Below are 57671 nucleotides of genomic sequence, written 5' to 3'. Positions count from 1 at the left end.
CCGCCGCCGACGAGCTTCTTGAACTTGACCAGGGCGAGGTCGGGCTCGAGACCGGTCGTGTCGCAGGACATCGCAAGACCGATGGTGCCGGTGGGGGCGATGACCGACGCCTGGGCGTTGCGGAAACCGTTCTTCTCCCCGAGGCGGATCACGTCCTGCCAGGCTTCCGTGGCGGCGGCCCAGATCGGGCTGTCCAGGTCGTCCATCCGGACGGCCACGGTGTTGGCGTCGGCGTGCTGCTTCATGACGCGCTTGTGGGGCTCGGCGTTGCGGGCGTAGCCGTCGTACGGGCCGACGACAGCGGCGAGCTCGGCCGAGCGCCTGTACGAGGTGCCGGTCATCAGCGAGGTGATGGCGCCGGCGAGGGCACGGCCGCCGTCGGAGTCGTACGCGTGCCCGGTCGCCATGAGGAGCGCTCCGAGGTTGGCGTAGCCGATGCCGAGCTGGCGGTAGGCGCGGGTGTTCTCGCCGATCTTCTGCGTCGGGAAGTCCGCGAAGCAGATGGAGATGTCCATCGCCGTGATGACCAGCTCGACGACCTTGCTGAAGCGCTCGACGTCGAACGACTGGTTGCCCTTGCCGTCGTCCTTCAGGAACTTCATCAGGTTCAGCGAGGCGAGGTTGCACGAGGTGTTGTCCAGGTGCATGTACTCGCTGCACGGGTTCGAGCCGTTGATGCGGCCGGACTCGGGGCAGGTGTGCCAGTGGTTGATCGTGTCGTCGTACTGGATGCCCGGGTCGGCGCAGGCCCAGGCAGCCTCTGCCATCTTGCGGAAGAGCGACTTGGCGTCGACCTCCTCGATGACATCGCCGGTCATTCGGGCGCGCAGGCCGAACTTGCCGCCCGTTTCCACGGCCTTCATGAACTCGTCGTTCACACGGACCGAGTTGTTGGCGTTCTGGTACTGGACCGACGTGATGTCGTCGCCGCCCAGGTCCATGTCGAAGCCCGCGTCACGCAGGGCGCGGATCTTCTCCTCTTCCTTCACCTTGGTCTCGATGAAGTTCTCGATGTCGGGGTGGTCGACATCGAGGATGACCATCTTCGCCGCACGGCGGGTGGCACCGCCCGACTTGATCGTTCCTGCGGACGCGTCCGCGCCGCGCATGAAGGAGACCGGTCCGGAGGCGTTGCCGCCGGAGGAAAGCAGTTCCTTCGAGGAACGGATGCGGGAGAGGTTCAGGCCGGCGCCGGAGCCGCCCTTGAAGATCATGCCCTCTTCCTTGTACCAGTCGAGGATCGACTCCATGGAGTCGTCGACGGACAGGATGAAGCAGGCGGAGACCTGCTGCGGCTGGGGCGTACCGACGTTGAACCACACCGGCGAGTTGAAGCTGAAGATCTGGTGCAGGAGGGCGTACGCCAGCTCGTGCTCGAAGATCTCGGCATCGGCGGGAGAGGCGAAGTAGCTGTAGTCCTCACCGGCCTTGCGGTAGGTCTTCACGATCCGGTCGATGAGCTGCTTGAGGCCGGTCTCGCGCTGCGGGGTGCCGACGGCCCCGCGGAAGTACTTGCTGGTGACGATGTTGACCGCATTCACCGACCAGAAGTCGGGGAACTCGACGCCACGCTGCTCGAAGTTCACCGAGCCGTCACGCCAGTTGGTCATGACGACGTCACGGCGCTCCCAGACCACCTCGTCGTACGGGTGCACGCCGGGGGTGGTGTGGACGCGCTCGATACGCAGGCCCTTGCTCGCCTTGGATCCCTTGGCTCGGGACCCTCGTGCCGGGCCGCTCGTCGTCTCGGTCATGCCGCCTCCCATATACGGGCAAAAACGCCCTGAAGTGCCCAGATCTTCCCGGGGCACGGTTTGTGTCTGTTGCTCTGGCGCCACGCACAGCACCTATGAGCAGGTCATTTGCCGCCTGAGCCGGCCGGCGGGCCCTTCGCGGGGCCCTTTCCGCCCAGCCTCTGCCGATCAGTCGGCGGCGGTGGCGGGAACAGGAACCTCTGCGGCCCCGCGGTTCCCGCCTTCATCAGCCGGAGGCCGCCCGGCGCGGAGCTCCGCGATGGCGGCCTCGAAGTCTTCGAGTGAGTCGAACGCCCGGTAGACGGACGCGAAGCGCAGGTAGGCGACGAGGTCGAGCTCCTGCAGCGGGCCCAGTATGGCCAGCCCTACGTCATGGGTGGTCAGCTCGGCGCTGCCGGTGGCGCGCACGGCTTCCTCGACCCGCTGCCCGAGCTGGGCGAGAGCGTCCTCAGTGACCGGCCGACCCTGGCACGCCTTGCGCACGCCGGAGATGACTTTGGTACGGCTGAAGGGTTCGGTCACACCACTGCGCTTGATCACCATGAGCGATGCGGTCTCGACGGTCGTGAAGCGGCGGGCGCAGTCAGGACACTGCCGGCGCCGCCGGATCGCCGTTCCGTCGTCGGTGGTGCGACTGTCGACGACGCGACTGTCGGGATGCCTGCAGAAAGGACAGTGCATGGCCCCCAACCCCTCCTTCACAGCACGACCGAATAGCCTCTGGAGGCCGGATCCCAGCCCCTCGAAGCAGCCCCAAGCATAGGCGATGCCCTCGGCCTCGGAGCACCGGGGACACAACTTCTGGGTGGCTGACCCAATCCAACCACTAGATCTGGTGGTGCGACGCACGCACAGGTGGCAACGCGTGTCGCGCCGGACGTCGTCGCGCGAAGACGCCGGAGCTCTGCGAAACGGACCGTATCGGCCGCCGCACGCTGCGCGCGGGGCAGCATCCACGGGCGTGGGGGAGGGCGACACAGGCGCGCCGGAGCCGGGCTTCGGAACGGCAGGAATGCGAGGATGCAGGGGTCTCACGGACCCCGCCCCGGCCGCCGCCGACGGCGAAGGTTACCGTGACGGCCTACCGCAACGGCTACCGCTCACGGTTCGATCGTTCGCACATACACCCAGCAGAATGCCCAGGTAAGGCAATCTGCAATTTTTCACTCGAACGTGTGTTTGGCGCAACCTTTCGAAAGCAACTACCGTTGTCAAACTAGGGAGACCATTCGAGAGGGGCCGACGTGACCACCACCGCCGACAGTGCCACCATCACTGCCCAGGACCGCTCACAGAGCCGATTCGAGCCGGTGCAAGCCATGAATGACGCAGCCACGACCCCGGAGGGGCCCAAGCCCGGCCGCTCCCTGCCCGGCCGACCTCCCGGCATCAGGGCGGACAGCTCCGGCCTCACGGACCGGCAGCGGCGCGTCATCGAGGTGATCCGCGACTCCGTCCAGCGTCGGGGCTACCCGCCGTCGATGCGTGAGATCGGCCAGGCGGTCGGACTGTCGAGCACATCGTCGGTGGCGCACCAACTCATGGCCTTGGAGCGCAAGGGCTTCCTGCGCAGGGACCCGCACCGCCCCCGGGCGTACGAGGTCCGCGGCTCCGACCAGCCCAGCACCCAGCCCACGGACACCACCGGCAAGCCCGCCGCCTCTTATGTCCCCCTTGTCGGCCGCATCGCGGCAGGTGGCCCCATCCTCGCCGAGGAGTCCGTCGAGGACGTCTTCCCCCTGCCCCGCCAGCTCGTCGGCGACGGTGAGCTCTTCGTCCTTAAGGTCGTCGGAGACTCCATGATCGAAGCCGCGATCTGCGACGGGGACTGGGTGACCGTGCGACGCCAGCCCGTGGCGGAGAACGGTGACATCGTGGCAGCCATGCTCGACGGCGAGGCCACGGTCAAGCGCTTCAAGCGGGAGAACGGCCATGTCTGGCTCCTCCCCCACAACGCCGCTTACCAGCCCATCCCCGGCGACGAGGCGACCATCCTCGGCAAGGTGGTGGCCGTGCTGCGGCGGGTGTGACCACACCCGCCGCCCCAGACCGGACCCCGGGATCCACTGCGCCGGTCCCGGGGTCCTGCTCATGTGTACGAGCAGGACCACTTCGGCCCTACTTCCCCTCCTGCTTCGCCGCCGCGTCGATCGCGGCCAGTGAGCGGCGTACCTGATTGCGATCCGTCGTGTACCAGAAGTCGGGCAACGAGGCGCGCAGGTAACTGCCGTAGCGGGCGTTCGCCAGCCGCGGATCGAGCACCGCGACAACGCCACGGTCCCCCGTGGCCCGCACCAGCCGGCCCGCGCCCTGAGCCATCAACAGCGCGGCGTGGGTCGCCGCCACAGCCATGAACCCGTTGCCGCCGGCCTCTTCGACCGCCTTCTGGCGGGCGCTCATCAGCGGGTCGTCCGGACGCGGGAACGGAATCCGGTCCATGACGACGAGCTGACAGCCGGGTCCGGGCACATCGACGCCCTGCCAGAGCGACAGCGTGCCGAACAGACACGTCTCCGCATCCCCGGCGAATGTCTTGATCAACTCACCGAGCGTCTCCTCGCCCTGCAGGAGGATCGGCTTGTCGAGTCGGCCGCGGAGCTCCTCGGCGGCGGCCTGGGCGGCCCGCATCGACGAGAAGAGGCCGAGCGTGCGCCCTCCGGCGGCCTCCACCAGCTCGGCGAGTTCGTCCATCATGTCGCCCCGGGAGCCTTCGCGTCCCGGAGTGGTGAGATGGCGTGCGACGTAGAGGATGCCCTGTTTCGGATAGTCGAACGGCGACCCGACGTCGAGCCCCTTCCACTGCGGCACGTCCTCTCCCCCGATGCCTTCAGGAGCAAGGCCCAGGGAGGCCCCGACTCCGTTGAAGTCACCACCGAGCTTGAGCGTCGCGGAAGTCAACACCACAGAGCGCTCGGAGAAGAGCTTCTCCCGCAGCAGCCCGGACACGGAGAGCGGCGCCACGCGCAGGGACGCCCCGAAACGGTCGTGCCGCTCGTACCAGACCACGTCGTATTCCGAGCCATGGCTGATCCGCTCGGCGACGGCGTGGACATTCTCGACGGCGGCCAGGGCCTGCTTGCGCACGGCGTTCTCGTCCTGGACCGACTTGTCCCTGGTGGCCCCGATCGCCGTGATCACTGTGCGGGCCGCGTCCCTCAGCGCCATCAGGGCATAACCGAGATCCTCCGGGATCTCCTCGAGACGCCCCGGGAGGGCCAGCTCCATGAGCTTCTCGAACGACTCCGCGGCGGTCTGGAGAGCGTCCGCCGCCTTCTCGTTGACAAGCTTGGCCGCGCGGCGCACTGCGCGGTTGACCTGGCCCGGAGTGAGCTCGCCGGTGGCGACCCCGGTGACGCGGGAGACGAGCTCATGGGCCTCGTCGACGATGAGCACCTCGTGCTGGGGCAGCACCGGCGCGCCTTCGATGGCGTCGATAGCGAGAAGTGCGTGGTTGGTGACGACGACGTCCGCGAGCTTGGCCCGCTCACGCGCCATCTCCGCGAAGCACTCCGCTCCGTAGGCGCACTTGGAGGCCCCCAGGCACTCGCGTGAGGAGACGGAGAGCTGGTTCCAGGCGCGGTCGGAGACGCCCGGAGTCAGGTCGTCCCTGTCCCCCGTCTCCGTCTCGTCGGCCCAGTCCCGCATACGGAGCAGGTCCTTGCCCAGCTTGCTCGTGGGTGCCGCTGCCTCGAACTGGTCGAAGAGACCCTCATCGTCGTCCTGCGGCATGCCCTCGTGCAGGCGGTGGAGGCAGAGGTAGTTCGACCGCCCCTTGAGCATGGCGAACTCGGGGCGGCGGCGCAGCAGCGGGTGCAGTGCCTCGACCGTCCGCGGAAGGTCGCGCTCCACGAGCTGCCGCTGCAGCGCCAGCGTCGCCGTGGCCACGACCACACGCTCGCCGTGGGCCAGGGCTGGAACCAGATAACCGAGCGACTTGCCCGTACCGGTGCCGGCCTGGACCAGCAGATGGGAATCGTCGTCGATGGCCTCGGCAACGGCCTCGGCCATGGTGACCTGGCCTGGTCGTTCCACCCCGCCGACGGCGGTCACGGCGGCGTGCAGGAGCTCGGGGAGGGATGGCTTCGTCATAGCCCGACCACCCTACGGGGCGCCACCGACAACAGGATCACGCAGCGGAGCATCAGGCCGACGCCAAGGGGTTGGGCACCGTGCCGTGGACTGCGGCGTGCGGGCGCTCGGGGCGGTCCCGGTAGCCGTCGAGATGCAGCCGGTTCCGGTTGAGACACAGACGCTCGATACGGGGAGTGAGCAGGTCGAACGTCTCGTAGCGCTCCTTGAGCTCCGGGAAGCGGGCCTGGTACCGGAGGATCTCCGCCCTTACGAGTGAGAAGAACTCCTGCTCCGAAACGTTCAGTTGCTCTTCACAGAGCGGGGCGAGGTAGCGGAAGACGCCGACGAAGAGACCCGAGTGGATGAACTGGGTGAGGAAGCCCGGCTCCTCGGTGAGGAGGATCCGCCGGACGTCGTCCGGCATGGACGCGTGCTCCGGCACAGGCCGGGCGCTCACGTTCACGTCGTCGACGAAGTCCTTGATCGCGAGGCGCACGGGAATGTCATGGTCGTCGTAGACGACGATGGCGTTCTCGCCGTGCGGAGAGAAGACCGTGCCGTAGCGGTACAGGAAGTGCAGCAGCGGCGGCAGCAGCGCCGCGAAGAGCCGCCGGAGCCAGACGGTCGGTGCGAGCCCCGACCGGGCGACCAGTTCGGCCGTGAACGCCCGGCCCTGCGGATCCGTGTGGAGGAGCGATGCCAGGGTGCGGGCCCGCTCGCCGGCTCCCAGTCGCGGCTGGAGCGGTTCCCGCCAGATGGCTCCCAGCAGTTCCTTGTACTGGTACGGGACCTCTGCCAGGCGGTCGTACAGCGGATGCTCGACCGTGACGGAGGCGACCTCCCCAAGGAGAACGACCCGGCATTCGTCGCGCAGGAACGGGTCGGCGTCGCGCAGCCCGTGCACCCACGCGGTGACGGCGGGTGCGGCGAGCGTGCGCTCTGTGGGCAGGCCACGCCAGACCAGGGTGTTCAGGATGGACAACGGCAGTTTGACGGTGTGGCGATCGGGCCGGTCGACGTTCACGAAGGTCCTGATGGACTGCTGGGGCAGTCGCAGGTCACCATCGCTGGGGAGGGGGACGATATCGCCGTCGGCGACGGCGGGCGCGTACAGGGGCAGGATCACCTCGTCCCACTGCCAGGGGTGCACCGGCAGGAGCAGGTAGGCGGCGGGATCCAGTCCCTTGGTGCGCAGAGCGTCGGCGAAGAAGTCGCGGGTGGTCCGGTCGAGCTCGCGACGGTACAGGTCCTCGGCCCGGTCGAGGCCGGCGACGCCGCGGTAGGCGGCCAGGCCGGTCCGCACCGCTATCCACGGGAGGCGTGCGGGGCGGCGGGCTTCCGGTGCCCATCGGGCGGCGTCGCCTGCGGAGAAGCCGATCCGGCCCTTGTTGAGAACCAGCCACGGATGCCCCGTCTGGTGGCCCTCGAGCTCCGCGTAGCCGAGGGCCGCCAGCTCGGCGGCGCTCAGCGCGGTGCCGTCGAGCCGGGTGTCGCTGATCAGCGTGACGGCCATTTCACGCAGCAGGTGACCGAGGGTCGCCCCGTCGAGGCCCAGCAGGTTCCTGGCCCGCGCGAGGAAGGCGAGCGGGTCGGTGAACGGACGGCCATCGCATTCGACGGAGCCGGGATCGACACGCCAGCTGCCGTAGGCGCCGCGGCGTGCGCGGAAGGTGAGCACGCCTGTCGCGTCGATGGAGAGGGTGTAGCGACGGGCCTCGCCGGTGGATCCGGACGGTCCGGACGACGGGTCGTCCGGATCGGGGGCCGGAGCCGGCGCCGCGTGCGGGACGGGGACCGGCTCGATGATCTCTTCGTAGGCGAACTCGCCGATCATCTTCGCGAGGAGGCGGGCAGCGGCCCGGTCCCAGTTCTGACGGGTCAGGCCCGGCGGCGTGAACGGCACCGCGGGCGGCCGGGCCGCGGCGCCTTCGGCGGCCGCATCGGTTCCGGTGCCGGTCCCGATGCCGGCGGAGGCGGTGGTGGCATCGACGGGCCGGAGACCGGTGGAGCCGTAGCCGGTCGGGACGGAGTCGATGGAGTCGTCGCTGGCAGGGAACTTCGGCACGGGGACTCCTCAGGTGGAACCGATGCGGATCGAGCGGTGTATGTAAGTCAGCGGGTCGTTCACAGCAGGGTCCGCAGGGCACGATCACGGACCATCAGGGCGGCTCGTTTGTCGGGAAGGTCGAGTTCGGCGGAGTAGCGGAAGCCGGAATTGAGAAATGCGGAGACGGAGGGGGTGTTGCGCATGTCGGGCTCGGCGAGGACGCGGGTGCATCGAGGCCGATTGTCGAGAACGAGATCGGATACGGCTCGAAGGAGGACGGACCCGATGCCACGGCCGCGGTCCAGCACGCCGCCGATGAGCAGATGGATACCGGTGTCGTGCGGGCGCGCGGGATAGTGGCGGGCCAGCGGATCGAGGTCGGCCCGGTAGATCTCGAAGTAGCTCATGGGCTTGTCGTCGAGGACGCCGAGGCAGGGGATGCTGCGGCCGTCACCGCCGAGTTGTACCCGCAGGTGAGTGGCGGTGACGGAGTCGGGTCCCGCCAGTTCCCAGAAGGCGGCGACCGCGGGGTCGTTCATCCATCTGCTGATCAGCGCGAGATCACGTTCGAGGACCACAGGGACGAGTCGGAAGACGCCGACGGGCGTGACCGCCGGCTCCCAGCCGCCCAGGTTGTCGAGCAGGTCGCGGCCGGCCCTCGCCGGTGCCAGGGGCGCTGCCGCTGCCTGGCCCGGGCCTGACCCGGGAGCCCTTGCCGCGGCCGGGCCGGCAGGCCCCGTCGGCTCCCATGCCGGTGCCTGCCTCACGGTCGACGCCGACGTCGCGTTCGACGCCGGTGTCTCTGAGGCGCTCCAAGTAGGTGTCTCTGACACTGCCGATGCCGGTGTCGGCAGCGCCGGCCCCGACTGCCCGGCTTCGCCGTTCCCTCGGAACAGCGTGAGGAAGTCCTCCGGCAGCCGCAGGTCGAGCGTGTCCTCCGGGTCCCCTCCCGGCCGGGGCGCGGGTCCAGGCCCGCTGTCGGTGTGCACATCGGTGGGAGCCATCGGGCGCTCTCCTCTCGCGGTTCGGTCGATTCGCGGTGCCTCAAGTTCGGAGGGGGTTGGCGATGGAGACGTAGACGGACTGGGTGGAGACGGGGCCGACGAGTTCGTCGAGCCCGTGGAGCCGGGTGAGCAGGTTGGCCTTGCAGCGGAGCGTGGGCGTCTCCAGCAGATGGCCGGGCAGTGGTGATCCCATACCGACGGCGGAGGTGAGGAATTGCCGGAAGGCTGCGAGGAGGACGCGTTCGTCGGCGAGGCCCTGGGCTCCGAACGCTCCGATCAGCCCCAGCACGTTGTTGATGCCGAGGTAGTAGGCGAAGCGTTCGTCGGTGACCTCGTCAGACACGAAGGTGTCGCTGTGGGTTCCGATCCCAGGGAGGCGGGAGGCGAGACGCTCGCGGTGCGACTCGCGGAAGTAGTAGCCCTGGTTGTCGCGGTAGCGGCCGCCGGTCGGCCAGCCGTGGGGGTCGAGCAGTACGAGCGTGTTCTGCTGATGCGCCTCGAGCGCGATGCCCGCAGTGGCGTCCAGCCACAGCACCGGGCGCACGACGTGGTCGAGGTAGCGAAGGAACCACTCGGCGGCCACTGCCGTGACGGGCCGCCCGGTGTGGGTGGCGAGCCGCTCGACAACTGCGGCGAGGCGTGACTGCATGGCCACTCGCCCGGGCCACGGCCGGGGAGTCGTCAGCGCCGCTACACAGACCGCGTCGTCCCCGGGGCCGAAGGGGTTGTGGCGGATCATCACGTCGAGCCCTTGAAGGGGTTCGGCTCCGGGTGCGTCGACGGCGAGCCAGGCCGGGTCGCGCACGATGTCGAATCCGGGGTGTGCGGCCCGCCACTGCTGCGCGAGGCCGGCGCGGAGCAGTCGGTGCACCTCGACGCCGCGGTGGAGTTCTTTGCGGAGGTTTTCCCGCCGCGAGTTGGTGATGCGCAGACCGAGGGAGAGCTTGAACATGGCGGAAGCACCCGGGCGGTGCACGGTGCGGACGGAAGAGGTGGGATACCAGACGTCGCCACGGGGACCGAGGTCGTGCAGCAGGCCCATGTCGAGGAGGGCGGCCACCTCGGGGCGCTGCCTGAGGTCCTGTGCCTGCCATGGGTGGAGGGGCAGGGCGGCGGTGTTGCCGGGGAACGTCAGATCTCCCGCCAGCCGGGCGGTCAGCTGGTCGGCAGTGACGGTGCGGCCCTGCTCGGTCCAGGCGGATTCGGTGGCAAGGAGGGACCGGTCGACGGCCATCCAGTGCAACGGGAAGGAACCGTACAGCTCGGGCGAGTAGCGCTGTGCTTCGGCCTCGGAGAGTCCTTCACGGCTCTTGGGAGTCGGATGGAGCGGGTGGCCGAGCAGCAGCGACTGCTCGGCGGTGAGGAACAAGTCGGCCTCGGGCGGGGCAGCGGGGTGGGCACGCCGGTCGGCGATGAAGTCGGCGGTGCGGCGGACGGAGTCGGCGACGCGGCCCACGAGGTCCGTGCCTTCGCCGTGGCCGGCTTCACGGCCGAGCAGCGCGGCGACGGTCACAGCGTCGGTCCGGGGGGCCTCGTGCGGACTTCCCTGCAGAGTGGGCGCGCCGAAGCGGTGCCATCCGGTGGCCGACCAGTAGCGGACGGGGACCAGCAGCGCGGTGCCGCTGGCGTCGAGGGGGACGCGCAGGATGTCTTTCTCGGGCCGTGGAAGGCCGTTCTCCCGTACCCAGCAGCGGAGCAGGTTCTCCACGGTCGCCGTGTCCGCGGCGCGGCGCGGATCGGGGTCGTCGAGGTGGTCGTGCTCCGCGTCCGGGTGGGGGGAGGACTCCGCCACACAGGCGTGCGGCGTGCAGGTTGTCGCCCCGCCGCGCTGCTCGTCGTGCCGCCCACTCTGGCGTGGCACCGTCGCTGCTTCGACGGTGAGCGGGCCGCTCAAGCCGATTTGGCTGCGGTGGTGGCCGGCGGGGCCGTCGATGGACTCGGGCGCATCGGGTGCGGGTGTGGAATTCACGGAGAGCTTCCTTGTGACGTTGTCCGGGTTCAGTGCGACTGCCTGTTGTCGGTACGGCGTTGTGTGGAGCGCTCTGCGGCGGCCAGGGCGTCGGCGAAACGGTCCAGGACGGCCACTGCCTGCTCGTCGGTCAGGGTGAGAGGAGGGAGCAGGCGCACGACACCGGCATGGCGCCCGCCCAGTTCGACGATCAGTCCGCGGTGCAGACACTCCTGCTGCACGGCGGCCGCGAGCCGGGGCGAGGGAGGTGGTACGAGCGCGTCCGGTGCCTCGGAATCGGCGTCGACGAGTTCGACGCCGATCATGAGGCCCCTGCCCCGTACGTCTCCGATGCAGGGGTGGGCCGCGGCGAGTCCTTGGAGACTCGCCAGCATGCGCGCGCCGAGCGTGGCGGCTCGCTCGGCGAGGCGGTTCTCTCTCACATGGGCGAGGGTCGCCGCTCCGGCGGCCATGGCGAGCTGGTTGCCGCGGAACGTCCCGGCATGGGCACCGGGCTGCCAGACGTCGAGCCCGGAGCGGTACACGACGACGGCCAGCGGAAGGGAACCCCCGATGGCCTTGGACAGCACCATCACGTCCGGCACGATCCCGCTGTGCTCGACACCCCAGAAGGTGCCGGTGCGCCCCACGCCGGTCTGCACTTCGTCGGCGATCAGCGGAATGGACCGGTCGGCCGTGATGGCGCGCATCCGCCGCAGCCACTCGTCGGGCGCCGGGATCACTCCGCCCTCGCCCTGCACTGGCTCGAGGATCATGCCCGCCGGTTCGGGGACACCGCTCTTGGGGTCGTCGAGCAGGCTTTCCGTCCAGCGGGCGGCGATTTCCGCGCCACGCTCGCCGCCGATCCCGAAGGGGCACCGGTAGTCGTGCGGGAACGGCAGCCGGGTGACCCTCACGTCCGTCGCGCCCCCCGATGCTTCGAGCGCGCCTGCCGTCATGCCGTGGTAGGCGCCCGTGAAGGCGAGGAGACCGCTGCGGCCGGTCGCGGTTCTGACGAGTTTGAGAGCGGCTTCGACCGCGTCCGTGCCGGCGGGTCCGCAGAACTGGACGCGCGCGTTCTCTGCCAGCGCCCTCGGGAGTGTGGCGAACAGTTCCGTGATGAAGGCGTCCTTGACGGGCGTGGCGAGGTCGAGCACATGCAGAGGGGCGCCCGAGTCGATGACCTTCTTGATCGCCTCGAGGACGACAGGGTGGTTGTGCCCGAGCGCCAGGGTGCCCGCACCGGATAGGCAGTCGAGGTACCGCCGTCCGTCGGCGCCCTCGATCGTCAGTCCCCTGGCCCGTACCGGCACGATGGGCAGCGAGCGCGCATAGGTGCGGGCCGCCGACTCACGGAGTGACTGCCTGCGCAGAATCCCCTCATGGGTCGAGGTCGGCGCCACCGGAGCAGGTTCGGTCACGGCCACGGCTGTTGATCCTCCGGCTGTCACAGTTGCGTTGCACATCGGTACGGCACTCCTGCGCGGCGCACCGGCGCTGAAGCTGTCCTTGTGTCCCCCGCACGTACCAACGACGCGGAGAGCCGGGGATCACGGCCGATCGGAAGATCCTTGCGGTGCCGGAACCGTGGACCTGCCGCACGCCGTCCCCATCGGCACCGGCATAGTGGGGGGCGCCTTCCGCAGCGGACTCCACCGCGGCGGGCGGGAGCTTGCTCGTTCCAGAAATAAGTTCCTTGAAATATCCGACAGTTCAGATCAGCAGCACCGAAGTCCCAGGGGGATCAAGAGATGCGACCCATTCGCCCGACGCTGGCAGTGGCCTCCATGGCCGCGGTGCTCGCGCTGGCCGCCACCGCGTGCGGCCCGACCGAGGACAACGCCGGCGACAAGCCGAGCGCGTCGGCCGAGCAGCCCACCGGCGACAAGATCACCATTCCGGACGATCTCAAGGACCGCCTCAAGGAGCGCGGGATCGACCTGGACAAGTGGAAGAACGGCGAGTGGAAGAACTGGGACAAGGACAAGTGGCTGCGTGAGGCCCAGGACTTCGTCAACCCGATCATCGAGGACCTCTGGGACCCCGACCGGATGCGCGACGCCGAACAGCCGCCCGAGAAGCCGGTCGAGAACGACATCTCCGGCGACGAGGGTGTCACCGATCCCACCCCTGCCCCGGTCGACGCCCAGGCCGTGAAGGCCCCGTACCACGCGAACGCCGCAGAGGCCGGCAAGGTCTTCTTCGACGGCCCGCAGGGCTCGATGGTGTGTTCCGCGACCGTGGTGAAGGACCCCGCCAACCCCGGCAGGTCCAACATGGTTTGGACAGCCGGACACTGCGTGCACGCCGGCAAGAGCGGCGGCTGGTACCGCAACATCGCCTTCGTCCCCTCATACAACGACGGGGCGAAGGAGACGGCGGAACTTGAGAAGGCTCCCAAGGAGGAGATCGCTCCCTACGGTGTCTGGTGGGGTGACTGGGCACAGACCTCCGACCAGTGGATCTCCCAGGGCGCCGCGACCGGCGGCCAGGGCGCTGCGTACGACTTCGCCGTCATCCACGTGACCCCGGAGAAGGGCAGCACGGGCAAGTCCCTCGAGGAGACGGTCGGTGCGGCCCTGCCGGTCGACTTCAACGCCCCTGCGGTGCCGAAGATCGACAACATGACCGCCACCGGCTACCCGGCGGCCCCGCCCTACGACGGCCAGAAGCTCTTCCAGTGCGCCGACAAGCCCGGCCGACTGTCGCTCAGGGCCGAGGAGCCGACGATGTACCGCATCGGCTGCACCATGACCGGCGGTTCGTCCGGCGGTGGCTGGGTCGCGCAGGGCCAGGACGGCAAGCCCACCCTTGTCTCGAACACGTCGATCGGCCCGGTGACGGCCGGCTGGCTGGCCGGTCCGCGCCTCGGCAAGGAGGCCGAGGGCGTCTACAAGGCGGTCAGCAAGAAGTTCGAGGGCCAGTAGGAGAATCCGGGCGCGAGAGCGCCCGGGCGCAGTGACGCGGGCAGGGGTCCGGCCGTACGGTCGGGCCCCTTGTTCACTGGTGGTTCATCATTCTCGTGGAGACTCCGTGCAGTTGGGGCTCCCGCCGGGCTGATGGACCGCGCACCGGCCTAGAGTGGTGCCACACCCCGAGGCGGCCCCGGAGGCCGCCTTTTTCCATGACACGCTCATGGCAACCAGCTCGGACGCCGCCCTGTCGGCGCGCGTCGCGGCACAGGTGCGAGCACTTCCAGCACATATCGAAGATTCGAAGCATTCAGGGGGATTCGTTTCCATGCGATCCATACGTCCGTTGCTGGCCGCGGCCGGTCTCGTCCCGGCCCTCGTGCTGACGGCGACCGCCTGCGGCCCGAGCGAGGACAACTCGGCCGACAAGCCGGCCGCATCCGCCGCCGCGGACAACGGCGGTGCCGCGCTCCCCGCGGACCTGGCCGACAAACTCAAGGAGCAGGGTGTCGACCTGGACAAGTGGAAGAACGGTGAGTGGAAGAATTGGGACAAGGACAAGTGGCTGCGTGAGGCCGAGGACTTCGTCAACCCGGTGATCGAGGGCCTGTGGAAGCCCGAGCGGATGACGACGGCCAAGGCACCCGCCAAGACCATGGCGGCCGGTGATATCTCCGGTGACCAGGACGTGACCGACCCGGAGCCGCGCCCCGTACAGGCCGAGCCCGAGAGGAAGCCGTACCACAAGAACGCCGCCCCCGTCGGCAAGGTGTTCTTCGACGCCCCCGAAGGCTCGATGGTCTGTTCCGCGACCGTCGTCAAGGACCCGAAGAACCCCGGTAAGTCCAACATGGTGTGGACCGCGGGCCATTGCGTCCACGCCGGCCAGGCAGGCGGCTGGTACCGCAACATCGCCTTCGTCCCCGCCTACAACGACCAGGGCAAGTCGCCCGCCGCACTGGAGAGCGCGCAGCCGCACGAGGTCGCTCCGTACGGCGTCTACTGGGCCGACTGGGTCGCGACCTCCGCCGGATGGATCGACGAGGGCGGCCCCACGGGCGGCACGGGCGCTCCGTACGACTACGCCGTGATGCACGTGAAGCCGGAGAAGGGCACCAAGTCCCTCGAGGAGACGGTCGGCGTCGCCCTCGACATCGACTTCGACGCCCCCGAGGCCAAGGACATCAGCGCCATGGGCGCCTGGGGTTACCCGGCCGCTCCGCCCTACGACGGCGCCCTCATGCACAAGTGTGTGGACCGGCCCGGACGGCTCTCCATCGCTCCCGGCACTCCGACGATGTGGCGGATCGGCTGCACCATGACGGGTGGTTCCTCCGGTGGTGGCTGGTTCGCGGAGCAGCCGGACGGGAAGCTCGCGCTGGTCTCCAACACCTCGATCGGCCCGGTGACTTCGGGCTGGTTGGCGGGTCCGCGGCTGGACCGGAACGCCCAGCAGCTCTACACCATGATGAGCGAGAAGTTCGCCGGTCAGTAGCTTCGGCAGGCCTCTCGGCGCAGGCAGGGAGACGCACGAAGGCCCGCCCCCGTCGGGGGCGGGCCTTCGTGCACGTCCGGGAGCCGTCGTCCCGTAGGCGGCCGGATCAGTGCGCGGCAGGCACGAACGGAGAGAGGGCCGCGGCCAGCTCCGCGTGCACCCGCGCCTTGAGCAGGGTGCCTTCCGTGGTGTGTTCCTCGGAGAGCACCTCACCGTCGGCGTGCACCCGCGAGACGAGCCCGCCCTCGGTGTAGGGCACGAGCGCCTCGATCTCGATCTGCGGCCTCGGCAGCTCGTCGTCGATCAGCTGCACCAGCTCGGCCATGCCCGCGCCGGTCCGCGCCGACACCGCGATCGCATGCCGCTCGATGCGAAGCAGGCGCTGCAGCACGAGCGGATCGGCCGCGTCCGCCTTGTTGATCACCACGATCTCGGGCACGTCGACCGCACCCACCTCGCGGATCACCTCGCGCACGGCTGCCAGCTGCTCCTCCGGTGCCGGATGCGATCCGTCGACCACGTGCAGGATCAGGTCGGAGTCGCCGACCTCCTCCATCGTGGAACGGAACGCCTCGACGAGGTGATGCGGAAGGTGCCGTACGAAACCGACCGTGTCGGCCAGGGTGTAACCCCTGCCGCTCGGCGTCTCGGCCCGTCGGACGGTCGGGTCCAGCGTGGCGAACAGTGCGTTCTCCACCAGGACACCGGCGCCGGTGAGGCGATTGAGCAGGGACGACTTGCCGGCGTTGGTGTAACCGGCGATGGCGACGGAGGGGACGCGGTTACGGCGGCGCTCCTGACGCTTGACGTCACGCCCGGTCTTCATCTCCGCGATCTCGCGGCGCATCTTCGCCATCTTCTCGCGGATCCGTCGCCGGTCCGTCTCGATCTTGGTCTCACCGGGACCACGCGTGGCCATGCCGCCACCGCCGCCGCCACCCATCTGCCGGGAGAGCGACTGGCCCCAGCCTCGGAGCCTGGGCAGCATGTACTGCATCTGCGCCAGGGCAACCTGCGCCTTGCCCTCTCGGGACTTGGCGTGCTGGGCGAAGATGTCGAGGATCAGGGCAGTGCGGTCGACCACCTTGACCTTGACGACGTCTTCGAGCTGGATCAGCTGGCCGGGGCTGAGCTCACCGTCGCAGACGACGGTGTCGGCACCGGACTCGAGGACGATGTCCCGCAGCTCCTGCGCCTTGCCCGAGCCGATGTACGTGGCCGGGTCCGGCTTGTCACGGCGCTGGAAAACGCCGTCGAGAACCAGCGCGCCGGCCGTCTCCGCGAGGGCCGCCAGCTCCGCGAGGGAGTTCTCGGCGTCCTGCATCGTCCCGGTGGTCCAGACACCGACCAGCACGACCCGCTCGAGGCGCAGCTGCCGGTACTCGACCTCTGTGACGTCTTCGAGCTCGGTGGAGAGGCCCGCCACACGCCGCAGCGCCGCACGCTCGGAGCGGTCGAACTGGTCGCCGTCCCGCTCGTTGTCGATCTCGTAGCTCCAGGCGACGTCCTCTTCCATCAGGGCATCGGCCCGAAGGCTCTCGGTGCGCGTCTCAGCCAAGCTCTGCTGTTCCTGGGAAGTGGATGAAGAGGAGGTCATTGGGTCCTTACGTCGATGTGGGAGCCTCCCGACGGACGACCGCCGGGGTGCTCGGTTACAGATGACAACGCGTGACGGTCCCGGAAGATTCCCGCAGGATCCCGGCCGCGGCAGCGCCGCCGACCTGCCGATGGTCGCACGGGCGCAGCCGGAGCGTCACCCCGATTTCAGCGGACCGTGCACTCCCCCCGCCGCCTTTGCCCGGCTGTCCCCCGCGGCCTGGCTTCGCCAGTCCGGGTGCCCTGGCATCGGCGGAGTCTTCTTGCCGTACAGCCACGCCTGGAAGAACGCCGACAGGTCACGCCCTGCGACGGCCGATGCGAGCCGCGTGAAGTCCTCCGTGGTCGCGGTGGCGTCCCGGTGCTGCGTGACCCATCGGCGCTCCAAGAGCTCGAACGCGGCTGTGCCGATCTCCTGCCGCAGCGCGTACAGGACCAGCGCGCTGCCGTCGTACACGACGGGCCGGAAGAGACTCAGCTTCTGACCCGGGGCGGGGGCGGCGGGCGCCGCGGGCGGCCCGCCGGCGGCCCGCCAGGCGTCGGAGCGCGCGTAGGCCTCGCGCATCCGGCTGCTCAGCGGCATCTCGGCCTTCTCCTGCGCGTACAGCGCCTCGTACCAGCTGGCGTGTCCCTCGTTCAGCCACAGGTCGGACCAACTGCGCGGCGAGACGCTGTTGCCGAACCACTGGTGGGCCAGTTCGTGGACCATGACGGAGTCGACGTACCACTCGGGAAAGGCGTCCGGGGCGAAGATGGAGCGCTCGAAGAGCGACAGGGTCTGGGTCTCCAGCTGGAAGCCCGTATCGACGTCGGCGACCAGCACGCCGTACGTCTCGAAGGGGTAGCGGCCGACCTTCTCCTCCATCCATTTCATGTGGTCCGGCGTTTTCTTGAGCCAGGGCTCCAGCTTCTCGCGGTCGGCGGCGGGCACGACGTCGCGCAGGGGAAGACCGTGCGGACCCTGCCGCTCGACGACGGCCGAGCGGCCGAGCGAGACCTGAGCCAGTTCGGTGGCCATGGGGTGACCGGTGCGGTAGACCCACGAGGTCTGCTTGTCGCTCCGTGCCCTGGCGACTCGGCGCCCGTTGGCCACCACCGTGATGTCAGGCGGCGCGGTGACCCGGAAGGTGAAGTACGCCTTGTCGGAGGGATGGTCGTTCGAGGGGAAGACCCGATGCGCGGCGTCCGCCTGGTTGGCCATCACCAGGCCGTCGCCGGTACGCACCCAGCCGCCGGCGTTCTTGGGGCCGCGCGGATCACTCGTGTGGGTCACCGTGATCTGCATCCGCGACCCCTCGGGGACGGTCGCGGGCGGGTCGATTACGAGGTCCTCGCCGGCCCCGGCGAAGTCGGCCGGGGTGTCGTTCACCATCACCGAACGGACCTCGCCGTGGGCGAAGTCGAGGTTGACGCGGTCGAGCCTCCGGGTCGACCAGGCGTCGATCTTCGTGACGGCGTCGAGGGGCTTGTCGTTACGGCCCTCGTAGGTGAGGGAGATGTCGTACTCGAGCACGTCGTAGCCGGGGTTGCCCAGCTCGGGGAAGAGCCGGTCCCCGATGCCGAGCGGTTCCGGCGACGGCAGGGTGGCGGCGACGAGGGTGGCCGAGGCAGCGGCCAGTAGGGCGGCACGCAGACGGCGCCGGGAGGTGTGCAGCATGCCCTACCGCTACCAGCGCCCTCCGCACGGACCGCGGCGGCACGCTACACACGGTGACGTGCCCACCCGAACGGGGTCAGGCGGTGGCCGCCGGATGCTGGGTCCGGCTGACGTCGTACACGCCGGGCACGTCCCGCATCGCCCGCATGAGGGCCGGAAGCCCAGCCGCGTCGGGGAGTTGGAGGGTGTACGTGTGCCGTACCCGCTGTTGCGTCGGCGGCTCCACCGTGGCCGAGACGATCGCGGCCCCCTCTCCCGCGATGACTTCAGTGAGGTCCGCCAGGAGGTGGGGACGGCCGAAGGACTCGGCGACCAGGGTGACCCGGCACTCGGCCGTGTCACCCCAGCGCACCGGCACCGGCTCGCGCCCCACGTCGGTCATCCGCACCACGGCGGGGCACTCCCGCCGGTGGACGGTCACGGCTCCGCCGCGCACGGGGAAGCCGGTGACCGCGTCCGGCGGCACCGGTGTGCAGCAGCCGGCCAGCCGGACCGTCGCCTCGGGGAGGTCCACCACGGCGTTCACTGAGGCCGGCCGGCCGGCGGACAGCGGGGCGGGCCGGCGGGGAGCGGTGGAGGGCGCCGCGGCCCGCTGTGGATGCGCGTCGAGCCAGCTGGTGATGGCGATGCGGGCGGCAGGGGTGCGGGCGTGGTCGAGCCACTGGGGCGACGGGCCGGAGGCGCTGTCCTGCGCCAGCAGGACATGCACGGTGTCACCGTCGCCGAGGACCGTGCTGAGTGTCGCCAGCCGGCCGTTGACGCGCGCTCCGATGCAGGTGTGCGCCTTCTCGCCGTACTGCGCGTAGGCGGCGTCCACGCAGCTCGCGCCCGCCGGCAGCCCGAGGGCCCGGCCGTCGGTACCGAATACGGTGATCTCCCTGTCCTGCGCCAGATCGGCGCGCAGGGAGGTCCAGAAGGTGTCCGGGTCCGGGGTGGACTCCTGCCACTGCAGCAACCGGGAGAGCCAGCCCGGCCTGGTGGGGTCGGCCCGTTCGCCGTCCGCCGGCTCGGCCCCCTCCACGGGTACGTACGGGTTGCCCAGTGCGACGACACCGGCCTCCGCCACCTTGTGCATCCGGTGCGTGCGGATGAGGACTTCGGCAACCGCGCCGTCGGGTCCCGCGACGGCTGTGTGCAAGGACTGGTACAGGTTGAACTTGGGGGCCGCGATGAAGTCCTTGAACTCGGAGATCACCGGTGAGAAGCAGGTGTGCAGTTCACCGAGTACGGCGTAGCAGTCGGCGTCCTCCCCGACGAGGATCAGCAGTCGGCCGAAGTCCGTGCTGCGCAGTTGCGACCGCTTCAGGCAGACCCGGTGGACGGACACGAAGTGCCTCGGTCTGATGAGCACTTCGGCGCTGATGCCGGCCTCGCGCAACGCGGCACGGAAGTCGTCCGCGATGGCGGCGAGGGCGGTGCACGCGGTGGAGTTCTCCGCGATGAGCGCCCGGGTCCGCTCGTACTCCTCGGGGTGCAGGATCGCGAAGACCAGGTCTTCCAGTTCTGTCTTGAGGGCCTGCACACCGAGCCGTTCGGCGAGCGGGATCAGCACGTCTCGGGTGACCTTGGCGATGCGTGCCTGTTTCTCCGGCCGCATCACCCCGAGAGTGCGCATGTTGTGCAGCCGGTCGGCGAGTTTGATCGACATCACCCGGACGTCGTTGCCCGTCGCGACGAGCATCTTGCGGAAGGTCTCCGGCTCGGCCGCGGCGCCGTAGTCGACCTTCTCCAGTTTGGTGACGCCGTCGACGAGATAACCGACCTCGGCGCCGAACTCGGATCTCACCTGATCGAGCGTCACCTCGGTGTCCTCGACGGTGTCGTGGAGCAGGGAAGCGGTCAGCGTCGTTGTCTCCGCGCCCAGTTCGGCCAGGATCAACGTCACGGCGAGCGGGTGGGTGATGTAGGGCTCGCCGCTCTTGCGGAACTGCCCGCGGTGGGACGACTCCGCGAGTACGTACGCCTTGTGCAGTGTGGCGAGGTCGGCGTCGGGGTAGTGAGCCCGGTGCGCGTCCACGACATGGCCGATCGCGTCGGGGAGCCGGTCGCGACCGGTGGGGCCCAGCAGAGCGGCGCGGCCCAGTCTGCGCAGGTCGATCCTGGCACGGCCGCGCCTGCGGCTGTGGGCACCTGGGTTGGTGGCCTCTGCGCTCATGGGCACCTCCGGCAGCTTCGACCGGCGGTACGGAGAACTGGCATGCCTCCGGGCCGGTGCTTGATGCTATCGAGCCCACCACGTGGCGCAGTCCAGCTCTCGCTCAGCGTGAAACGGATCACCCATTCGAGCGAAGCCCTAGGCGGTCACGGTTTCGAGGAAGTCGGGGTCGATCACACCCTCGGCGACGATCACCGCGGCGCCGGTCATCTCGACCTCCCCGTCGGGCCGCTCGGTGATACGGAGCCGGCCGCCGGGCAGATCCACCGTGTACGTGACGGGAACGCCGGTGGCTGCCGGATCCAGACCGTCGCGGCGTGCGGTGGCCACGGCGACGGCGCACGCGCCGGTGCCGCACGAGCGGGTCTCACCGGAGCCGCGCTCGTGGACGCGCATCGCCACATGGCGCTCACCGCGGTCGACGACGAACTCCACGTTGACCCCGTCGGGGTAGACCGAGGCCGGGGTGAACGGAGGCATCGTCAGCAGATCCCCCGCGTGGTCCAGCTCCTCGACGAAGGCGACCGCGTGGGGGTTGCCCATGTTCACGTTCCTCGCCGGCCAGCTGCGACCGCCGACGGACACGGTGACGCCGTCCTCGGGCAGCACGGCCCGGCCCATGGAGACCGTGATGTCGCCGCCGCTCCCGGAAACCGCCTTGGCGAGGTGGACCTTCTTGATCCCGCCGCGGGTCGCGACGGCGACGTCCCCGGCGTCGATGTGGCCCGCGTACTGGAGATACCGGGCGAAGACCCGGACGCCGTTGCCGCACATCTCGGCGATGGAGCCGTCCGCGTTGCGGTAGTCCATGAACCACTCGGCCTCGCCGGCCATGTGCCGGGCCTCCGGGTGGGCCGCCGAGCGCACCACGCGCAGCAGCCCGTCACCACCGATGCCGGCCCGGCGGTCGCACAGCCGGGCGACGGCGGACGCGGGCAGTTCCACAGTGTTGTCGGGGTCGGGGACGATCACGAAGTCGTTCTCGGTCCCGTGGCCCTTGAGGAAGGGGAGGGGCGACGTCTGCGAGGTGCTCACGTGCTCCATCGTACGAGGACGGTCCGACAGCGGCCGGAGCCGGTCACCTCAGTCGTGCCACACGCCACACGGCGAGTGCGACGAGCACCGCGGCCACGCCCACGTACAGGGTGATCACACGCCAGTCGGGGCGCTCGCCCGAACCGCGGGACGGCAGGCCGGGCCAGGTGTGGCCGACACGGCGCGCCGCCATCACACCCCAGCCGGCGGCGCAGCAGCTGAGCAGCAGCCCGAGCATGGCCACGACCGCTCCGCCGTCGCCCGTACCGAAGGCGAGCGGGAAGGCGAACATCAGCGAGCCGACGGCGGCGAGGACGACGATGGGTGCGAGCTGCCAGATCCTGAGCCGCCGCTGCGGACGCAGCTCGACCTCGACCTCGTCGGCGAGCACATCCTGCTCGTCGGGCCCGTCCGGGCTGAGACCGGACGCGCCGTCCGCCGCATCCCGCCGTTGCTGTTCCGTGTCGCGAGGGCCGGCCTCCATCGCCACGCGCCCTCCCAACTCGGACTCAACTGTCGATCGATGCTCGATGATGGCACGCTCCCAGGGGCCGGAATGACGGCCGGAGCGTCCCGATGCCATCACGTGATCAGGCTGTGACCGCTCGTTCGATCAACGCCAGCGCGCGCTGCGGAAGTTCCGTCCTGTCGGCGGCGGCGCCGCTCAGCCAGTGCACCCTCGGGTCGCGCCGGAACCACGAGTCCTGGCGGCGCGCGAAGCGCTTGGTGGCGCGCACGGTCTCGTCGCGCGCCTCCTGTTCGGTGCACTCTCCGGCGAGAGCCGTCAGGACCTGCTGGTAGCCGAGCGCCCGCGAGGCCGTGCGGCCCTCCCTGAGTCCCTGCGCCTCGAGCGCCCGCACCTCGTCGACGAGGCCCGCCTCCCACATGCGGTCCACACGCACGGCGATGCGCTCATCGAGCTCGGGCCGTGCGACGTCGACGCCGATCTGGACGGTGTCGTAGACGGCGTCGTGGCCGGGCAGGTTGGCCGTGAAGGGCTTGCCCGTGATCTCGATGACCTCGAGGGCCCTGACGATCCGGCGGCCGTTGCTCGGGAGGATCGCCCGGCCCGCCTCCGGGTCGGCCGCGGCCAGCCTGGCGTGCAGGGCGCCGGGTCCGCGCACCGTCAGCTCCTCCTCCAGCCGCGCCCGCACCGTCGGGTCGGTGCCGGGGAACTCGAGGGCGTCGATCGCACCGCGCACATACAGCCCGGAGCCTCCGACGAGTACCGGGGTGCGGCCCTCGGCGAGCAGCCGGTCGATCTCCGCCCTCGCCAGCGTCTGGTACTCGGCGACGCTCGCCGTCCGGGTGACGTCCCAGATGTCGAGGAGCCGGTGCGGCACTCCGCCCTGCTCTTCGGGTGTCAGCTTGGCGGTGCCGATGTCCATCCCCCGATAGAGCTGCATGGAATCCGCGTTGACGACCTCGCCGTTCAGTTGCCGGGCGAGGAACACCCCCAGATCGGACTTTCCGGCTGCGGTGGGACCGACGACGGCGATGACCCGCGGGGCGGGAGCTGCACTTCTCACCGCCCCAGTCTCGCAAACCCGGTGCGTGTCCCCGAACGAGCGAGGTGACGGCGGCGACTCGGGGTCGTTGCCTGTTGCGAGGTTCCGAACGCCGGTTTCCGGACCGGCGCCCGCGCGTGACGCAAGACGGCGCTCCGGGCGGCGCGGAACTTCGCCCGCACGAGTAGGGTATGGAGTAGATATGGGTGTTTTCTCATGGTTTCGCGGTAAGCCCGCAGCAGCCATGGAGGCGTCGGCACCGGAGGCAGTCGTCGGATCTCCCGCTGCGGAGTCCGTGCAGTCCGGCCGGTCCGAGGTGAGCGACGGCACGGCCGAGGCCCCGGCTGTGGCGGAGCCGGCGGAAGAGGCGGCTCCGGCCGCCGGAGCCGTCGAGGCCACCGGATCCACCGATGCCGCCGCCGAAACCGCGGAACCTCCCCTCGACGGAGGCACCGCGGCCGGGGCAGTGGAGATCCCGAGGCAGCAATCTGCCGGGGACGCGGCGGACAGCGAGGCCGGCGAAGGCGCCCGCACGTAGCAGCCGCGACGAGGGAAGGTGCCCCATGGGCTTCCTGGACAACCTGAAGACCAAGCTCGGCCCCGCGAAGGACAAGGTCTCCGGCCTTGCCCAGCAGCACGAGGGCAGGATCGGGCAGACGCTGGAGAAAGCTGCCAAGAAGGTCGACGACAAGACCAAGGGCAAGTACAGCAACAAGATCGAGTCGGGTGCCGGGAAGGCGAAGCAGGCCCTCGGCCGCATCGCGCACAAGGACGACCGCGGGACGACACCGCCGGCCGCCTGAAGGTCGCCGGACCGGTTCGGCGGAGGGCGGCGGTGGGGCACAGGCTCCACCGCCGCCCTCCCGCGTCCGGAGATCTTTTCCAGGTGAACCCCGCGCTCCAGGGGCTCTCGCTGGATCATGTCCGGGCTCGCGGGCCCTGGCACGCACTTGCCGTAGCCCTCCGGGCAGGTGCGCCTAGACCTGGGACCAGGCCGCGACGAAGTAGCCGACACCGTACGGATCACTCTCGTGGAGCAGCCGGCCCGTGAGCCCCGCGCCCTGTGCGGCTCCGGCGAGGACCTGCCACGGCGCGCGGCCGGACACCTTGAGCTCGCGGGCCAGCGACTCGTCGAGCTCTCTGAGCCCTTCGATGTCGGCGGCCCCGAGCGCGTCGGCGGACCGCCGGTCGAAGTCCGCGGCCCTCTCGTCGAGGTAGCCGGGCGCCTTCAGCGTGCGGCAGGCGCTGCCGTCGCCCATCACGAGAAGCGCGACCCGCCCGGCGCGCGCGGCGAGTTCTTTTCCGGCTGTCATGCACCGGTGCCCGTCGAGGGGTTCGCCGACCCCGAGGCCTTCGACCGGAGCGGCCGTCCAGCCGTCGCGGGCGAGAAGCCAGGCGCCAACGGCCAGCGAAGGCGGCAGTGTCCGTTCCTGGCGGGGGCCGTCGCCGAGCCGGACGTCGAGTTCCACGCCGAACTCCCGGAAGGAGCCTGTGGCGCCCGCGGCATGCGGTCCGCGCCGATCGTGCGCGGCGGGTCCGACCACGATCAGCAGGTCCGGTTCCGCGGCGGCGAGAACGGCCACGGCGTCGGCGCACGCGGCGCGTGTCGCGTCCAGTTCGGGCGCGGCCCCGGAGGCGACCTCGGGGACGAGGATCGGCGGGCACGGACACACGGCAGCGGCTACGAGCATGATCCGCAGCCTAGTCGGCGTGGTGGGCGAGGCGGGCACCTGCCTGGCCCGGCGGCCGGCCCCGCCCGGCCGCCGGGCGGCGGGGCCGTGGCCGACCGCGGCGGCCGTCGTCAGCCCGCCGCGCAACCGCCCGTCACCGGCGGCAGCGGCGCGGGGACGCCCAGCGAGGGCAGGCCCAGCATCACACCGGCCGGCTTCGCGGTCTCGGCCCCGTTGCGCTTCTCCCACGCGTCTCCCGCGCGGGTGCGGCGCACCGATGTCACCGCGCCCTCCGCCAGGAGGTGGTGCGGAGCGGCGTAGGTGATCTCGACGGTGACCACGTCGCCGGGGCGCACCTCGGCGTCCGGCTTGGTGAAGTGGACGAGGCGGTTGTCCGGGGCCCTGCCGGAGAGGCGGTGGGTGGCCCCGTCCTTGCGGCCCTCGCCTTCGGCGACCATCACCTCGAGTGTGCGGCCGACCTGCTTCTTGTTCTCGTCCCAGGAGATCTCCTCCTGGAGGGCGACCAGACGCATGTACCGCTCCTGGACGACCTCCTTGGGGATCTGCCCCTCCATGGTCGCCGCCGGGGTCCCGGGGCGCTTGGAGTACTGGAAGGTGAAGGCGTTCGCGAAGCGGGCCTCGCGCACGGTGTGCAGCGTCTGTTCGAAGTCCTCCTCGGTCTCGCCCGGGAAGCCCACGATGATGTCGGTGGAGATGGCGGCGTGCGGAATGGCCGCGCGCACCTTCTCGATGATCCCGAGGAAGCGCTCCTGCCGGTACGAGCGGCGCATCGCCTTGAGGATCGTGTCCGATCCCGACTGCAGCGGCATGTGGAGCTGCGGCATGACGTTCGGCGTCTCGGCCATGGCGGCGATCACGTCGTCCGTGAAGTCGCGCGGATGGGGCGAGGTGAACCGGACCCGCTCGAGGCCCTCGATGTTCCCGCAGGCACGCAGCAGCTTGCTGAAGGCCTCGCGGTCGCCGATGTCGGACCCGTACGCGTTGACGTTCTGGCCGAGCAGCGTGATCTCGCTGACACCTTCTGCGACGAGCGCCTCGATCTCGGCGAGGATGTCACCGGGCCGGCGGTCCTTCTCCTTGCCGCGCAGCGCGGGCACGATGCAGAAGGTGCAGGTGTTGTTGCAGCCCACGGAGATCGAGACCCACGCCGCGTACGCCGACTCGCGGCGCGTCGGCAGCGTCGAGGGGAACGCCTCGAGCGATTCCGCGATCTCGACCTGCGCCTCTTCCTGGACTCGGGCGCGCTCGAGGAGCACCGGAAGCTTTCCGATGTTGTGCGTACCGAAGACGACGTCGACCCAGGGCGCCTTGGTGACGATGGTGTCGCGGTCCTTCTGCGCCAGGCAGCCGCCCACGGCGATCTGCATCCCGGGGCGCCGCGACTTCATCGGGGCGAGCCGGCCGAGATTGCCGTAGAGCTTGTTGTCCGCGTTCTCCCGCACCGCGCAGGTGTTGAAGACGACGACATCGGCGTCACCGTCGGCGCCTTCGGGCGCGCGTACGTATCCCGCGTCCTCCAGCAGGCCCGACAGCCGCTCGGAGTCGTGGACGTTCATCTGGCACCCGTAGGTGCGCACCTCGTAAGTTTTCGCACTCATCGCGCCCACCAGGGTACGGGGTCGCACCGACAGTGCGACCCTCCGCCAAGGCCGGGCCTGGCCATCACAAGGAGTGAGCTGGCAGGATCGCGCCATGCTCCCGGCACTTCCCGTCCTCTCCCGCCTCGGCCGCCGCCGCGCCCTTCAGGGCACCGCGGCGGCCCTGGTGGTCCTCGGGCTGCTGCTGTGGTTGCTGCTGCCGCTCGGCCAGTCGTCGCCGAGCGGGAAGCTGACACTGAGCACGGGGTCGCACAGCGGTGTCTACCAGCGCTACGGCGTGCTGCTGAAAGACGCGCTGGCCCGCGACATGCCGGACGTGGCGATAGACCTGCGCACCAGCGAAGGGTCCCAGCAGAACCTCGAGCGGGTGGCGTCCGGGGAGGCCGACTTCACCATCGCCACCGCCGACGCCGTCGCGAAGTACAAGCGGGAAGGACTGGCGGGCGCCTCCCGGCTGAGGGGCTGCGCCCGGCTGTACGACGACTACGTCCAGCTCGTCGTGCCCCGTGACTCGCCGGTCAGGTCGGTGGCAGACCTGCGCGGCAAGGTGGTCGGCGTCGGGCAGGACGGCTCGGGCATCCGGCTGGTCGCCGACCGGCTGATGAAGGCCGCCGGGATCGATCCCGCGCAGGACATCACCGCACTCCCGTCGGGAATCAACGTCGCCCCGGGCCAGTTGGAGAAGGGCCGCATCGACGCGTTCTTCTGGTCCGGCGGACTGCCCACCAACACGGTGCAGAAGCTGTCGGAGCGCTTCCCGGTCCGGCTGGTCGCGCTGGAGCCGGAACTGGTCTCGAAGCTCCACGCGTCGGGCGATCCGACCAGCTACTACCGCTCCGCCGTGATGCCGGCCGACGCCTACCCGCAGGCCCAGGGCGGGCTGCCCGTCAAGACCATCGCGGTGGCCAACCTGCTGGTCACCACGGACCGGATGAGCGCGGCGCAGACAGAAGGCTTCACCCGCACTGTGATCCGGAGCCGGGACCGCATCGGCAACACGGTGCACCCCGCCCAGCTGGTCGACCTGCGGACGGCCGTCTACACCGACCCGCTGCCGCTGCACGAAGGCGCGCGGCGTTACTACCGCTCGGTCAAGCCGTAGCGGCGACGCGAGTCCCCCGCTTCCAGCGGTTCCGCGGTGGTCCCACGCCCGCTTCCAGCCAGTTCGACCGGTGGTCTCAGGCGTCCTTCGCGTGGGTCCGCGGCAGCGTGAGCGTCACCTTCAGGCCGTGGGGCTCGTGGTGCGCGTACGCGATGGACCCGCCGCCCGCCGCCAGCAGCGCCCTTGAGATGGACAGGCCGAGGCCGGAGCCCTTCACGTTCTGGTGACGGCCGCTGCGCCAGAAGCGGTCCCCGATCCGGGAGAGCTCCTCGTCGGTCAGGCCCGGGCCGCGGTCGGCGATAAGGATGGTCGACGTGCTGCCCTGCGCCGAGACCTCGACGGTGACCTTCTCGCCCCGAGGGGTGAACTTCAGGGCGTTGTCGATCACCGCGTCCAGCGCGCTGGAGAGCGCCACGGGGTCCGCCCAGGCGGTGACCGCGGCCGTCTCGTAGGACAGCACGACCCGCTTCTCGTCGGCGAGCGGCCGCCAGGCGGCCACCCGCTCGGCGGTCAGTTCGCCGATGTCGGTGAGCTGGAGCTCCGCGGAGGCGTGCTCGGCAAGCGCCAGGTCCAGCAGGTCGTCGAGGACTTGGGCGAGGCGTTTGCCCTCGGTGCGGACGGAGGCGATCTCGGGATTTCCCTCGGGGAGTTCGAGGGCGAGCAGTTCGATGCGCAGCAGGAGGGCGGCGAGCGGGTTGCGCAGCTGGTGGGACGCGTCCGCGACGAAGGCCCGCTGCTGTTCGAGGACTTCCTCGACGTTGTCGGCCATCTCGTTGAACGAGCGCGCCAGCCGTCTGAGTTCCGGCGGCCCCCCGGCGGCAGCGACCCGCGAGTTCATCCGGCCGGTCGCGATGTCGTGGGTGGCGGCGTCCAGGATCCGTACGGGCCGCAGCACCCACCCGGTCAGCCGGAAGGCCGCGCCGACGGCGACGAGCATCGCGGCGGACTCACCGGCGACGATCAGCAGCCAACCGCGCAGGACCCGCGACCGAAGCTGGTCGGTGGGCGAGTCGGTGAACACGACGGCGATGACGTCCCCGTCGCGTACGACGGGCGAGGCGACGACGAGCCGCTCGCCGCGCTGCCAGGGCCACACCTGCGGCGGGTCGTCGCTGCGCCGGCCGGTGAGCGCCTCCTGGAACGCCTCGCGGCCCTCCCCCTCGCCCGGCACGTACCAGTCGTGGGGGGCGCGGGCCATCGAGTTGCCGCTGCGGTAGAAGACGCCCGCCTTGATCCCGTACGTGTCGTGGTACCGGTCGAGCTGCTCCTGCAGCGTGGAGCGGCGCTCGTCCGGGGTGGAGCCCTGATCGGTCACGAACTGGGCCAGCGCCGCGAAACGCACGGTGTCGTCGATCCGGTCGACGACGACGCCCTGCTGCTGCGCGGCCGCGACGCTCACCGCGAGCGGAAAGCCGAGCGCCAGCAGCACACCGGCCATGAGCACGATGAGGAGCGGAAGAAGTCGGGTACGCACCGGGGCGAGGGGCCCTACGCCCCGGCGGGCGCGACGAGCCGGTAGCCGACACCCCGCACAGTCTCGATCAGGGCAGGCATCCGGAGCTTCGAGCGCAGCGACGCCACGTGCACCTCGAGCGTGCGGCCGGTGCCCTCCCAGCTGGTCCGCCACACCTCGCTGATGATCTGCTCACGCCGGAAGACCACTCCCGGGCGCTGGGCGAGCAGCGCCAGCAGGTCGAACTCCTTGCGTGTGAGCTGCACGTCAGCCCCGTCGACGCTGACCCTGCGGGTGGGCAGCTCGATGGTGACCGGCCCGAGCCTCAGCGCCTCGTCGCCGGCGGGCGCACCGGCGTCGTCACCGGGGACGGTACGCCGGCTGACCGCGTGGATCCGGGCGAGCAGCTCCCCCGTGTCGTACGGCTTGACCACATAGTCGTCGGCGCCGAGGTTGAGTCCGTGGATGCGGGAGCGGACGTCCGAGCGCGCAGTCACCATGATCACGGGCGTGGAGGTGAGCTTCCTGAGCTTGCCGCAGACCTGGTAGCCGTCCTGGTCCGGCAGGCCGAGGTCCAGGAGGACGACCCCGAAGGGCGGCTTGGCCGGGTCGGTGGCGGGCAGGACGGCGCGGAGGGCTTCCTCGCCGTTGCGGGCGTGGACCACCTCGAAGCCGTGCCTGGCGAGCACCGCCGACAGGGCGGCAGCGACATGGTCGTCGTCCTCGACGAGCAGCAGCCTCATGGCCCCCCTCCGGTCGTGTGGTGTTCGTGGCGCGGTCGTGTGGTGTTGGTCGTGCGGTGTTGTACGAATGGTTCGCGACACACCACAGGGCATCAACGCGGATGTCACGGCGCACAGTCAAGAGGCTTCCGCGTGCCGAACGGTTCCGTTATCCACCCGGTATCGCAGTCGACCACCCTGTTCACGCATAGTGTCCGGATGAGGCCGGATCGTTATGCTCAATTTCCCCTCAGATGTAATGACGCTGGTCGCAGTGGGTGACTAGGGTCCTCCCAACCGAGGAGGACGGAGCAAGAAGCCGATGAGCGGAGTGTCAGTGACCAAGGACGCCGAGGACGCGGTGCCCACGGCCGATCTGGTCGTGCTGAGCAACGTGAACAAGCACTTCGGCGCGCTGCATGTGCTCCAGGACATCGACCTGACCATCGCCAGGGGCGAGGTCGTGGTCGTCATCGGACCCTCCGGGTCCGGAAAGTCCACGCTGTGCCGCACCATCAACCGCCTGGAGACGATCGACTCCGGCGCTATCTCGATCGACGGCAAGCCGCTGCCGCACGAGGGCAAGGAGCTCGCCCGGCTGCGCGCCGACGTGGGCATGGTCTTCCAGTCGTTCAACCTCTTCGCGCACAAGACCGTGCTGGAGAACGTGACGCTGGGCCAGATCAAGGTACGCAAGGCCGACAAGAAGGCCGCGGAGACCAAGGCGCGGGCCCTTCTGGACCGCGTGGGTGTCGGTGCGCAGGCCGACAAGTACCCGGCGCAGCTCTCCGGTGGCCAGCAGCAGCGTGTGGCGATCGCGCGTGCGCTGGCGATGGACCCGAAAGTGATGCTCTTCGACGAGCCGACGTCGGCGCTCGACCCCGAGATGATCAACGAGGTTCTCGAGGTCATGCAGCAGTTGGCACGCGACGGGATGACAATGGTGGTCGTCACGCATGAGATGGGCTTCGCCCGCTCGGCCGCGAACCGGGTCGTATTCATGGCCGACGGCAAGATCGTGGAAGAGGCATCGCCCGAGGAATTCTTCAGCAACCCGCGCAGCGACCGGGCCAAGGACTTCCTGTCGAAGATCCTTCACCACTGAGTCCTGGATCAGTTGATCCAGCACATCGCGTCTGTTTCCAATACCTCGCGTCAACTCTAGGGAAGTCATCATCATGAAGCTTCGTAAGGTCACCGCCGCTTCGGCCACCGTCCTCGCGCTCGCCCTGTCGGCCACGGCATGCGGCTCCGACAGCGGCAAGGACAGCGGCAGCGGCTCCACCGACGGCGGCGACAAGAAGATCACGGTCGGCATCAAGTACGACCAGCCGGGTCTCGGCCTGAAGACCCCGGACGGGTTCACGGGCTTCGATGTCGATGTCGCCACGTACGTCGCCAAGGAGCTCGGTTACGACGAGGGAGACATCGAGTTCAAGGAGACGAAGAGCGCCGACCGCGAGACCGCGCTGGCCCGCGGCGACGTGGACTTCATCGCCGCCACGTACTCGATCACGGACGAGCGCAAGCAGAAGGTCGACTTCGCCGGCCCGTACCTCCTCGCCCACCAGGACCTGCTGATCCGCGCCGATGACAACATCACCAAGGGCGAGGACCTCAACGGCAAGAAGCTCTGCTCGGTCACCGGCTCCACGTCCGCGCAGAACGTGAAGAAGGACTTCGCCCCGAAGGCCCAGCTGCAGCAGGTCGGCACGTACTCGGAGTGCCTCAACGGACTTCAGAGCGGCGCCGTCGACGCGCTGACCACGGACGACTCGATCCTGGCCGGCTACGCCTCGCAGGAGCAGTACAAGGGCAAGTTCAAGCTCGCCGGCCTCAAGCTGAGCAACGAGAACTACGGCATCGGAGTGAAGAAGGGCGACAAGGAGATGGTCGACAAGATCAACGCCGCCCTCGAGAAGATGGTCAAGGACAAGGCTTGGGACAAGGCCGTGACGGACAACTTCGGTCCGGCCAACTACAAGAACGAGCCCGCCCCGGAGATCGGCAACATCGTCAAGTGAAGCAGGGCTGAGACGGCGCGCCGCCCCTGAAGGGCGGCGCGCCGGGCCCTCCCACACGCGGAAGCGCGGGAGATCGTGTTCGACTTTCTTGAAGGTTACGACTTGCTCGGGGCGTTCTGGGTGACGGTGCAACTCACCGTTTTCTCCGGAATCGGTTCCCTGGTGCTCGGCACCGTCCTCGCCGCTATGCGAGTGAGCCCGGTGCCCCTGATGCGCGCGTTCGGCACGTTCTACGTGAACGTCGTCCGGAACATCCCGCTCACTGTGATCATCGTCTTCTCCTCGCTCGGTCTCGCCGACGTCTTCGGCATGACGCTGGGCGCGGCCGATGACTTCCAGGTCAAGTACTTCCGGCTCGCTGTCTTCGGGCTCGCGGCCTACACCGCGGCGTTCGTGTGCGAGGCGGTGCGGTCCGGCATCAACACCGTGCCGGTCGGCCAGGCAGAGGCGGCGCGGGCCATCGGGCTGAGCTTTACCCAGGTCCTCACAACCGTAGTTCTCCCGCAGGCGTTCCGCTCGGTCGTCGCTCCTCTTACCAATGTGCTGATCGCCCTCACCAAGAACACCACGGTCGCGGCGGCCATCGGTGTGGCGGAAGCGGCCCTGCTGATGAAGGAGATGATCGAGAATGAGGCACAGCTCGTCCTCATCTCCGCGATCTTCGCCTTCGGCTTTGTTGTTCTGACCCTTCCCACCGGTCTCATCCTCGGCTGGGTCGGCAAGCGTGTGGCGGTGAAGCGATGACGTCCGTTCTTTACGACGCCCCCGGCCCCCGGGCCAAGCGGCGCAACATCGTCTACACGGCCGTCTTCCTCGTGCTGCTGGCGCTGGGCATCTGGTGGGTCATCGGCGTCATGTCCGACCACGGACAGCTCGAATGGTCGCTCTGGAAGCCGTTCACCCAGTCCGCGGCATGGACGACCTATCTGCTGCCCGGCCTCGCCAACACGCTGAAGGCCGCAGCCCTCGCCATGGTGATCGCCCTGCCGCTGGGTGCGATCTTCGGCATCGCCCGGCTCTCCGACCACCTCTGGGTCCGCGTCCCGGCGGGTGTGGTCGTGGAGTTCTTCCGCGCCATTCCCGTCCTGCTCCTGATGCTGTTCGCGAACGAGCTCTACGCGCGCTACACCGACATCAGCAGTGAGCTGCGTCCGCTGTACGCAGTGGTCACCGGCCTGGTGCTGTACAACGCGTCGGTCCTCGCCGAGGTCGTACGGGCCGGCATCCTGTCGCTGCCCAAGGGCCAGTCGGAGGCCGCGAAGGCCATCGGGCTGCGCAAGGGCCAGACGATGACGAGCATCCTGCTGCCTCAGTCCGTCACCGCGATGCTGCCGGCGCTGGTCAGCCAGCTCGTGGTCATCGTCAAGGACACCGCACTCGGTGGCGCGGTGCTCGCCTTCGCGGAACTGCTCAACGCGCGTTCGACTCTCTCCGCGTTCTACGCGAATGTCATCCCGAGCTTCGTCGTCGTCGCGTTGATCTACATCGTCCTCAATTTGATCCTCACCACCTTCGCCTCGTGGTTGGAAAAGAGGCTGCGCCGGGCCAAGAAGGGCACGGGCGCGGTGCTGGGCGCACCCGGCGGCGCCGAGGAGCCCGTCGGAGAGCCCGGAGTCGGCAAGACCGACGACGGACGGGCCGGCTGACGGTTCATCCGATGTTCGACCGCTGAGGGGCGGTGGCCTGCGGGCCACCGCCCCTCGCCGCGTCCAGGTGGCGCTTGACGCGGGCAGCGGCAGTGGGTTGCATACGTTCTGTGATCGCGCACCGGGCTCCAACCGCACTTCCCCGCACGACCCTACGGGCCCGAGGAGTCACGCCGTGGACCCGGTGATCGTGGTCGGCGCGGGTCCCGTCGGACTGGCGCTGTCACTCGCCCTCGCGGCGCAGGGCGTTCCTTCGGTCGTGCTCGACGAGGGCAACGGGAAGGACGAGCCGCGCCCGGCCCGCACCGTCGTACTGCGTCCCGACACGGCCGACCTCATGGCGCGGCTCGGCTGCGGGACCGTGCGTCACGAAGGCACCCGTTGGAGCGGCTGGCGCTCGATGCTGCGCAAGCAGGAGTTGCGGCAACTGCCCCTCGACGACGGCGCCGACCACCACCGCCGGAGCGACGGGCACCACTGGGACAGGGACGACACCTACTCCGGGGACGAACGCGACGGCGCATACCAGCGGGGGGACAGGAGCGCCGGAGCCGACGGGGACCTGGCCGCGCCACTTCACATCCCGCAGCACAGCCTCTCTCGTGGACTGCGGGAGGCCGCCGCAGAGCACCGGCTCGTACGGCTCGTGACCGACAGCCGCCTCGACTCGCTGGAACAGGACGCCGGCGGCGTGGGTGTGCACACCAGGGGGCCCTCCGCGACCTGGTGGCGGGGCAGTTATCTGGTGGGCTGCGACGGCGCGAGGTCCACGGTCCGCAAGCTCCTCGGCATCCGTTTCCCGGGCCGCACGGCGGTGGAACGCCACGCCGTGGCCGCACTGCGCACCGAGCTGCCCTGGCCCGGTGAGGCGGTGCTGCACCGTCAGCCACCGTGGAGCTCGGGTGGTGACGAGATCACCGCACGCCCGCTGCCGGACGGTACGTGGCGACTCGACTGGTTGCTTCCGCCCCGCGGCGAGCTGGTGACGCCGGAGGCACTCGTGGCGCGGGTCCGTGACACTCTGGCCGGCTGGTGCGGCGACACGCCGCCGTACGAACTGCTCGACACCGGCGTCTACACCCTTCATCACCGACTCGCCCGGCGCTGGCGCGTGGATCGGGCCTTCCTCGCGGGGGACGCGGCGCACCTGCTGGGAGCGATCGGCGCCCAAGGGCTCGACGATGGGCTCCGCGATGTCGACAACCTGGCATGGAAACTGGCGCAGGCCTGGCATCACGGGGCGTCACAAACACTGCTGGACAGCTATCAGGCCGAGCGGCGCACCGCCGTCGCCGCACGGCTGCGCGCCGCCGACCAGTCACTGCCGATACTGCGCAGCGGCAGCGGTCTTCGCATGTACCTTCCCGGGGCCGCCCGGGGACACGACGCGATGCTCACCGACGCGCATCTCGGGCGGGGGGCCCTCGGCGCGCCGCCCGTCTACACGCATTCACCGCTCACGCCGGAGCCCACTGGTCCGCAGACGCCGGCGGGCACCGTGCCGGGCTCGCCGGTCGCCGATGTGCAGGTGACGGCTCCGGACGGTACCTGCGCCCGCCTGCGGGACCGGCTGTGCCGGGGGCGCCTGCTGGTCGTGCTGGTGGCGCCCGGCACCGGCGTGTGGGACCGGAGGCACTGGGCCGGCGCGGGCATCATGCCACGGCTGGAGACAGCGGTGTCCGGCCTTCCCGCACCGGCGGAACTGCTTGTGACGGAGAGCTACCCCGGCGCCTCCGCGCACACCGTGCTGCTCGTACGGCCCGACGGACATCTGGTGGCAGCTTTCGCCGGGGTGCGGCCGGCCGAGCTGTACGCCGCTGCGGACATCGCGAGAGGAGGTGCCCCCGCCACGGCGGGCAGTGACCGTACTGCGGACATCGATTGATTCACGGTGTCCGGCGTGGTGTACTCCCGAGCATGAACGACACCGATGTGCGCCTGTGGCGGAGGGTCCATATGGACCTCGTCCGCTATGCGGGCTGCGTGTGTCGGCCGTCCTGCTGAATTCGCCCTCCCTTCGCGCCGCGGCCTCTGGCCCGTGCGCTCACCAGCGAACCCCAGGACGGTTTCCGTGTCCCACCCCGCTCCGCTCCCCCCTGCCCCGGCGCCTTCGACTCCCGGATCCTCCGCCGATCCCGTTCTCTTCACCGGTTCCTGGCCCGCCCCGAGCCTGACGGGAGCGCCGACCTCCGCCGAACTGCTCGACTTCGTACGGCACGCCGCCGCCGACAAGGAACTGATCGCCTCGCTGCCTCTCGACCCCGAGGGACGCACCTGGCTGCGGCTCGAAGGGCCGCGCGGCAGTGAGGCGTGGCTCATCGGCTGGCCGCCCGGCACCGGCACCGGCTGGCACGACCACGCCGAATCCGTCGGGGCGTTCGCCACAGCGGAGGGCGTGCTGAAGGAGAACTCTCTCGCCGTACGGCTTCCCTCCGCCGGCTGGAAGACGCTCGAACTCGACGACGGCGTGGACCGCGAGCGGCATCTGGCCGCCGGCCGGTCCCGCGCCTTCGGTACGCACCACGTGCACGAGGTGCTCAACGAGTCGTCCGCCGAGCATGCCGTCTCCGTCCACGCGTACTACCCGCCGCTGCCGCTGATGAGGCGCTACAGCCGGTCTGGTGCCGTCCTCCGTCTCGAGCACGTCGAACACCCGGAGGACTGGCGGTGAGCGGGCCCCCGGGAATCGACGAGTACCTGGAGCAGGTACGGCGAGGGCTCGAACGGATCGGTCCGCAAGAGGCCTTCGAGGCGGCGGCCGAGGGTGCTCTGCTGGTCGACATCCGCTACCAGGCACTGCGCGAGCGCGACGGGCTGATCCCCGGGGCGCTGGTCGTGGAGCGCAATGAACTGGAATGGCGACTGGACCCACAGGGCAGTCATCGCCTCCCCCAGGCGATCGGCCACGACCTTCGGATCGTGGTCATCTGCAACGAGGGTTACGCCTCCTCCCTCGCTGCCTGGTCCCTGCACCAACTGGGGCTACGGCGTGCGACCGACCTCGTCGGTGGTTTCCAGGCATGGAAGTCGGCGGGACTGCCGGTCACGGGGTAGCCCGCGGGCCCGGTCGCGTCCCTGGCCGGCACCACGTCCGGTATGTCTAGTACCCCATGTCGTCCAGGTCCGCCGTGTCCTCGCCCTCTTCTTCGAGGGCGCGCCTCACCACCCGCAGGGCCATACCCTCGGAGTAGCCCTTGCGGGCGAGCATTCCGGCCAGCCGACGGAGACGACGGTCACGCTCCAGGCCCCTGGTGGAGCGCAGTTTCCGCGCCACCAGCTCGCGGGCCGTCGCCTCCTCCTGGTCGGAGTCGAGCTGCCCCACCGCCTCGTCGATCAGAGCGGAATCCACGCCCTTGGTACGCAACTCCCGTGCCAGGGCCCGCCGGGCGAGGCCCCGACCGTGGTGCCGGGACTCCACCCACGCGTCCGCGAAGGCGGCGTCGTTGATCAGTCCCACGTCCTCGAAGCGGGAGAGGACCTCCTCGGCCACCTCCGAGGGGATCTCGCGTTTGTGCAGCGCATCCGCCAGCTGTTTGCGGGTGCGCGGGGTCCCGGTGAGCAGGCGCAGGCAGATGGCCCGCGCCCGCTCCGCCGGATCCTTGGGTGACAGCTCCTTCTCGGCCCTCGACGAGTCGGGGCTGTCACCCGGCCATTCGGTACGCCGGGCGGCCATGTGCTACCCCTTGGCCGCCGCCGTCTTGGCCGCCTTCGCCTTGGACGCGGGTGCGGGCACGGACTTCGCCGTGTCCTCGGCCGGAACCGCTCCGGCCGCCGCGTCCGCACCGGGATCCGCCGCCGGGGTCTCCGGCCTGACGCCGACGCCGAGCTTCTCCTTGATCTTCTTCTCGATCTCGTTCGCGAGGTCGGGGTTGTCCTTCAGGAAGTTACGGGCGTTCTCCTTGCCCTGGCCCAGCTGGTCGCCCTCGTACGTGTACCAGGCGCCGGCCTTGCGGACGAAGCCGTGCTCCACGCCCATGTCGATCAGACCGCCCTCGCGGCTGATGCCCTGGCCGTAGAGGATGTCGAACTCGGCCTGCTTGAAGGGCGGGGCGACCTTGTTCTTGACGACCTTGACGCGGGTGCGGTTGCCGACCGCGTCCGTGCCGTCCTTCAGGGTCTCGATACGGCGGATGTCCAGACGCACCGAGGCGTAGAACTTCAGCGCCCGGCCACCGGTCGTGGTCTCCGGGGAGCCGAACATCACACCGATCTTCTCGCGGAGCTGGTTGATGAAGATCGCCGTGGTCTTGGACTGGTTCAGCGCGCTGGTGATCTTCCGGAGCGCCTGGCTCATCAGCCGCGCCTGCAGACCGACGTGCGAGTCTCCCATCTCGCCCTCGATCTCCGCCTTGGGCACAAGGGCCGCCACGGAGTCGATGACGATCAGGTCGAGCGCGCCGGAGCGGACGAGCATGTCGACGATCTCCAGCGCCTGCTCGCCGTTGTCCGGCTGGGAAAGGATCAGGTTGTCGATGTCGACGCCGAGCTTCTTGGCGTACTCCGGGTCGAGAGCGTGCTCCGCGTCCACGAAGGCCACCGCTCCGCCCGCCTTCTGGGCGTTGGCCACGGCGTGCAGCGTGAGGGTCGTCTTACCGGAGGACTCCGGTCCGTACACCTCCACCACACGCCCGCGCGGCAGGCCGCCGACGCCGAGAGCGACGTCGAGGGCGGTCGACCCGGTGGGGATGACCTCGATGGGCTCGTTCGGCCGCTCGCCCAGCCGCATCACGGCACCCTTGCCGAATTGGCGTTCAATCTGTGCGAGCGCGGCGTCGAGCGCCTTCTCGCGGTCGGTTCCTGCCATGGGTTCCACCCGATTTGCTTGTGTCGATCGCTTCACGTCAAAGACGCTAACCCCTGCCACTGACAATGGGCCCCGACGTCCGGCCGGCCTGTGGACAACTCGCGGGAGCGAGGGCCGGAATCCCATGAGAATGGATGTTCGATTTTACTGTCAAGCTCACCATGCGGCGGTCCACCTGGCCGCGTGCGACCGGTGTCCTGTGGTCTGATCGGCGGGTCGGGGGTGGCGGTGGGACAGCTCGCGGATGCATACGCGGATCCGGACAGCGGCGCCGGCGTCCGTATGTCTCGAACCTTGATCATTGTCACCGAGCCTCGACGATCACTAGGTTTGTGCCTTCGAAGTTTGCGTGGCACGGGGGTGTCCGTGTGTCGGGGGTTGTGGCGGGGAGCACGCGTGCGTACGGGAATCCGGCTGTTCGGGGCGTCTGTTTCGGCTCCTTCGAAGGCGCGTCCCGTGGGACGCCCGCTCCGTCCTTACTGAGACGTGCGGTTCGCGCAGGTGACTGCGGGCCGGGACCAGCGACGCGCGTGCCGCCGATGCCGTAGGCGTCAGAAAGTGAGCAGACAGATGCAACCGACGTTCGTACTGGTTCACGGAGCCTTCTCGAACTCCTTCTCCTTCGCACCACTCCAGGCCGAACTCGGCCTCCTCGGGCACCGCTCGGTCGCCGTCGACCTGCCCGGCCATGGTTTCGGGGCGACCTACACGCGCGCCTACCAGGCGCCACAAGATCACGAAGGACTGGCCACGGCACCCGGCTCGATCAAGGGAGTAACACTCGCCGACAATGCCGCGCACCTGATCGGGATCCTCGAAAGGGCCAAGCGGAACGGGCCGGTGATTCTCGTCTCCCACAGCCGTGGCGGAATCACGGCCACCGCGGCAGCGAACGCACGGCCGGACCTGATCGACCGCGTCGTCTACGTCTCGGCCTGGTGTCCTGTCGATCTCGACGTCAGCGACTACTACGCCGAGCCGGAGATGGCCACGGTGGACGCCGCTTCCCTGGCCCTCGCGCTGGCCGGGAACCCGGCCGAGCTCGGGCTGCTCCGCGTCAACTTCCGCACCGCGAGTGCGGACGCCCTCGCTGCCCTCAAGGCGGCCTTCCTTGCTGACGGCACCGACGAGGAGTTCCTGACCTTCCTGAACACCTTCCAGCCCGACGAGAACCTGGACGTCGGCACCTCCACCGACCGTGCGCAGGCCGAGACCTGGGGCCGCATCCCGAAGACCTACGTCCGCCTGGCCGGCGACACGAGCCTGCCGCTCGCCATACAGGACCGGCTGATCCGCGAGGGCAACGCGCTGACGCCGGACAACCCGTACGACGTCCGCACCCTTGCGGGCAGCCACCTGAAGTGGCTGGTCCACCCGGCACCAGCGGCCCGAGTCCTGGGTGAGCTCGCAGCACTGGTGGGATAGGCGGGGACCAAGAAGCGCACGGCCCGATGGCGACCAAGGCCACGGCGGAGTACTCCACGCCGCCGTGGCCCGCCCCGGAAGACTCGGCCGTCCCCGACAGTGCGGCACCTGGCCGCCACCGGGGCCGAGGCCGCATTCCCCGGCATCCGGCCCGAGGCGGGCCGCCGTCACAGCCGTGTGGTTCGAACCGGACTTCCGACCGACGGGCTCAGGGCCCGGAGCCGGCCTGCGGGGGCACCCCATCGGGTGAGCCCTCGGATGTGGACGGAACCTGCCGGCCGTTCCCCAACGCGCTACGCACCCGAGCCAACCGGCTGCCGCCGTGCCTGGTGTGGGCGTGGACCCGCGGGTCGTCGGTCACCGTGTACCGCTTCACGTACGCCCCGAGGAAGGCCTGGAGCGTGGCGACCGCCGGGATCGCGATCAGCGCGCCGACCGCGCCCAGCAGGGCGGTCCCCGCCACGACCGAGCCGAAGGCCACCGCCGGGTGGATGTCCACCGTCCTGGCGGTGAGCTTCGGCTGCAGCACGTAGTTCTCGAACTGCTGGTAGATCACGACGAAGCCGAGGACCCACAGGGCGTACCAAGGGTCGATCGTGAACGCGATCAGCATCGGCAGCGCGCCCGCCAGATACGTGCCGATGGTCGGGATGAACTGCGAGACCAGTCCGACCCAGACCGCGAGGGCCGGGGCGTACGGCACCCCGAGGATCTCCAGCAGGATGTAGTGCGCGACTCCGGAGATCAGCGCCATCAGTCCGCGGGAGTAGAGGTAGCCGCCGGTCTTGTCGACCGCGATCTCCCAGGCCCGCAGGACCTCCGTCTGCTTGGCCGGGGGCAGCACGGAGCACAGAGCGCGGCGCAGCCGGGGCCCGTCGGCCGCGAAGTAGAACGAGAACAGGAAGATCGTCAGCAGCTTGAACAGTCCGCCGAGTACGGTCGCCGAGACGTCCAGCACACCGGTGGCGCTGTTCTGGACGTACTTCCTCAGCCAGTCGGAGCGCAGCAGGCTGTCCTGGACCTCGACCCGGGACAGTTCCGTCTGGAAGGTGCCGTTGATCCAGCGGATGACCGAGTCGAGGTACTGCGGGAAGTCCTCGACCATCTCGACGATCTGGCCGGCCAGCATCGAGCCGAGCAGTACGACGAATCCCACCCCCACGACAAGCACCGCGAAGAAGACCAGGAAGGTGGCGAGGCCCCGGCGCATGCCGCGGGCCGCCATCCGCCCGACCGCGGGTTCGATCGCGAGGGCAAGGAAGAAGGCGATCAGAACGTTGATCAAGAGGCCGATGAGCTGGTGGAAGGCCCAGCTTCCGAGCTGGAAGCAGGCGTAGAGCGCGAGCGCGAGGATCAGCGCGCGCGGCAGCCAGCGAGGCATTCGGCCCGGACCGCCGCTGCCGGCGTCGGCCCCGGGAGGCGGAGACGCCGGCGGGGCCGTGGGCGCCGTGGTGCCCTGTGCGGGGATCCCCGCCACGGCCTCGTCCGACGCGACCGCGTCCGGCGCGGTCCTCTCGTCAGGGGTCATGTCGTCAGCGGTCCGTCCTGTGCGGTGGCGTATGCGGTCCGGCCGGTGCGGCCTCGTCCTGTACAGGCTCGTTTCCGTACGGGCTCGCCTCTGCGGCCCTGCCTCGTGCTGTCGTGTGCGTCCTGTCGGTACCGGCCATCGGCTCAGTGTGGCTCACCGGGGCGACCTCGAGCCGCCGGCACGGAGTCTCACCGCTTGTCGGCGGGGATGTCCATGGCGGCGCAAACGGCGCGCCACACGTCCTTCGCCTCCCAGCCGGCGGCCAGGGCCTCATGGATCGTGCGGCCGCCCAGCTCGGCCATCACATGGTCCCGTGCGAAGGAGTCCGCGTACGCCGCTCCGAAGTGGTCGGCCATGCGTTCCCAGAAAATCGTCAACCGCATGACCTCAGTATCCCGCTCCTGAGAGTGCAGCCCTGTCCGTCCGCCTTGCCGAAAGCCCTTTCCGCCCTACCGTCGGAACATGGCTGGAAACGGAGCAACCACCGACCCCTCCCCCGCGTCCGCACTGTCACGCGCCGAGCGCTTCATCTGGATGACGGCCCGGGTGCTCGAGCAGCGGCGGTTCGCCTACCACTTCCTCGCCGGCCCCTCCGACCCGGTGGAGACGGCGCTGGCCGCCTACCTCAATGAGGACGGCGGCTACGGCCACGCCCTCGAGCCCGACCTGCGCGGCCCGGTCAGCCAGCCCCTGCACACGGCGCACGCCCTGCGGGTGCTGGACTCCATCGGCCGCTGCGGTGGGCTCCGGGTGGAGCGCATGTGCCGCTATCTCACCGAGGTGTCCACACGGGACGGGGCACTGCCGGCCGTCCACGCGTCCCAACGCGCCTATCCGGCCGCCCCGTTCCTCCCGATCGTCGACAACCCTCCGAGCGATCTGCTCGCGACAGGGCCGGTGGTCGGCCTGCTGCACCGCAATCAGGTGTGGCACGCATGGCTGTTCCGAGCCACGGACTTCTGCTGGTCAGCGGTCGACGCGATCGAGAAGTCGCATCCTTACGAGGTCCAGGCTGCGATCGCCTTCCTGGACGGTGCACCGGACAGCGCCCGCGCGCAGGCCGCGGCTGACCGGCTGGGCGCGCTCGTGCGCGAGCAGCGGCTCGTCGCGCTCGACCCGGACCGGCGCGACGACCAACCGGTGGCCCCCGGCTACGCCCCGGGCGAGCACCATTTCGCCTACGACTACGCCCGCAGACCCGACTCCCTCGCCCGCCGCTGGTTCACGGACGAGGAGATGGACCGGGCCCTGGAGCACCTCGCGGCGGAGCAGCAGCAGGACGGCGGATGGCCCATCACCTGGCAGGAGTGGGCCCCCGGCACCGCTTTGGAATCGCGGCCGATCGTGACGATCGAGGCGCTGCGGACCCTGCGGGCGCACGGCCACCCCATCGAGTGAAGCGGGTGCGGGTAAGCGGACCGCGCCGGCCGTACGACGTCTGCCCGGCGTTCCGGCCGAACACGAACGCCCGGCGCGTTCCGGGCCGGGCAGGACCTCCCACCGGAGCGTTTCGGCCGCCGCGCCGGCCTCAGCCTCCCAGCGCCCGCACACCCGCTGTGACGGCCACCGCGGCCCCGACGACCACCAGGAACGGAGCGCGCAGCAGCAGCGCCAGCGCCGCCGCACCGACTCCTGCGGCCCGTGCGTCGAGGACCAGCGACTGACCCGTGCTGAACGTCTGCTGCGCCGTCAGTGCGGCCAGCAGGGCGACGGGCAGCAGGGCCGCCAGGCGCTGCACGAGTGGTCGTTCCAGGGTGTCGGCCGGCACCAGCAGGCCGACGAGTTTCACGAGATAGCAGCCGACCGCCGTCGCACCGATCGCGATCCAGATGCTCATCGTTCCCGTTCCTTCCGCCGTGCCCTCTTCGTCCGGCCCGAGCCGTCACGGGCCGAGCCGTCACCGCTCACGCCGTCGCCCATCGCGCGCCCCTTGAGCCACAGCACCGCGGGAGCGGCCACTGCCGCCACGAGCACCGGCACCCCGGCGGGCAGCACCGGCAGGAAGCCGAGGCCGAGGAGGACCGCAAGCCCGGCCACCGCACGTTCGGTTGCGGTCCGCAGCATCGGCGCGAGCAGCGCGAGGAAGACGGCCGGGCCCGCCGCGTCGATCCCCCACGCGTCGGTGTCGCCGATGGCTTCGGCCCCGAGCGCCCCCAGGAGCGTGGTCAGGTTCCAGAGCACGTAGAGCGTCAGACCGGTGACGGTGAAGCCGAGCCGCGCACTGCGCCGGGTCGGCTGGGCGAGCGCTACGGCGGTGGTCTCGTCGATGACCCAGTGCGCGGCGAGGGGCCGTACGAAGCGGGGCAGCGCGAGCAGTTGTGACAGCCGCAGCCCGTAGAAGGCGTTGCGTACGCCGAGGAAGAAGGCCCCTGCCGCGGCGGCCAGGGGATTGCCGCCGGCGGCGATCGCCCCCACGAGCGCGAACTGCGACGCCCCCGTGAACACCAGCAGGCTGAGCGCGCAGGTCTGCAGAAGGGTCAGGCCGGAGCCTGCCGAGGTCACACCGAAGGCGAAGCCGGAAAGACCGACGGCTATCCCGACACCGAGAGCGTCTCTGACGACGGCCGCGTCGGGCTTCGGTTCCCCGGGCGCGGAGGACACGTCCCCAGGCGGGGAGGACGAACTCCCGGGCGCGGATCCGGATCGCGGACCGGCCGCGTCCCGGGATCCGGGCGCGGGTCCCCCGGTGCGCGCCGCGAGCGCCGTGGACGGCGCGGCGGTCGCGTAGGCCTCCCCGGCCGGTATGTCTGGTCGAGCTGTCTGTTCTGCCACGTCAGGGACGTTACGCAGGGCTCCCGCCTGCGGTCTTGTACGTTCTTGCACGCTCCCGGCGGTATGCGCCCGGCGGGACGCCGACGATCCGGGTGAAGTGGCGGTTCAGGTGCGGCTGGTCGGTGAAACCGACCGCGACGGCCGCCTCCGACGGGGTCGTGCCGGCGTCCAGGAGGAGACGGGCACGCCGGACGCGCGCGTCGGTGAGCCAGGTGTGCGGCGGCAGCCCGTAGGCGGCCTTGAAGGCTCGGAGCAGCGCGAAGGGCCCGACCCCGACCTCCTGCGCCAATTCCTCGAGGGACGGCGGATCGGCCATCCGCTCCTCGAGGAGCTGCTTTGCGGCAGCCGCTGTCCGCGCGCCCGCCGCCAAGGGCTTACGCGCGGGGAGCGAGCGCCCGTGGCGGCGCAGCAGTGTGGCGACGGTGACGCGCAGGACGCTGTCGGCGGCCAGGGCGTTGCCCGCCTCGGCCGCCCGGTGCACCTCGTGGACCAGCCGCGCGGTGTTCGGGTCCTCGACGATCGTCTCCGCGAAGCCGGCCGTTCCGCGCAGCGTCGTCGTCTCCTCGGCGATCGTGGCGACGAGCTGCGAGGACGGGTAGAGCGTGGAGTACACCCAGCCTTCCGGCACACCGGCCTTCGCCGAGTGAGGCACCTCCGGGTTGATCATGACGACGGTGCCGGGCCGCGCCCGCACCGTGCCCTCCGGCAGGAAGACGTCCTCGATGCCGCGGCGGACGGCGCCCACGACGAATCCCTCATGACTGTGCCGGGAGAAGGAATGGCGCACGTAGCGGGCCCGCAGCAGATCGAGACCGGGCACGCCCGGGTACTGCCAGTGCCGTGCCCACTCGCCCTCCCTCTCCGGCGCGGCTTCCTCTTCCATGCAGCCCATTCTGCTCCCGTGACCCGTCCGGCGGCCCGGCCGGTCCATGTCCTGGACAGGTGTTGTCAGTGGTCGGGTGCACGATGGTGGGCATGGCCAGGACTGCGCTCGACTCCTTCTCCCCCGCGACACGAGGCTGGTTCTCGGGGGCGTTCAGCGCGCCCACCGCCGCGCAGGAGGGGGCATGGAAGGCCATCGGCGAGGGCTCGGACGTGCTGGTCGTGGCGCCCACGGGATCCGGCAAGACGCTGGCCGCCTTCCTCGCCGCCCTGGACCGGCTCGCGTCCACGGCTCCGCCGGCGGAGGCGAAGAAGCGCTGCCGCGTGCTGTACGTGTCGCCGTTGAAGGCTCTGGCGGTCGACGTGGAGCGCAATCTCCGCAGCCCCCTGACCGGGATCAGGCAGGAGTCGGTCCGGCTCGGCCTGCCGGAGCCGGAGGTGCGGGTGGGGATCCGCTCGGGCGACACGCCGCCCGCGGAGCGCAGGTCGCTTGTGACCCGGCCGCCGGACATCCTGATCACGACCCCCGAGTCGCTCTTCCTGATGCTCACCTCGTCCGCCCGGGAGGCGCTGGCCGGCGTGGAGACGGTGATCCTGGACGAGGTCCACGCCGTCGCGGGCACCAAGAGGGGCGCCCATCTCGCCGTGTCCCTGGAGCGTCTCGACGAACTGCTGCCCCGCCCGGCCCGCCGGATCGGCCTGTCGGCCACGGTGCGGCCGGTGGACGAGGTGGCCCGCTATCTGTCGCCGCAGCGCCGGGTGGAGATCGTCCAGCCCGTGTCCGGCAAGGAGTTCGACCTCTCCGTGGTCGTCCCGGTGGAGGATCTGGGCGAGCTCGGGGGCTCGCCCGCCTCCGACACCGGCGACGGGGTCGCCGAGAAGCCGTCGATCTGGCCGCATGTCGAGGAGCGCATCGCCGATCTCGTCCAGGCCCACCGTTCCACGATCGTCTTCGCGAACTCCCGCCGTCTCGCCGAGCGTCTGTGCAACCGTCTCAACGAGATCGCGTACGAACGGGCCACGGGCGCATCCATGCCCGAGGACGGACCGCCGGCGGAGATCATGGCGCAGTCCGGGGCCGCCCGGGGCGCCCCGCCGCTGCTCGCCCGCGCTCACCACGGCTCGGTGTCCAAGGAGCAGCGGGCCCTTGTCGAGGAGGACCTGAAGGCGGGCCGGCTGCCCGCGGTCGTCGCCACGTCGAGCCTGGAGCTGGGCATCGACATGGGAGCGGTGGACCTGGTCGTCCAGGTCGAGTCCCCGCCGTCCGTGGCCTCCGGTCTCCAGCGGGTCGGCCGGGCGGGACACCAGGTGGGCGCGATCTCCACCGGTGTGGTCTTCCCGAAGTACCGGGGCGATCTCGTGCAGGCGGCAGTGGTCACCGAGCGCATGCGCAGCGGCTCCATCGAGTCGCTGCGCATCCCGTCGAACCCTCTGGATGTCCTGGCCCAGCAACTGGTCGCGATGGTCGCCATGGACAGCTGGCAGGCCGACGACCTGCTGGCCCTGGTCCGTCGTGCCGCGCCGTTCGCCTCACTGCCCGAGTCGGCCTTCACCGCCGTCCTCGACATGCTGGCCGGCCGCTATCCCTCCGACGCGTTCGCCGAGTTGCGCCCACGTGTGGTCTGGGACCGGGTCGCGGGGACCGTCACGGGCCGTCCCGGGGCGCAGCGCCTCGCCGTCACCTCCGGAGGCACGATCCCCGACCGCGGCCTCTTCGGCGTCTTCCTCGCCGGCGCCGACCCCAAGAAGGGCGGTGGCCGCGTGGGGGAGCTCGACGAGGAGATGGTCTACGAGTCACGGGTCGGCGATGTGTTCACGCTGGGCACCACGTCCTGGCGGATCGAGGACATCACGCGCGACCGGGTGCTGGTCTCCCCCGCCCCGGGGGTGCCCGGGCGGCTCCCGTTCTGGAAGGGCGACCAGCTGGGCCGGCCGCTGGAGCTCGGACGGGCCGTCGGTGCCTTCCTGCGTGAGGTCGGCGGGCTCACCCCCGAGGACGGCCGGCTGCGCCTGCTGGCCGCCGGTCTGGACGCCTGGGCCGCGGACAATGTGCTGGCCTACCTCGACGAGCAGCGCCGGGCCTGCGGCCATGTCCCCGACGACCGGACGATCCTGGTGGAGCGGTTCCGGGACGAGCTGGGCGACTGGCGGGTCGTGATCCATTCCCCGTTCGGCGCCCAGGTCCACGCGCCGTGGGCGCTCGCACTGGGCACCCGTCTCGCCGAGCGCTACGGCATGGACGCGCAGGTGATGCACGCCGACGACGGCATCGTGCTGCGTCTTCCGGACGCCGACCTGATGGGGCTCGACCTGCTCGACCAGGACCCGGTGCACCTTGGCGCCTCACCGGACGGTGCGTACGACAGCGAACAGGCGCCCGTCGGTGCCGCCGACGCCGTCTTCGACAAGGGAGAGATCAGTCAGATCGTGACGGACCAGGTCGGCGGATCCGCCCTGTTCGCCTCCCGGTTCCGCGAGTGCGCCGCCCGCGCGCTGCTGCTGCCGCGCCGCAGTCCCGGCAAGCGCACTCCGCTGTGGCAGCAGCGGCAGCGCGCCGCCCAGTTGCTGCAGGTAGCCAGTGAGTTCGGTTCGTTCCCGATCGTCCTGGAAGCGGTCCGCGAGTGTCTCCAGGACGTGTTCGACGTTCCCGGGCTCACCGAACTGATGGGTGACATCGAGTCCCGCCGCGTCCGTCTCGTCGAGGTCACCACCCCCGAGCCCTCCCCCTTCGCCCGCTCCCTGCTGTTCGGCTACGTCGCCCAGTTCCTGTACGAGGGGGACTCGCCGCTCGCCGAGCGCCGGGCCGCCGCCCTGTCCCTGGACTCCCGGCTGCTGTCCGAGCTGCTCGGCCAGGCGGAGCTGAGGGAACTGCTGGATGCCGATGTGCTCACCGAGTTGGAGCGCGAGCTGCAGTGGCTGACCGATGAGCGGCGGATCAAGGACGTGGAGGGTGTGGCCGACCTGCTGCGCGTGCTGGGTCCGCTGACCGAGGCAGAGCTCGTAGAGCGCGGGAGTGACCCCGCCTGGCCGCAGGAGCTCGCCGCGTCCCGTCGCGCGATCCGCGTTCGCATCGCCGGCTCGGACCACTGGGCGGCAGTGGAGGACGCGGGACGGCTGCGCGACGCGCTGGGCACGGCGCTGCCCGTAGGCGTCCCGGAGGCGTTCACCGAGCCGGTGAAGGACCCGTTCGGTGACCTCCTCGCCCGGTTCGCCCGCACCCACGGCCCCTTCACCTCCGCCCAGGCCGCCGCACGCTTCGGTCTCGGCGCGGCGGTCACCGACGGCGGACTCCAGCGGCTCGCCGCGAGCGGCAGGGTCGTACAGGGCGAGTTCCATCCCGCCGGCATCGGCCAGGAATGGTGCGACGCGGGCGTGCTGCGCCGGCTGCGCAGGCGTTCCCTGGCCGCGCTCCGGCACGAGCTGGAGCCGGTGCCGCCCGCCGCGCTGGCCTCCTTCCTGCCCCAGTGGCAGCACCTGGGGAGCAGCAGCCTGCGCGGCATCGACGGCCTCGCCCGTGCGATCGAGCAACTGCAGGGCGCCTCCGTGCCGGCTTCCGCCCTGGAGAAGCTGGTCCTTCCGTCCCGCGTCTCCCACTACAGCAGCACACTCCTGGACGAACTGACCACGAGTGGCGAGGTGTTGTGGGCGGGGGCCGGTGCCCTGCCTGGCAAGGACGGCTGGGTCTCGCTCTATCTGGCCGACGCCGCCCCTCTGCTGCTGCCCCCACCGCACCCTCTGGAGCTGACGGCGCTGCACGAATCGGTGCTCACCGCCCTCTCCGGTGGATACGGCCTGTTCTTCCGCCAGATCGCCGACCAGGTGCGCGCGACCACGCATCCCGACGCCACCGACCCGCAACTGGCCGACGCCGTCTGGGATCTCGCCTGGTCCGGCCGGCTCACCAATGACACTCTCGCACCGCTGCGGGCGATGCTCGGCTCGGGCCGCACGGCGGGCTCCACCGCCCACCGCGCCAGGCGCACCGTCCCCCGAGGCCGCTACGGAAGCCTGACGGCAGCGGCCCGTCCCGCCTCCCGCACCGGTCCTCCCACGGTGAGCGGCCGCTGGTCGCTGCTGCCGTCCCTCGAGCAGGATCCGACCCACCGGGCGCATGCCCTGGCCCGGACCCTGCTGGACCGCCACGGCGTGGTGACGCGGGGCGCGGTCGCGGCGGAGGGTGTCGAGGGCGGCTTCTCCGCCGTGTACCGCGTCCTGTCGGCCTTCGAGAACAGCGGACAGGCGCGCCGTGGATACGTCGTCGAAGGGCTGGGCGCGGCCCAGTTCGCGATGGACGGCGCGGTCGACCGCCTGCGAGCGGCGTCCTCCGCGCGGGACCGTGCCGAGGGGCAGGCCGCGCCCCGCGCGGTGGTGCTGGCCGCCGCCGACCCCGCGAACGCCTACGGGGCGGCGCTGCCCTGGCCGGAGCCGCCGGAGGGCGCCGGGCACAAGCCGGGCAGGAAAGCTGGTTCCCTGGTGGTGCTGGTCGACGGGGAGCTGACGCTGTACATGGAGCGCGGCGGCAAGACGCTGCTCGCCTGGGCCACCGACCCGGATGCGCCCGCGCTGCACGCGGCGGCCGCCGCGCTCGCCGCCGCTGCCCGCGAAGGCGCCCTCGGCACAGTCACGGTGGAGCGGGCCAACGGGGTCCCGGCCCTGACGGCACCGCTGGCCCGCGCCCTGGAGAGCGCCGGGTTCCATGCCACACCGCGGGGGCTGCGCCTGCGCCCGTGACCGGCACACGCCCGCCCGGCCCGCCCGTCGCGCATCATGGGTGACATGCCCGAAGGAGACACCGTCTGGCTGACCGCCCACCATCTGCACGAGGCGCTGGCCGGTCAGGTCCTGACCCGTTCCGACCTCCGTGTCCCGCGCTTCGCCACGGCGGACCTGACCGGCCGGACCGTCCTGGACGTGACCCCACGCGGCAAGCATCTCCTCACCCGGTTCGAGGGCGGACTGACCTTGCACTCGCATCTCGGCATGGACGGCTCGTGGCGCGTCTACGACGTAAGTGCGCGCTGGAGCGGCGGCCCGTCGCACCAGATCCGCGCGATCCTGGGCAACGCGGCCCGCACAGCCGTCGGATACCGCCTGCCCGTCGTCGAGCTGCTCCGTACCACGGAAGAGGAGGAGGCCGTCGGCCATCTCGGGCCCGATCTCCTCGGCCCGGACTGGGATGCCGAGCGGGCGGTGGCGAACCTGCTTGCCGACCCCCTCCGTCCCCTCGGGGAGGCCCTCCTCGACCAGCGGAACCTGGCCGGGATCGGCAATGTCTACAAGTCGGAGCTGGCCTTCCTGGCCCGCGTCACACCATGGCTGCCGGTCGGCGAACTGCCGACGGGTATTTCCGAGCGGCTGGTGGCCACCGCGCAGCGGCTCCTCGAGGCCAACAAGCGGCGCTTCGACCGACGCACCATGACCAGCGGCCGCAACCCCGCCCAGAAGCTGTACGTATACGGACGCGAGGGCCGCCCGTGTCCGCGCTGCGGTACACCCGTGCGCAGGGCCGACCAGGGTGAGGTGGGCCGTGAGCGTCCGACCTACTGGTGCCCGCGCTGTCAGACCGGCCCCACGCCCTGACGAACCGGCCCCTACCTCCAGGACTGCCGATACAGTTGACCAGCCGTCAGATACGGTCGTACGTTCCCCACATGACCCTCGCGGCGTACGACCTCACGGGCCGCACCGCTTTCGTCACCGGAGCAGCAGGCGGGATCGGTCGCGCCTGTGCCGTGCTGCTCGCCGAGGCCGGGGCGGTGGTCCACTGCGCCGACCTCGACCGGCGCGGTCTCGCCGGGACCCGCTCCCTGATCGAGTCCACCGGGGGCAAGGCCCTTACGCACACCGTCGACGTCACCGACCGCACAGCCCTGGACGCGGCGGTCGCGAGCGCGGAACGCCTCGACGTCATGGCCGCCGTCGCCGGGATCATGCACACGAGCCAGGTCCTCGAGACCCGGGACGAGGACCTGGACCGCGTCATGGAAGTCAATTTCAAGGGTGTGCTGCACGCGTGCCGGGCAGCGGCCCGCGCCATGATTCCGGCGGGCGGCGGCTCCATCGTCACGATGGCCTCCGGCGCGGTGGACGCGGCCAACGCCGGTCTGCTCTGCTACAGCGCGTCCAAGGCCGCAGTCGTCCAGCTCACCAGGACGCTCGCGACCGAACTGGGCCCGCACGGGATCCGCGTGAACGCGGTCGCACCGGGCTGGGTGCGCACACCGATGACAGACCGTCATGAGGCCGGTCTCCAGCACAGAACGGAGACCACGATGGCGCGACTGTCACCCCTCGGCCGCGTGGGCGAACCGGCGGACGTCGCCCACACGGTGCTTCATCTGGCTTGCGACGCCTCGTCGTTCACGACGGGTCAGATATGCCGTCCGAACGGTGGCGTCGTGATGCCCTGGTAGACCGGCGGGCCGCCGTAGCATGGACCGGGAGCAGGCTGAGCCCCCAACCACTCGCGGCCACCGCCCCTTCGACGACGCCGGAGTGCTCCGGGACCAGGGCGAGCCGAAACACGGCCCACCACCACAAGCCGCCCACCACTAGTCCGAGCGCGACAACGGGCACGAGGACCGCCCCGCGTACTGCCATGGCTGCCTCCTCCGGCCCACGCTAATGCGCCGCAGCGGGCTGCGAGGAGGGCGCACGGTTGGACGACCCGGCGCGCGCGCACTGCGATCCTGCGCTCTTCGTCACGCGTTCTCCGCTTGGAACATCCATGCGTGCTTCTCGAGGTCCGCGGTGAGCTGGATCAGGATGTCCTGGCTCACCGGGTCCGGTTCGGCGGTCGCCTCGATGCGCTCACGCATGTGCCCGATGACGGACCCCAGAGAGTCGATCATGGTCCGCACGACATCGACGTCCTTGATCCAGCCTTCGGGAACGGAGCCGATCGCGCTCCGGGCGGCCACGGTCGCCGCCCGCCCGTCGGGTGCCACACCGATCGCCGACGCCCGCTCCGCGACCATGTCGGAGTGCTGCCGTGCGGTGTCGACGACCTCGTCGAGCTGCAGGTGCACGGACCTGAAGCGGGGGCCGACCACGTTCCAGTGGACCTGCTTGGCCACCAGGCCGAGGTCCACCAGGTCCACCAGCGCACCCTTCAGCGCATCGCCGACCGTCTTGAGGTCCGCATCGGACAGAGTGCTCTTCACGACAGACATCCACGTCCTCCACTCGGTTCGCCGACTACCGTCCACGATTACATAACTACCGAAAAGAGCCATTCGGGACAGGTGATCAAGCACTGTGCCTGCCCAAGCGAAAGGCCCTGACCGGTAACGGGTACCGGTCAGGGCCCAGCTCAAACAGAAGTGCCGTGCGGGGTGGGCAGGGACCCGCGATCAGGCGGCGACGACGTCGACCGCTTCCGCAGGTGCCTTGATCGTCACACGCTCGGTCGGCACACCTGCCACCGACGTCACGGAGACGGAACCCAGCATGGGACGTACCGGTGCGGGCACCTCGCCGGCGGCTGCCGACTCGGCCAGTTCGGCCAGCGACAGTTCGTCGCTCACTTCACGCATGAGCTCGGACATCCGTACGTCAAGCGCGTCGCAGATCGCGGAGAGCAGCTCGGAGGAAGCCTCCTTCTGCCCCCGCTCCACCTCGGAGAGATAGCCGAGCGAGACTCGGGCGGACGAGGAGACTTCGCGCAGAGTACGGCCCTGGCGCTGGCGCTGCCGACGCAGCACGTCACCAAGCAGGCGACGGAGCAGAATCATCGGTGGCTCCCTCCTCGGACCGCGTAGCCGCATCCTTCACGCCCCACCGTACCGCCTTGTGCGGCGGCCGTGCGGGGAGCGATGTCGTGTTCACTCAGGGCTGCAAACATCAATTCCCCCCGTTCTGTTCCGTATCCTGTGCCCGCGCGTTCTCGCGCAGTTCCTCGAGGAGCAGCTCCAGCACGCTCCGTACACTCTCTCTACGGATTTCCCCGCGGTCGCCGTTCAACCGCAATGCGGCCACTTTCCCGGCTCCCGCCGGTCCCGCGACAGCCACATATACCGTCCCGACGGGCTGCCCGTCCTGCGGATCGGGACCCGCCACACCGGTGGTCGCCAGACCCCAATCGGCACCCATGACGTCCCGGACACCGGCCGCCATCTGCGACGCAACCTGCGGATCGACCGCGCCGCGCTCCGCCAGAAGGACACCGTCGACGCCAAGAACATCCCTCTTGAGGGTGGTGGCGTACGCCGTGACGGAACCGCGGAAGACTTTCGAGGCTCCGGGCACCGAAGTGAGCTCCGCGGCCACGAGACCGCCTGTGAGGGATTCCGCGGCGGCCAGGCTCTGACCACGCTCCGCAAGCAGTTCCAGGACTGCGGCGGCCCCGGTCACTTCGAGGAGCCCGCCCCGGCCCGCTCGGCGGCGAGCCCCTTGCGCCTCAGCACGATCGCCTGCCGCACGTAGTCGAGGCCGGTGACGACCGTCAGCACCACGGCGAGAGCCATCACCCAGAACCGCAGCGTCGCCAGCGGTCCGGTGAGCGCCAGCACGTACATGCCCACGGCGGTGCCCTGCGCGAGCGTCTTGATCTTCCCGCCGCGGCTGGCCGGGATCACCGCGTGCCGGATCACCCAGAACCGCATCAGCGTGATCCCGAGCTCACGGAAGAGGATGACTCCGGTCACCCACCACGGAAGGTCGCCGAGCGCGGAGAGGCTGATCAGCCCCGCGGCCATGATCGCCTTGTCGGCGATCGGGTCCGCGATCTTCCCGAAGTCGGTGACCAGGTTGTACGTGCGGGCGAGGTGTCCGTCGAAGATGTCGGTGATCATGGCGACGGCGAACGCCGCCCATGCCCACGCCCGCCAGACCGGGTCGTAGCCGCCGTCCTGCAGCAGCAGCACGACGAAGGCGGGCACGAGGACGAGCCGCACCATGGTCAGGATATTGGCGATGTTCCACAGGCTGGCCTGATTGACGGCCGCAGCGCCCAGCTTGCCGCCGGGCGCCGGCCTTCCGGTCCCGCCCGCCGCGGATGCCGGCACTCCGGTCATCTGCCCGCCTCCTCGTCAGAGGTCCGGGAGCCGACCCCCAGGACCTCGCAGTACTCGGCCACCAGGTCGACGCCCTCGGTGCCAACGACCTTCGCCACGACCATACGACCGGGCTCGAGGCCCTCGCTCGACGTGAAAACGACCTGGCCGTCGGTCTCCGGCGCCTGGTGAGCGGCACGTCCCACCGCGCCGTCCTCTTCGTCGACGGACTCCACCAGTACCTCGAGGGTCTCACCCAGGCGCTCCTCCGCCCGCTGCGCGGTGAGCTCGTCGGCGATGCGCGACATGTGCTCGAGCCGCTCCGCGATGACGTCGGCGTCCAGCTTCCCGTCGTAGGTGACGGCCTCTGTGCCCTCTTCGTCGCTGTATCCGAAGACCCCGATTGCATCCAGGCGCGCGGCCGAGATGAAGCGTTCCAGCTCCGCGAAGTCCGCCTCGGTCTCGCCCGGGAACCCGACGATGAAGTTCGAGCGCACACCCGCCTGCGGAGCCTTGCCGCGGATGGTCTCCAGCAGTTCCAGGAATCGCTCCGTGTCGCCGAAGCGGCGCATCGCGCGCAGCACGCCGGGCGCGGAGTGCTGGAAGGACAGGTCGAAGTAGGGAGCGACCTTCGGGGTCGAGGTGAGGACGTCGATCAGCCCGGGGCGCATCTCGGCCGGCTGCAGATAGCTGACGCGGACCCGCTCGATGCCGTCGACGGCTGCCAGCTCGGGCAGCAGCGTCTCGAGCAGACGGATGTCGCCGAGATCCTTGCCGTACGAGGTGTTGTTCTCGGAGACCAGCATGATCTCCTTGACGCCCTGCTCCGCCAGCCAGCGCGTCTCGCCGAGGACATCGCTCGGGCGTCGCGAGATGAAGGAGCCGCGGAAGGACGGGATGGCACAGAAGGAGCAGCGCCGGTCGCAGCCGGAGGCCAGCTTCACCGAGGCGACGGGGCTCGTGCCGAGGCGGCGGCGCAGCGGCGCGCGCGGGCCGGACACCGGGGCGACTCCCTCCGGGAGGTCCTCGGGCGCCGGGGCGGCGTCGCCGTGGCCGGGCAGGGCCACGTCGGTCGCCTGCTGCCGCTCGACGGGGCTCAGCGGGAGCAGCTTGCGCCGGTCGCGGGGGGTGTGGGCCTCCACGCTGCCGCCGCTCAGGATGGTCTGGAGGCGGTTGGAGATGTCGGCGTAGTCGTCGAAGCCGAGGACGCCGTCGGCCTCAGGGAGGGCCTCCGCGAGATCCTTGCCGTACCGCTCCGCCATGCAGCCGACGGCGACGACGGCCTGGGTTCTGCCGTGATCCTTGAGATCGTTGGCTTCCAGGAGGGCGTCGACGGAGTCCTTCTTGGCGGCTTCGACGAATCCGCAGGTGTTGACGACGGCGACGTCTGCGTCGGAGGCGTCCTCGACGAGCTCCCAGCCGTCCGCTGCCAAGCGGCCTGCAAGCTCCTCCGAGTCCACCTCGTTACGGGCGCATCCGAGAGTGACAAGGGCGACGGTACGGCGTTCGGGCATGGGCTCAAGACTACTTTGTCCCGGCGCGGGCCCCGGCCGCGAGGGTCGGGGCCCGTGCCGGGACGAAGGGCTCAGCCGACCTCGGGGTCACCCTTCGTGTAGGAGAGCCGTTCGACGCCGCCCATCTTGAATTCGTCCTGGACCTTCTTGCCGTTCACGAACAGCTCGATCGCCCCGGCGTTGCCGAGGATCAGGTCGACGCGCTCGTCGTCCTGGAAGGTCTTGGTCTCGCCCTTGAGCAGCAGCCCGTCGAAGAGCAGCTTGCCGTTGTGAGATTTGGCGGAGATCCAGCTCTTGTCGCTGGTGGCGGACAGTTTCACCGTGACCTTGTCCTTCGGCAGGGCCGCGATGGCACTGTCCGAGGGTTCGGGCTTGGGATCGGCGGGCTTGGTCGTCGGGGCGTCGGTGGGAGTGGGCTTCGTGCCGGAGGCGGGGCCTTCGGCGACGTTGCCGCCGCCGCTCTCAGCGTCACTGAAGAGCGTGAAGCCGGAGAAGCCGACCACGGCGACGATTGCCGCGACCATGGCGGCGGTCCAGTTGGGGCGGCGCCGCTCGGGACGGATGCGCTCGGCTTCGAACAGCGGGGCGGCAGGGGTCGGGGCCGGGCGGCCGCCGTGCTCGTCGTCGAACTGCTCGATGAGCGGTTCGGGGTCGAGTCCGACGGCGCGGGCGACCATACGGATGTGCCCGCGGGCGTACACGTCACCGCCGCAACGGGAGAAGTCGTCCTCCTCGATCGCGTGCACGATAGGGATGCGCACCCGGGTGGAGGTACTGACCTCGTCAACGGTGAGGCCTGCGCCGACACGCGCCTGCTGGAGCACGCGACCGATCGAAGGCCGCTCGTCTTCGACTGAAGGCCGGTCTTCTTCGGGGGAGTTGCCGATGGACACGGGGGCGCCTTTCGAGCGTGTAACCACCTGCTGGAGGTTCAGTCTATGGGTGGTACGAAAGGGTGGGGCAACCGGGCGGTGAAGCTTTGTACGCCATCGGAATGGCCGGACGGTCCCGGGGTCGGGACATCTGTACATCCCTCCCTCCAACTTGACGTACGACCAAGGCAAACGGTTGCCCGTCAAACCCTTACGAGTCAGTCTCTCCCCGGATCACGGCGAGCACTCCATCCAGTTCGTCGGGTTTCACAAGAACGTCACGGGCCTTCGACCCCTCGCTGGGGCCGACGATGTTCCGCGACTCCATGAGGTCCATCAGCCGTCCCGCCTTCGCGAAACCCACGCGCAGCTTGCGCTGCAGCATCGACGTCGAGCCGAACTGCGTGGAAACGACCAGCTCGGCGGCCTGGCAGAGCAGATCGAGGTCGTCTCCGATGTCCTCGTCGATCTCCTTCTTCTGCTTCGTGCCGACGACCACGTCGTCCCGGAAGACGGGGGCCATCTGGTCCTTGCAGTGGCGGACGACCGCGGCGACCTCTTCCTCCGTCACGAAGGCGCCCTGCATGCGGGTGGGCTTGTTGGCGCCCATGGGCAGGAAGAGGCCGTCGCCCTTGCCGATGAGCTTCTCCGCGCCCGGCTGGTCGAGGATGACCCGGCTGTCGGCGAGGGAGGAGGTGGCGAAGGCGAGCCGGGAGGGCACGTTCGCCTTGATCAGTCCGGTGACGACATCGACCGAGGGCCGCTGGGTGGCCAATACCAGATGGATGCCCGCGGCGCGCGCCAGCTGCGTGATGCGGACGATCGCATCCTCGACGTCTCGCGGCGCGACCATCATGAGGTCGGCCAGCTCGTCCACGATGACCAGCAGATACGGATAAGGCTGGAGCTCGCGCTCGCTGCCCTCCGGCGGCTTGACCTTGCCGTTGCGTACGGCCTGGTTGAAGTCGTCGATGTGGCGGAAGCCGTAGGCGGCGAGGTCGTCGTAGCGCAGGTCCATCTCGCGCACGACCCACTGCAGAGCCTCCGCGGCCCGCTTGGGGTTGGTGATGATGGGCGTGATCAGGTGCGGAATGCCCTCGTAGGCGGTGAGCTCGACCCGCTTGGGGTCGACCAGCACCATCCGTACGTCCTCCGGCGTCGCTCTTATCATCACGGAAGTGATCAGGCAATTGATGCAGGAGGACTTGCCGGAGCCGGTGGCGCCCGCGACCAGGACGTGCGGCATCTTCGCCAGGTTGGCCATCACATAGCCGCCCTCGACGTCCTTGCCGAGCGCGACGAGCATCGGGTGGTCGTCCTCAGCGGCGTCCGCGAGGCGCAGCACGTCGCCGAGGTTGACCATCTCGCGGTCGGTGTTCGGGATCTCGATGCCCACGGCGGACTTGCCGGGGATCGGCGAGATGATCCGCACGTCCGGGCTGGCGACGGCGTAGGCGATGTTC

General features: G+C 70.1%; 50 protein-coding genes (2 of these 50 cut by a window edge). 19 read left to right on the top strand and 31 right to left on the bottom strand.

All coding sequences use genetic code 11. The features are described from left to right. A protein-coding gene (locus tag MDN94_RS17000) for a vitamin B12-dependent ribonucleotide reductase (protein WP_482726601.1) crosses the window boundary here: on the bottom strand, positions 1-1754 show its 5' portion. The gene continues 1138 nt to the left of window position 1, outside the view; 1754 of the gene's 2892 nt are visible here — the first part of the coding sequence; its start codon is at positions 1752-1754; its stop codon lies beyond the left edge, outside the window. A gap of 168 nt (positions 1755-1922) precedes the next feature. Next, positions 1923-2435 carry a transcriptional regulator NrdR gene (gene nrdR, locus MDN94_RS16995; protein WP_482726600.1) on the bottom strand — a complete coding sequence of 171 codons (513 nt, stop codon included), beginning with the start codon at positions 2433-2435 and terminating at the stop codon, positions 1923-1925. 563 nt (positions 2436-2998) lie between these two features. On the opposite strand from nrdR, the gene lexA reads away from it, so the two are divergent. Next, complete coding sequence (gene lexA / locus MDN94_RS16990) at positions 2999-3784, top strand: transcriptional repressor LexA (RefSeq protein ID WP_189474654.1); 786 nt, start codon at positions 2999-3001, stop codon at positions 3782-3784. 88 nt (positions 3785-3872) lie between these two features. On the opposite strand, the gene MDN94_RS16985 is transcribed toward lexA, so the two are convergent. The 5 genes from MDN94_RS16985 to MDN94_RS16965 all read right to left on the bottom strand — a co-directional run bounded on the left by MDN94_RS16985 (position 3873) and on the right by MDN94_RS16965 (position 12251). Further along, positions 3873-5843 (bottom strand): ATP-dependent DNA helicase, encoded by a 1971-nt coding sequence (locus MDN94_RS16985; RefSeq protein WP_441266670.1) that lies wholly within the window; start codon positions 5841-5843, stop codon positions 3873-3875. Between the two features lie 52 nt (positions 5844-5895). Then, positions 5896-7728 (bottom strand): IucA/IucC family protein, encoded by a 1833-nt coding sequence (locus tag MDN94_RS16980; protein WP_482727094.1) that lies wholly within the window; start codon positions 7726-7728, stop codon positions 5896-5898. Positions 7729-7949: 221 nt separating this feature from the next. Then, positions 7950-8876: a GNAT family N-acetyltransferase gene (locus MDN94_RS16975; RefSeq protein ID WP_482726599.1), complete on the bottom strand. Its 927-nt coding sequence runs from the start codon at positions 8874-8876 to the stop codon at positions 7950-7952. Between the two features lie 40 nt (positions 8877-8916). After that, on the bottom strand, positions 8917-10845 hold the full coding sequence (locus MDN94_RS16970) for an IucA/IucC family protein (protein ID WP_482726598.1): 1929 nt from the start codon (positions 10843-10845) through the stop codon (positions 8917-8919). Between the two features lie 29 nt (positions 10846-10874). After that, complete coding sequence (locus tag MDN94_RS16965; protein WP_482726597.1) at positions 10875-12251, bottom strand: diaminobutyrate--2-oxoglutarate transaminase family protein; 1377 nt, start codon at positions 12249-12251, stop codon at positions 10875-10877. 324 nt (positions 12252-12575) lie between these two features. Here MDN94_RS16965 and MDN94_RS16960 point away from each other — a divergent pair, with 324 nt between their 5' ends. After that, positions 12576-13751: a trypsin-like serine peptidase gene (locus tag MDN94_RS16960; protein WP_482726596.1), complete on the top strand. Its 1176-nt coding sequence runs from the start codon at positions 12576-12578 to the stop codon at positions 13749-13751. Positions 13752-14064: 313 nt separating this feature from the next. Next, positions 14065-15231: a trypsin-like serine peptidase gene (locus MDN94_RS16955; RefSeq protein WP_482726595.1), complete on the top strand. Its 1167-nt coding sequence runs from the start codon at positions 14065-14067 to the stop codon at positions 15229-15231. A gap of 106 nt (positions 15232-15337) precedes the next feature. Here the strand turns inward: MDN94_RS16955 and hflX are convergent, their stop codons facing one another. The 6 genes from hflX to miaA form a co-directional block, all read right to left on the bottom strand. Beyond that, the gene (hflX, locus tag MDN94_RS16950) at positions 15338-16828 is read right to left on the bottom strand and encodes a GTPase HflX (RefSeq protein ID WP_482726594.1); all 1491 of its coding nucleotides are present in this window, start codon (positions 16826-16828) and stop codon (positions 15338-15340) included. Positions 16829-16984: 156 nt separating this feature from the next. After that, on the bottom strand, positions 16985-18484 hold the full coding sequence (locus MDN94_RS16945; RefSeq protein WP_482726593.1) for a M1 family metallopeptidase: 1500 nt from the start codon (positions 18482-18484) through the stop codon (positions 16985-16987). Positions 18485-18560: 76 nt separating this feature from the next. Continuing rightward, a complete protein-coding gene (locus MDN94_RS16940) occupies positions 18561-20639 on the bottom strand; it encodes a RelA/SpoT family protein (RefSeq protein WP_482726592.1) in 2079 nt (692 codons plus the stop codon). 138 nt (positions 20640-20777) lie between these two features. Then, a complete protein-coding gene (gene dapF, locus MDN94_RS16935; protein ID WP_482726591.1) occupies positions 20778-21683 on the bottom strand; it encodes a diaminopimelate epimerase in 906 nt (301 codons plus the stop codon). A 34-nt stretch (positions 21684-21717) separates the two neighbouring features. Continuing rightward, positions 21718-22158 (bottom strand): hypothetical protein, encoded by a 441-nt coding sequence (locus MDN94_RS16930; RefSeq protein WP_482727093.1) that lies wholly within the window; start codon positions 22156-22158, stop codon positions 21718-21720. Between the two features lie 106 nt (positions 22159-22264). Beyond that, positions 22265-23203 carry a tRNA (adenosine(37)-N6)-dimethylallyltransferase MiaA gene (miaA, locus tag MDN94_RS16925; protein WP_482726590.1) on the bottom strand — a complete coding sequence of 313 codons (939 nt, stop codon included), beginning with the start codon at positions 23201-23203 and terminating at the stop codon, positions 22265-22267. 181 nt (positions 23204-23384) lie between these two features. Here miaA and MDN94_RS16920 point away from each other — a divergent pair, with 181 nt between their 5' ends. Continuing rightward, positions 23385-23720, top strand: a complete 336-nt coding sequence (locus MDN94_RS16920; RefSeq protein ID WP_482726589.1) for a hypothetical protein — start codon at positions 23385-23387, stop codon at positions 23718-23720. A gap of 25 nt (positions 23721-23745) precedes the next feature. Next, a complete protein-coding gene (locus MDN94_RS16915) occupies positions 23746-23985 on the top strand; it encodes an antitoxin (RefSeq protein ID WP_482726588.1) in 240 nt (79 codons plus the stop codon). Positions 23986-24159: 174 nt separating this feature from the next. Here the strand turns inward: MDN94_RS16915 and MDN94_RS16910 are convergent, their stop codons facing one another. After that, entirely contained in the window at positions 24160-24873 is a 714-nt protein-coding gene (locus tag MDN94_RS16910; protein WP_482726587.1) for a class III extradiol dioxygenase subunit B-like domain-containing protein, read from the bottom strand. Between the two features lie 110 nt (positions 24874-24983). Then, on the bottom strand, positions 24984-26471 hold the full coding sequence (gene miaB / locus MDN94_RS16905; protein ID WP_482726586.1) for a tRNA (N6-isopentenyl adenosine(37)-C2)-methylthiotransferase MiaB: 1488 nt from the start codon (positions 26469-26471) through the stop codon (positions 24984-24986). 94 nt (positions 26472-26565) lie between these two features. Between miaB and MDN94_RS16900 the strand changes: the two genes are divergently transcribed. Further along, positions 26566-27573: a TAXI family TRAP transporter solute-binding subunit gene (locus tag MDN94_RS16900; RefSeq protein WP_482726585.1), complete on the top strand. Its 1008-nt coding sequence runs from the start codon at positions 26566-26568 to the stop codon at positions 27571-27573. A gap of 76 nt (positions 27574-27649) precedes the next feature. Here the strand turns inward: MDN94_RS16900 and MDN94_RS16895 are convergent, their stop codons facing one another. Together MDN94_RS16895 and MDN94_RS16890 are read right to left on the bottom strand one after the other, a co-directional pair. After that, positions 27650-29047, bottom strand: a complete 1398-nt coding sequence (locus tag MDN94_RS16895; RefSeq protein ID WP_482726584.1) for a sensor histidine kinase — start codon at positions 29045-29047, stop codon at positions 27650-27652. Between the two features lie 14 nt (positions 29048-29061). Continuing rightward, positions 29062-29769 (bottom strand): response regulator transcription factor, encoded by a 708-nt coding sequence (locus tag MDN94_RS16890; protein WP_482726583.1) that lies wholly within the window; start codon positions 29767-29769, stop codon positions 29062-29064. Between the two features lie 301 nt (positions 29770-30070). Between MDN94_RS16890 and MDN94_RS16885 the strand changes: the two genes are divergently transcribed. The 8 genes from MDN94_RS16885 (at position 30071) to MDN94_RS16850 (ending at position 36472) form a co-directional block, all read left to right on the top strand. After that, positions 30071-30853 carry an amino acid ABC transporter ATP-binding protein gene (locus MDN94_RS16885; protein WP_159686208.1) on the top strand — a complete coding sequence of 261 codons (783 nt, stop codon included), beginning with the start codon at positions 30071-30073 and terminating at the stop codon, positions 30851-30853. A 73-nt stretch (positions 30854-30926) separates the two neighbouring features. After that, positions 30927-31772, top strand: coding sequence for a glutamate ABC transporter substrate-binding protein (locus tag MDN94_RS16880; RefSeq protein ID WP_482726582.1), 846 nt, complete (start codon positions 30927-30929; stop codon positions 31770-31772). A gap of 75 nt (positions 31773-31847) precedes the next feature. Then, complete coding sequence (locus MDN94_RS16875; RefSeq protein ID WP_482726581.1) at positions 31848-32516, top strand: amino acid ABC transporter permease; 669 nt, start codon at positions 31848-31850, stop codon at positions 32514-32516. Beyond that, complete coding sequence (locus tag MDN94_RS16870; RefSeq protein ID WP_482726580.1) at positions 32513-33418, top strand: amino acid ABC transporter permease; 906 nt, start codon at positions 32513-32515, stop codon at positions 33416-33418. The genes MDN94_RS16875 and MDN94_RS16870 overlap by 4 nt, the downstream gene beginning before the upstream one ends. 175 nt (positions 33419-33593) lie before the next feature. Then, positions 33594-35303 (top strand): FAD-dependent monooxygenase, encoded by a 1710-nt coding sequence (locus MDN94_RS16865; protein ID WP_482726579.1) that lies wholly within the window; start codon positions 33594-33596, stop codon positions 35301-35303. 32 nt (positions 35304-35335) lie between these two features. Beyond that, positions 35336-35422, top strand: a complete 87-nt coding sequence (locus tag MDN94_RS16860; RefSeq protein WP_312845644.1) for a putative leader peptide — start codon at positions 35336-35338, stop codon at positions 35420-35422. Between the two features lie 67 nt (positions 35423-35489). Next, positions 35490-36089, top strand: a complete 600-nt coding sequence (locus MDN94_RS16855; protein ID WP_482726578.1) for a cupin domain-containing protein — start codon at positions 35490-35492, stop codon at positions 36087-36089. Continuing rightward, entirely contained in the window at positions 36086-36472 is a 387-nt protein-coding gene (locus MDN94_RS16850; RefSeq protein WP_482726577.1) for a rhodanese-like domain-containing protein, read from the top strand. Before MDN94_RS16855 ends, MDN94_RS16850 begins: the two co-directional genes overlap by 4 nt. A gap of 46 nt (positions 36473-36518) precedes the next feature. Here MDN94_RS16850 and recX read toward each other — a convergent pair whose 3' ends face one another. Together recX and recA are read right to left on the bottom strand one after the other, a co-directional pair. Further along, positions 36519-37091: a recombination regulator RecX gene (gene recX / locus MDN94_RS16845; RefSeq protein WP_482726576.1), complete on the bottom strand. Its 573-nt coding sequence runs from the start codon at positions 37089-37091 to the stop codon at positions 36519-36521. Between the two features lie 3 nt (positions 37092-37094). Next, complete coding sequence (recA, locus tag MDN94_RS16840) at positions 37095-38222, bottom strand: recombinase RecA (protein WP_482726575.1); 1128 nt, start codon at positions 38220-38222, stop codon at positions 37095-37097. A 558-nt stretch (positions 38223-38780) separates the two neighbouring features. On the opposite strand from recA, the gene MDN94_RS16835 reads away from it, so the two are divergent. After that, entirely contained in the window at positions 38781-39647 is an 867-nt protein-coding gene (locus MDN94_RS16835; RefSeq protein ID WP_482726574.1) for an alpha/beta fold hydrolase, read from the top strand. A gap of 208 nt (positions 39648-39855) precedes the next feature. On the opposite strand, the gene MDN94_RS16830 is transcribed toward MDN94_RS16835, so the two are convergent. Together MDN94_RS16830 and MDN94_RS16825 are read right to left on the bottom strand one after the other, a co-directional pair. Beyond that, positions 39856-41028, bottom strand: a complete 1173-nt coding sequence (locus tag MDN94_RS16830; protein WP_482727092.1) for an AI-2E family transporter — start codon at positions 41026-41028, stop codon at positions 39856-39858. A gap of 335 nt (positions 41029-41363) precedes the next feature. Then, a complete protein-coding gene (locus MDN94_RS16825) occupies positions 41364-41558 on the bottom strand; it encodes a DUF3046 domain-containing protein (protein WP_159686234.1) in 195 nt (64 codons plus the stop codon). Between the two features lie 79 nt (positions 41559-41637). Between MDN94_RS16825 and MDN94_RS16820 the strand changes: the two genes are divergently transcribed. Further along, positions 41638-42573 carry a hypothetical protein gene (locus MDN94_RS16820; RefSeq protein ID WP_482726573.1) on the top strand — a complete coding sequence of 312 codons (936 nt, stop codon included), beginning with the start codon at positions 41638-41640 and terminating at the stop codon, positions 42571-42573. A 130-nt stretch (positions 42574-42703) separates the two neighbouring features. Here MDN94_RS16820 and MDN94_RS16815 read toward each other — a convergent pair whose 3' ends face one another. From MDN94_RS16815 to MDN94_RS16805, 3 genes are all read right to left on the bottom strand, one after another. Continuing rightward, the gene (locus MDN94_RS16815) at positions 42704-43012 is read right to left on the bottom strand and encodes an AzlD domain-containing protein (RefSeq protein WP_482726572.1); all 309 of its coding nucleotides are present in this window, start codon (positions 43010-43012) and stop codon (positions 42704-42706) included. Next, the gene (locus MDN94_RS16810) at positions 43009-43776 is read right to left on the bottom strand and encodes an AzlC family ABC transporter permease (protein WP_482726571.1); all 768 of its coding nucleotides are present in this window, start codon (positions 43774-43776) and stop codon (positions 43009-43011) included. The genes MDN94_RS16815 and MDN94_RS16810 overlap by 4 nt, the downstream gene beginning before the upstream one ends. A gap of 181 nt (positions 43777-43957) precedes the next feature. Beyond that, positions 43958-44830 (bottom strand): helix-turn-helix domain-containing protein, encoded by an 873-nt coding sequence (locus MDN94_RS16805; protein ID WP_482726570.1) that lies wholly within the window; start codon positions 44828-44830, stop codon positions 43958-43960. 92 nt (positions 44831-44922) lie between these two features. Between MDN94_RS16805 and MDN94_RS16800 the strand changes: the two genes are divergently transcribed. From MDN94_RS16800 to MDN94_RS16790, 3 genes are all read left to right on the top strand, one after another. Next, complete coding sequence (locus MDN94_RS16800; protein ID WP_482726569.1) at positions 44923-49560, top strand: ATP-dependent helicase; 4638 nt, start codon at positions 44923-44925, stop codon at positions 49558-49560. Positions 49561-49605: 45 nt separating this feature from the next. Further along, positions 49606-50409 carry an Fpg/Nei family DNA glycosylase gene (locus MDN94_RS16795; RefSeq protein ID WP_482726568.1) on the top strand — a complete coding sequence of 268 codons (804 nt, stop codon included), beginning with the start codon at positions 49606-49608 and terminating at the stop codon, positions 50407-50409. A 71-nt stretch (positions 50410-50480) separates the two neighbouring features. Beyond that, the gene (locus MDN94_RS16790) at positions 50481-51242 is read left to right on the top strand and encodes an SDR family NAD(P)-dependent oxidoreductase (protein WP_482726567.1); all 762 of its coding nucleotides are present in this window, start codon (positions 50481-50483) and stop codon (positions 51240-51242) included. A gap of 288 nt (positions 51243-51530) precedes the next feature. Here MDN94_RS16790 and MDN94_RS16785 read toward each other — a convergent pair whose 3' ends face one another. From MDN94_RS16785 to MDN94_RS16755, 7 genes are all read right to left on the bottom strand, one after another. Then, positions 51531-52001 carry a Dps family protein gene (locus MDN94_RS16785; protein ID WP_453458422.1) on the bottom strand — a complete coding sequence of 157 codons (471 nt, stop codon included), beginning with the start codon at positions 51999-52001 and terminating at the stop codon, positions 51531-51533. 180 nt (positions 52002-52181) lie between these two features. Then, positions 52182-52562, bottom strand: a complete 381-nt coding sequence (locus MDN94_RS16780) for a helix-turn-helix domain-containing protein (RefSeq protein ID WP_005311156.1) — start codon at positions 52560-52562, stop codon at positions 52182-52184. 109 nt (positions 52563-52671) lie between these two features. Then, positions 52672-53181, bottom strand: coding sequence for a CinA family protein (locus tag MDN94_RS16775; RefSeq protein WP_482726566.1), 510 nt, complete (start codon positions 53179-53181; stop codon positions 52672-52674). After that, complete coding sequence (gene pgsA / locus MDN94_RS16770) at positions 53178-53843, bottom strand: CDP-diacylglycerol--glycerol-3-phosphate 3-phosphatidyltransferase (protein ID WP_482726565.1); 666 nt, start codon at positions 53841-53843, stop codon at positions 53178-53180. Before pgsA ends, MDN94_RS16775 begins: the two co-directional genes overlap by 4 nt. Beyond that, on the bottom strand, positions 53840-55336 hold the full coding sequence (gene rimO / locus MDN94_RS16765; RefSeq protein ID WP_482726564.1) for a 30S ribosomal protein S12 methylthiotransferase RimO: 1497 nt from the start codon (positions 55334-55336) through the stop codon (positions 53840-53842). The genes pgsA and rimO overlap by 4 nt, the downstream gene beginning before the upstream one ends. Before the next feature lie 71 nt (positions 55337-55407). Further along, complete coding sequence (locus MDN94_RS16760) at positions 55408-56229, bottom strand: helix-turn-helix domain-containing protein (RefSeq protein WP_482726563.1); 822 nt, start codon at positions 56227-56229, stop codon at positions 55408-55410. Positions 56230-56419: 190 nt separating this feature from the next. Then, on the bottom strand, positions 56420-57671 hold the 3' portion of the coding sequence (locus MDN94_RS16755) for a DNA translocase FtsK (RefSeq protein ID WP_482726562.1). 1502 nt of this gene lie beyond the right edge of the window; 1252 of the gene's 2754 nt are visible here — the last part of the coding sequence; its start codon lies off the right edge, out of view; it ends in the stop codon at positions 56420-56422.

Source organism: Streptomyces sp. WAC00040 (assembly GCF_056835925.1).
This window is presented reverse-complemented; position numbering and strand designations above follow the sequence as displayed.

Excerpts from the sequence above, each read along its gene's own strand:
- MDN94_RS16825 (WP_159686234.1), bottom strand. The coding sequence starts at position 41,558 with ATGCGGTTGACGATTTTCTGGGAACGCATGGCCGACCACTTCGGAGCG.
- MDN94_RS16815 (WP_482726572.1), bottom strand. The coding sequence starts at position 43,012 with ATGAGCATCTGGATCGCGATCGGTGCGACGGCGGTCGGCTGCTATCTC.
- MDN94_RS16920 (WP_482726589.1), top strand. The coding sequence starts at position 23,385 with ATGGGTGTTTTCTCATGGTTTCGCGGTAAGCCCGCAGCAGCCATGGAG.
- rimO (WP_482726564.1), bottom strand. The coding sequence starts at position 55,336 with ATGCCCGAACGCCGTACCGTCGCCCTTGTCACTCTCGGATGCGCCCGT.
- MDN94_RS16880 (WP_482726582.1), top strand. The coding sequence starts at position 30,927 with ATGAAGCTTCGTAAGGTCACCGCCGCTTCGGCCACCGTCCTCGCGCTC.
- pgsA (WP_482726565.1), bottom strand. The coding sequence starts at position 53,843 with ATGACCGGAGTGCCGGCATCCGCGGCGGGCGGGACCGGAAGGCCGGCG.
- MDN94_RS16975 (WP_482726599.1), bottom strand. The coding sequence starts at position 8,876 with ATGGCTCCCACCGATGTGCACACCGACAGCGGGCCTGGACCCGCGCCC.
- MDN94_RS16890 (WP_482726583.1), bottom strand. The coding sequence starts at position 29,769 with ATGAGGCTGCTGCTCGTCGAGGACGACGACCATGTCGCTGCCGCCCTG.
- MDN94_RS16860 (WP_312845644.1), top strand. The coding sequence starts at position 35,336 with ATGAACGACACCGATGTGCGCCTGTGGCGGAGGGTCCATATGGACCTC.
- MDN94_RS16985 (WP_441266670.1), bottom strand. The coding sequence starts at position 5,843 with ATGACGAAGCCATCCCTCCCCGAGCTCCTGCACGCCGCCGTGACCGCC.
- MDN94_RS16820 (WP_482726573.1), top strand. The coding sequence starts at position 41,638 with ATGGCTGGAAACGGAGCAACCACCGACCCCTCCCCCGCGTCCGCACTG.
- MDN94_RS16915 (WP_482726588.1), top strand. The coding sequence starts at position 23,746 with ATGGGCTTCCTGGACAACCTGAAGACCAAGCTCGGCCCCGCGAAGGAC.
- MDN94_RS16780 (WP_005311156.1), bottom strand. The coding sequence starts at position 52,562 with ATGATTCTGCTCCGTCGCCTGCTTGGTGACGTGCTGCGTCGGCAGCGC.
- MDN94_RS16830 (WP_482727092.1), bottom strand. The coding sequence starts at position 41,028 with ATGCCTCGCTGGCTGCCGCGCGCGCTGATCCTCGCGCTCGCGCTCTAC.
- MDN94_RS16900 (WP_482726585.1), top strand. The coding sequence starts at position 26,566 with ATGCTCCCGGCACTTCCCGTCCTCTCCCGCCTCGGCCGCCGCCGCGCC.
- MDN94_RS16955 (WP_482726595.1), top strand. The coding sequence starts at position 14,065 with ATGCGATCCATACGTCCGTTGCTGGCCGCGGCCGGTCTCGTCCCGGCC.
- MDN94_RS16885 (WP_159686208.1), top strand. The coding sequence starts at position 30,071 with ATGAGCGGAGTGTCAGTGACCAAGGACGCCGAGGACGCGGTGCCCACG.
- MDN94_RS16870 (WP_482726580.1), top strand. The coding sequence starts at position 32,513 with ATGACGTCCGTTCTTTACGACGCCCCCGGCCCCCGGGCCAAGCGGCGC.
- MDN94_RS16785 (WP_453458422.1), bottom strand. The coding sequence starts at position 52,001 with ATGTCTGTCGTGAAGAGCACTCTGTCCGATGCGGACCTCAAGACGGTC.
- dapF (WP_482726591.1), bottom strand. The coding sequence starts at position 21,683 with ATGGAGCACGTGAGCACCTCGCAGACGTCGCCCCTCCCCTTCCTCAAG.
- MDN94_RS16930 (WP_482727093.1), bottom strand. The coding sequence starts at position 22,158 with ATGGAGGCCGGCCCTCGCGACACGGAACAGCAACGGCGGGATGCGGCG.
- MDN94_RS16910 (WP_482726587.1), bottom strand. The coding sequence starts at position 24,873 with ATGCTCGTAGCCGCTGCCGTGTGTCCGTGCCCGCCGATCCTCGTCCCC.
- recX (WP_482726576.1), bottom strand. The coding sequence starts at position 37,091 with ATGGCCGCCCGGCGTACCGAATGGCCGGGTGACAGCCCCGACTCGTCG.
- MDN94_RS16960 (WP_482726596.1), top strand. The coding sequence starts at position 12,576 with ATGCGACCCATTCGCCCGACGCTGGCAGTGGCCTCCATGGCCGCGGTG.
- recA (WP_482726575.1), bottom strand. The coding sequence starts at position 38,222 with ATGGCAGGAACCGACCGCGAGAAGGCGCTCGACGCCGCGCTCGCACAG.
- miaB (WP_482726586.1), bottom strand. The coding sequence starts at position 26,471 with ATGAGTGCGAAAACTTACGAGGTGCGCACCTACGGGTGCCAGATGAAC.
- MDN94_RS16945 (WP_482726593.1), bottom strand. The coding sequence starts at position 18,484 with ATGCTGCACACCTCCCGGCGCCGTCTGCGTGCCGCCCTACTGGCCGCT.
- MDN94_RS16800 (WP_482726569.1), top strand. The coding sequence starts at position 44,923 with ATGGCCAGGACTGCGCTCGACTCCTTCTCCCCCGCGACACGAGGCTGG.
- MDN94_RS16940 (WP_482726592.1), bottom strand. The coding sequence starts at position 20,639 with ATGAGCGCAGAGGCCACCAACCCAGGTGCCCACAGCCGCAGGCGCGGC.
- MDN94_RS16795 (WP_482726568.1), top strand. The coding sequence starts at position 49,606 with ATGCCCGAAGGAGACACCGTCTGGCTGACCGCCCACCATCTGCACGAG.
- MDN94_RS16790 (WP_482726567.1), top strand. The coding sequence starts at position 50,481 with ATGACCCTCGCGGCGTACGACCTCACGGGCCGCACCGCTTTCGTCACC.
- nrdR (WP_482726600.1), bottom strand. The coding sequence starts at position 2,435 with ATGCACTGTCCTTTCTGCAGGCATCCCGACAGTCGCGTCGTCGACAGT.
- hflX (WP_482726594.1), bottom strand. The coding sequence starts at position 16,828 with ATGACCTCCTCTTCATCCACTTCCCAGGAACAGCAGAGCTTGGCTGAG.
- MDN94_RS16805 (WP_482726570.1), bottom strand. The coding sequence starts at position 44,830 with ATGGAAGAGGAAGCCGCGCCGGAGAGGGAGGGCGAGTGGGCACGGCAC.